Genomic DNA, 46,658 nt, shown 5'->3' with positions numbered 1-46,658 from the left:
GTGGGAGGGTCATCACCAGCGGCGAACGAGCAAGGTCATCCTCGCCCGAACGGGTTGAACACAATCAATGTCGGTGGTCGCCGATATCGTGCGCAGCATGAAGCTTGTTTCCACCCGCATCATCACCGCCGACGTCCCGAGCCTGGTCGGCTTCTATGAATTGGTGACCGGGGCCGAGGCGGTCTGGGCCAATGAACTGTTCGCGGAGATCCCCACGCCGGTGGGCACTTTGGCGATCGGCAGCGACAAGACCGTGCCCTTGTTCGGGGCGGGTTCCGCCGAGCCGGCGGCCAACCGGAGCACCATCATCGAGTTCATCGTGGATGACGTCGACGCGGAGTACGAACGGCTGCGAAGCCGGTTGGACGAGGTCGTCACCGAGCCCACCACGATGCCGTGGGGTAACCGGTCGCTGTTGTTCCGCGATCCCGACGGCAACCTCGTCAACCTCTTCACGCCCGGTGAGAGACGATGCCAAGGCCAAATTCGGGGCGTAGTAGCTGATATGCGGCATAGCATCTGCTGGTGAGCTTCGTCGTCTCGCCGGACGCGTACGGCCGCTACATGGGCCGATACGCCGAGCCGCTCGCGGACGTCTTCGCCGCCTTCGCCGGGATCACGGCCGGAGCGAAGGTGCTCGACGTCGGCAGCGGACCCGGCGCGCTGACAGCGCGGCTGCTGGCGACGGGCGCCGAGGTTGCGGCCATCGATCCGTCGCCGCCGTTCGTCGATGCGATCCAGGCGCGGTTCCCCGGGCTCGACGCCCGCCTCGGGACCGCTGAGGAACTGCCTTACGACACTGCGACTTTCGACGCCGCGCTCGCCCAACTGGTGGTGCATTTCATGACCGATCCCGTCGCCGGCATCGGGCAGATGGCGCGGATGACCCGGCCCGGGGGCGTCGTCGCGGCGTGCGCGTGGGACGGCCCGACGGGTGCGCTGGCACCGTTCTGGGACGCCGTCCACGTGATCGACCCCGACGCACAGGACGAGGCGTTGCTATCTGGCGCGCACAGAGGCCACCTCACCGAGATCTTCGACGCCGCCGGGCTACGCAACGTGACAGAGGATGCCATCGCCATCGACGTGCTGCACCCGAGCTTCGAGGAGTGGTGGGAGCCGTACACGTTCGGTGTCGGACCGGCCGGGGACTACGTCCAGCGCCTCGATGACGAGAGGCGCGGCATGCTGAAAACCGTTGCGCGCGAACGTCTTGGCGACGGACCGTTCACCGTGACGGCCACGGCGTGGGCGGCGCGCGGCACCGTCTGATCCCGTCACGAAATGCCGAGTGTCGCGGCGACCAGATGCCAGAGCCGTTCGGCGGCAAGATCGGGATCGGCACGCGGTGTGGCCCGGAGCTGTTGGGCGATGCTGTGCCGCAGTCCGCCGATGACGAACGCCCCGGCGCTGTCCGCGTCGATGTCGTCGGGCAAGTCACCGTCGTGCTGCCCGCGGCGGATGTTGTCGGCCGCTGCCTCGCTCATCGTCTGCAGATGAACCGCTTCGAGTTCGGCGAGTTCGGGGTCCAGCGTCGCGCGGCCGAGCAGGATCGGCGCCAGCTCATCGTCGAAGTGGTAGACGACGAAACGGCGGGTGCGCTCGCGCTCCCGGACTCCCCAGTCGGCGTCGACGGGTAGGTGCACGTCGGCGATGGCATGGCGCAGCCCGTGATAGAAGTCGTCGTAAACCGCTGCGAGAAGCCCACTTTTGGAACCGAAGTGGTGATAGAGGGCGCCGGTGCTGAGCTGCGCCCGGCGGGTCAGTGCGCTCAGTTCGAGCACGCCGTTGCCGCGCACCAGTTCGTCGCGCGCGGCGGTCAGAAGTTGTTGACGTCCGATCGGGGCACGTGCCATAGTCCAAAACATAACAGAACTTGGTTATGTTTCGGCGGGAGTGGAGCAATGAGCACTGAAGTGTCATCGCTGGCGGACTTGAGCGGCGACCTGGCCGGCACCTATCGCCGGACCGAAAGCAGCGGCGCGACCGTCGACCCCGCGATCGTCGATGCCGATCTCGCCACGATGACGCGCGACGGCTACGTGATCCTGCCCGATCTGCTCAGTGCGACCCAGCTGGACGAGATCCGCGCCGCCGTGACGCCGATGCTGGATCGACACGGCCGCAACGGTTTTGAGGGACGGTCCACCCAGCGCATCTACAGCGTGCTCAACAAGACCGCGGCGTGCGACGTCATCGCCGACCACCCGCGCGTGCTCGCGCTGCTGGACCGGATGTTCCTGCCGAACTATCTGCTGTCGATGCTCCAGGTGATCAACATCCTGCCGGGGGAGCAGGCACAGATGCTGCACACCGACGACGGTTTCTACCCGCTGCCGCGGCCCCGCGCCGCGCTGGGTGCGGCGACCATCTGGGCCATCGACGATTTCACCGCCGACAACGGCGCCACCGATGTGGTGCCCGGCAGCCAATTGTGGGGCGACCGGTTGCCCGGCGACGACGTCGAGCGCAAGCCCGTCGTGATGAGCGCCGGGTCGTGCGTGTTCTTTCCCGGCACGCTGTGGCACGGCGGCGGCGCCAACCGCACCGACCGGCCGCGGCTGGCCGTCACTGCCCAATACTGCGAGCCATGGCTGCGGCCGCAGGAGGCCTTCACGCTGTCGATGACCCGCGACACCGTCCGCCGGGTGTCAGAAGACATTCGCCGCATGCTCGGCTACAGCATCCATCCGCCGTTCATCGGTCAGGTCGATGGCATGCACCCGAAGCGGCTGCTGGATATCGCCGGCGATCAGGCGGATCAGTACGGCACGTCGGTAGCGCCGGCGGACGTGTCCTTCTCGTCGTGATTCGACTCGTGGAACCCGAAGTCGTACGGGTTCGGGCCCTGCTGCGGCAGGTCGAATTCGTCGCCGCCGTAGGGCACATCGGGGTCCGGGTCGGCGCCGGCTGTCGGGGCAAGGCTGATCGCGCCGCCGATCGCGGCAGCGGCAATCCACGGTGCTACGAGCGCAATTTTCATTCGCATGACGTCTCCTGCCGGCCTGCCGGTTACTGGGAATTTGCGCACAAATGCTAGTCCGGCCTTGACTGCACTGACGGCGATTGAAATTATTCGCGGTTTTCGGGCTGCAGGTCAGGCGAGGATTTCGATCTCGGCGCCCAGGTGATATCCCGGCGTCAATGACAACGAATCGCCGCTCCAGAACGAGCCCGGGTCGAAATAGTTCTCGCGTTTCTCGGTGACCAGCAGCCCCATTTCCTCGTAGGTGATCGCCACCGTCTCGGCGCAGTACGCGGTCTCGAGCCCGGCTGTCCGCCGGCGGTTCTTGTCCCGCTCGGCGGATTCGCGAACCTTGCGATGTACCAACGGAATTCCGCGCGTGTAGTCGCTGATCACCGGCGCCCGCCCGCGGAACCACCGGCCCGTCAGCCGCGCCGTGGTGGGGAACGCGGTGCCGTCCATGCGGGCCACCACTTTCAGCGCCAGGTCCTCCTGCTCGCGGGTGGCGAACGGCGTCAGTTGCCGCAGCCAGCACCGCTGCCCGTACACGTACACCCACCGTTCGACGGCGGCGCGCAGATCATTGAGCTGCACGCCGCGGTGATGGCTGCCGCTCCACAGGCATTCGAGTTTGTCGCCGAGTTCGGCGTGCCAGATCAGCGGCGGCAGGTCGTCGATGGCGACCGTCATGCCGACGTGGTTCACAGGGGCGTTGGTGAGCGTCTGGATGGCGCGGTCGGGCTTGGAAGCCCCACGGAACAACCAGATGTCGCCGGTCCGGGTTTCGGCCAGTGCCCGCTCCAAAGTCACCGCGTTACCAGTCATCTGGGCAGCTTAGACATTCCCCGGCGCTTCGCCCGGTCATAATCACTGCATGCGTGGCGTGTGGAAGTGGGTTGGCCTGGCCGGTGTCGCGGGAGTGGTCGCCGGTGGCGTGTTGGTCGCGCGTGATCAGCGCAAGCGCGAGTCATACACGGCCGACGATATTCGCGCCCGGCTGCATCAGCGGCTGGCCGAATCCGGCGGGAGCCAGCCCACGGCATAGAGCCGGTGGTCGCCGGCGAAGCCCTTCAGCTCCGCCACCCGGCCGCCGTCGAACGTGATGTCGGCGCAGGAAGCCGAGGCGGACAAGGCATCTCGCACGGCCTTGCTCACGAGCACCTCGCCGCCGTCGGCCTGGCTCGCCACCCGCGCGGCCATGGCGACGTTGCGGCCGAACAGATCGTCGCCGCGGCGCACCGACTTTCCGGTGTGAATCCCGATGCGGACCCGGACGCCGCCCGGCGCCTTCGCCAATTGCTGCTGCATGTCGATGCTGCAGCGCACGGCCTGCTCGGGCTCGGCGAAGGCGATCATGAACCCGTCGCCCTGGCTCTTCACGACGAGCCCCGACTGCTTCTTGACGCACCGGCCGACCAACTTGTCGTGATGGTCGATCAGCCGCACCCAGGCCCGGTCACCCATGCGCTCGTTGAGGGCCGTGGATCCTTCGATGTCGGAGAACATGATCGCCACGCGGCCGGTCGGTGCGAGCTTGGCCAGGTCCGGCCGCTCCACCTCGGCCCAGCCGGCGAGCTCCTCGATGGACGACCACATCGCACCGCCGAAGCCCTCTTTGTTGATGAGGTTGGCGGTCTGCCACATCGTCTTCACCGCGGCGCGGCCGCCGGCCAGCAGCAGATTGGTGCGGGGTTCGGACGGCGCGCGCAGTTCCTCGATCTCCCGCCGCGCGGCCCGCAGCCGGGACCGCGTCACCCGCAACACGATGGTCTCGACGACAACCACCACGGCGAGCACACAGATGGCGACCAGCGAGATCGTCGAAACCGTCACCGCTCAAGTATCGAGGCGGCGAGCCGCGATCGGGTCATTGACGGACGAACTGCACCACCGCGTCGGTGAACGCGTCGTTGTCGTCGCCGGCAGCGGTGTGCCCGGCGTCGGACAGCTCGACGAACTGCGCACCCGGCACCTTCTGCAGGAAGTCCTGTACGCCTTCGGTGCTCACCACGTCGGACAGCTTGCCGCGGATCAGCAGGATCGGGATCTCGAGGCTGATCGCCGCATGCTCGAGCATCTCGGCGCGCTCGAACGGGTCGTCGCCGGGCGCGGTGAGGAAGGCCGGGTCCCAGTGCCAGAACCACTTGCCGTCGCGCAGGCGCAGGTTCTTCTTGAGGCCTTCCACGCTGCGTGGCCGCGTGCGGTGCGGCAGGTAGGCGGCGACGGCGTCGGCGGCCTCTTCGAGTGAGGCGAACCCGTCGATGCCGCTGAACATGAAGTCGCGGATTCGGGCGCTGCCGCTCTTCTCGAAGCGCGGCACGACGTCCACCAGGACCAGTTTGGTGACCAGTTCCGGTCCGGCTTCATGCGCGACCGGCAGGCTGGTCAGACCGCCCATGCTGGCGCCGATCAGCGCCACCGGCCGGCCGATCTGATAGATCACCTGCAGGGTGTCGCCGGTCAGGGTCTCGAGTGAGTAGTTCGCAGTGGGCGAGCGGTCGCTGTCGCCGTGCCCGCGGCTGTCGAGCGCGATGACGTGGAAGCCGGCGTTCGCGAGAATCTGGCCGGTGTTCTTCCAGGAATGCCGGTTCTGCCCGCCACCGTGCAGCATCAGGATCGTGGGCTTGTCCGCGGCGGCTTCCGCGTCGCGGTTCCACTCGTCGGCGACCAGGGTCAGTTCGTCGATACCGCGGAATCGCACCGTCTGTGGATTGCTGCCGCCATCGGCCGGGGAAGTGCGTTCGTCGGTGCTCACTGGAATCCTCTCGTCACTTCTCCTGCACGTTACCGAGCTGTGCTAACTGAACCGAACATGACCCTGGTCACCCGGCGGTCTCTAGACTCGGCCGAGGTGTCGCCGTCCGGCCGGGCGTGCGGCGAGAGGAAGGCATATGGCTGACGAGCACGGGCGGCACAGGAATCCCGACGAGGTCGACGACGACGATGCGAGCGCCCCGGACGAGACGCCGGATGCCGACGACGACAAACCGGCCATCTCCGACGAGGAAGCCCTCGCGTTCCTGAAACACCCTGCGCCCCAACGGGGTAAGCAGGTGATTGCGGCTCTGGTCGTGGGCGTGCTGGTGGTGGGCGCATTGGGCGCGCTGGTGGCCTGGCTCGGTCAGCGTGAGCTGCAGTTGCGTCGCGACGACGCCCTGCACGAGATGTACCTGACCGCCGGCAAGCAGGTCGCGGTGAACCTCACGACCATCGACTACCGGCACGTCGACGACGACATCAAGCGGGCGTTGGACACCTCGACCGGCGCCTATTTCGACGACTTCAAACAGCGTTCGACGGCGGTCGTGGACTCGGTGAAACAGCAGCAGTCGGCATCGGTCGGCACCGTCACCGAGGCCGGCGTGGAGTCGGCGAACGACACCAGTGGCGTGGTCCTCGTGGCGGTGAAGGTGCACACCGAGGTCGGCAACGGGCCGCCGCAACGCGACCGCTACTGGCGCGTGCGGCTGACGATGCAGAAGGTGGGCGACAGCGCCAAGGTCTCGAAGGTGGAGCCGATCCAATGAGCAAGCACGGGATGGATGAACCCGACGAGCCGGATGCGGCTGAACTCGAGGCGACCGAGCCGGAGCAGGATGCGGCCGAGTCGGTCGAGGCCGAGCCGGCGCCCAATGATGTTGTGCCACACGTGAAGCCGCGCAAGACCGGCGGCATCGAGTGGGCACGGGTGACGGCGTATCGGGTCCTGCCGGCGCTGGCACTGTTGCTCGCGGCCGCCGCGGGCGGGCTGTGGTACCTGACGGCGCGGCACGGCAATGAGGCCGACCAGGCCGCCGTGATCAAGGTGGCCACCGATGGCACCGTCGCCCTGCTGTCGTACGAGCCGGACACGGTCCGTCAACAACTGACCGACGCGCGCAAGCTGCTCACGACACCGTTCCTCGATGAGTACACGACGCTGACCAAGTCGGTGATCCCCGGCGCCGAGCAGCGGCGCATCTCGGCGGCGACGTCGGTGCCGGCCGCGGCCGCGGTGTCGGTCGAGGAGAACCACGCCGTGGTGCTGGTGTTCGTCAATCAGGTAGTCCGGGTCGGTGACCAGCCGCCGACCAGCACCCCGACCAGCGCGCGGGTCACCCTGGAACGACTGGGGGGCCAGTGGCTGATCGCCAAGTTCGAACCGGTGTGACCGTCGTGATTTGTGCACGATTTTCCGCGGCCGGCGCGGATTTTCGTGCACAAATCCCGGGGTGGTGGACGTGAAGCGGATGGCGGCCGCCGACGCCCAGAGTTTCTGGATGTCGGCGAAAATCCCGAACGACATGTTTCTGGTGTGCGGGTTCGACGGCGTGCCCGCCGACCTGGACGCCGCGCTGGCGGCGGTGCGGCGCAATGTGTCGGCGTGCCCAGAGTTGTTGGTACGCATCGACGATTCGCATTCCTGGCGCTATCCGTCCTGGGTGCGGTGTGATGCCATGCCGATCGTCGTGCACGAACCCGGGGACCCCACCTGGTCCGGGTGCCTGAACGCCGTGTGTGCCCTGGCCGCGAGTGACCAGCTCGACGCGACCGTGCAGGCGTGGCGACTGCACGTCTTCGCCGGCGTCACCGGGATACCGACGACGACGGGCCCCGGCACCGTCGTCGTGGTGCAGATGTCGCACGCCCTCGCCGACGGGCAGCGCGCGACGGCCCTCATGGGGCGCATCTTCGGCCGGGATCAGCCGGTGCCGGCGGTGGTCGAGTCGCGGCTGGGGACGTGGGCGCTGCCGTACCTGGCGTGGCGCGCCAGTGCCGCGCACCGGCAACTCGTGCGGGACACCGAGTCGGGTGCTGTTGCGCCACCGGCGGATTCGTGGCCGGTGCAGCCGACCAACAACGCGCCGGTGGGCCCCGACGCCATGCGGACGGTGGTGCGTCACCGTACTGATCTGCCCGGGCCGACGGTGACGGTCGGGGTGCTGGCGGCCATCTCCGAGGCGCTGGCGGCCGAGCTGGGCGGGGTGACCGCGCTCGGGGCCGAGGTGCCGATGGCCAAGACGGGGGTCCGCCGGGCGTACAACCACTACGGCAACGTCGGCGTGGCCCTGCACCCGGATTTGCCTTTCCACGAGCGGGCGGCCCGGATCGAGTCGGAACTCGCCATGCGGCGGCAGCGGTTCGAGCATCCCGCGGCCGCGGCGAGCGGTGCCGCCACCGCGGCGGTGCCGGCCCGGCTGCTGCGTTGGGGCACTGAGCAATTCGATCCGCACGCGCGGTCGACGACGGCCACCGGCAACACCGTGGTCTCGAGCGTCAACCGCGGCGCGGCCGATCTGACGTTCGGCGAGTGCCCGGTGGTGTTGACCACCGCGTGCCCGGCGTTGTCGCCGATGATGGGCTTGACGCACGGCGTGCACGGCATCGGGGACACCGTCACGATCAGCGTGCACGCGTCCCCGTCGGCCTTACCGGATGTCGATTCGTATGTGGAACGGTTGTCTGCGGTGCTGGACGCCGGGGGCTAAATTCATCGCGTGACTGCTTACGCGTTCTCGATCCTGCTGCTGCGGGTGGTGCTCGGTCTGACGATGGCTGCGCACGGGTACAACAAGTTCTTCGGTGGCGGCCGCATCCCCGGTACTGCCGCCTGGTTCGACAGCATCGGTATGAAGCCCGGCATGCTGCACGCCCGGCTGGCTGCCGGCACCGAAATCCTGGCCGGCCTGGGCCTGGCTGCCGGCTTCCTGACGCCGATCCCCGCCGCGGGGTTCGTGGCGCTGATGGTGGTGGCCGCATGGACCGTGCACCGCGAAAACGGCTTCTTCATCGTGAAATCCGGCTGGGAGTACAACCTGGTGCTGGGCGTCGCGGCCGTGGCGATCGCGGGCACGGGTGCGGGCCGCTACAGCCTGGACTGCCTGCTGTTCCACAACAGCGGCTTCTACCACCTGCTGCACGGCTGGTGTGGGTTGCTGATCGCCGTCGGGCTCGGCCTCGCCGGTGGTATCGGGCAGCTGCTGATCTTCTTCCGGCCGCCCGCGAAGGCCTGAACCCGTCGGTGTCCGGGGCGCTGGTTCTCGAACGTCTGCGCCCTGGCCACGGGATCAACTATGGGGATCTGATTCCGTCAGACTAGAACACGTTCTAGTCTGACGGGTATGGGCTTTCTCACGCAGGACACTCCTGTCATCGACTTCGAGGAGTGGAACAAGGGCACCCGCGCGCAGAAGATCGTCCCCATGGCCCGGCACTGGGCCGAGACGGGCTTCGGCACCCCGGTGGCACTGCACCTGTTCTACGTCGTCAAGATCTGCCTGTACATCCTGGGCGGCTGGCTGATCGCGTTGTCCACCAAGGGGATCGACGGATTCACGAACGTCGCGGCGTGGTGGACCGAGCCGATCGTGTTCGAGAAGGTCGTGCTCTACACGATGCTGTTCGAGGTGATCGGCCTCGGCTGCGGGTTCGGCCCACTGAACAACCGCTTCTTCCCGCCGATGGGCTCGATCCTGTACTGGCTGCGGCCGAAGACCATTCGTCTGCCACCGTGGCCCGGCCGCATCCCGCTGACGCGTGGCGATGCCCGGACCTCCGTTGATGTGCTGCTCTACGGCGCGCTGCTGGCCCTGCTCGTCGTCGCGCTGTGCTCTGACGGCACCGGCCCGGTCTTGCCCGGCGCGACTGTCGGCGTACTCCCGATGTGGCAGATCTGGGCGATCCTGGGCGTCCTCGCCCTGGCCGGTCTGCGCGACAAGGTGATCTTCCTGGCCGCCCGCGGCGAGGTCTACGGCTCGTTCACCGTCGCCTTCCTGTTCGCCGGCTACGGCGTCGACCTGATCATCGCCGCCAAGCTCGTGTGCATGGTGATCTGGCTGGGCGCCGCGACGTCGAAGCTCAACCACCACTTCCCGTTCGTCATCTCCACGATGATGAGCAACAATCCCGTGCTGCGGCCGAAGTTCATCAAGCGCGCGTTCTTCGAACACTTCCCGGACGACCTGCGACCCGGCCGCCCGTCGCGCTTCATGGCGCACTTCAGCACCTTCATCGAGGGCGCGGTGCCGCTGGTGCTCTTCTTCAGTCACGGCGGCTGGCCGACATACATCGCCGCGTTCGTCATGCTGTGCTTCCACTTCGGGATCCTGTCGGCGATCCCGATGGGCGTGCCGCTGGAGTGGAACGTCTTCATGATGTTCTGTGTCGTGACCCTGTTCGTCGGTCACGCCGACATCGGCATCACCGATCTGACGTCGCCGTGGCCGGTGGTGCTGTTCGCGGTCGTCGCGGGCACCGTCGTCATCGGAAACCTGTTCCCGCGCAAGGTGTCTTTCCTGCCCGGCATGCGGTACTACGCCGGCAACTGGGACACGTCGCTGTGGTGCATCAAGCCGTCGGCTTCGGAGAAGATCGAGAAGAACATCGTCGCGATCGCGAGCATGCCCGCGACCCAGATGGAGCGGTACTACGGCAGCCCGGAGAACGCGCAGATGTACCTGTACATGGGCTACGCGTTCCGCGCCTTCAACACGCACGGCCGCGCGCTGTTCACGCTCGCGCACCGCGCGATGGCCGGGCACAACGAGGCCGACTACACGCTGACCGACGGTGAGCGGATCGTCTCGACCGCCATCGGCTGGAACTTCGGCGACGGCCACATGTCGAACGAACAACTCGTCGCGGCGCTGCAGAAGCGCTGCCACTTCGAGCCCGGTGAGGTGCGGATCGTCATGCTCGACGCGCAGCCCATCCACCGGCAGACACAGCAGTACCGCCTGGTCGACGCCGCCACCGGCGAGTTCGAGCGCGGTTACGTGAAGGTGCGCGACATGGTGACCCGCCAGCCGTGGGCCGACGATGTCCCCGTGTACGGCGTCACTAACGCATGACGTCGCGGACCTTGACGTCCTCCATGCCCGCGAACAGCAGGCCGTTGGCGACGTCGAGGTGCTTGCGCCAATGCGCTTCGGCCGCAGCGGCGTTGCCGGAGCGCATGAGCGTCATCAGCCGCCGGTAGGACCGCATCAGGATGTCGTAGTCCGACTTCGACATCGGCCGGTTCTCCCGCATCGCGAAAGCGATGTGGCGGACGGTGATCTCGTGCAGCATGCCGGCGACGATGGCCAGCGTCGCGTTGCCGGACAGCTCGACCATGCGCTGGTGGAAGTCACCGGTGGTCTCGGCCATGCGGCCGGTCTCGTAGCCGGACGGGACGTACTCGGCCAGCATGGTGTCGAGCTCGTCGAACGCCTCGGTGTTGCCCTGCTCGGTCAGCAGCCGTACGACGGTGGGTTCGATGCCGGCGCGGGCGGTGGTCACGTCGGAGATGGTCGCGCCCGACAGCTCCAGCAGCAGGCCCGCCGGGCGCGCGACGATCTCGGGTCCGGGCACGCGGACGCGGGCGCCGGTGCGCGACCCGCGTCGCACCTCGACCAGGCGCTCGGACTCCAGCACGCGCACGGCCTCGCGCAGGGTCGGGCGGCTGACCCCGAAGTGGGCCATCAGCTCGGCCTCGTTGGGGAGGAAGTCGCCTTCCTTGAGCTGGCCGTCGACGACCATGCGGCGCAGGGTGCCGGCCACCAGTTCCGCGGTTTTGGGGGAGCGGATGGGGCCGCTGGCCGAGGATGGCACAGTACGTGGGTCGATCATCGGCGACAACGGCGGAGTCTGCGCCATCTGGGCCCTCCTTGAACCGATTGTCTTGGCCTCCTGTTAGGCAACTCAGTAAACCATGTGAAGGGGCGGCAGCCTGCCATTCAGCCGGCATTCACCGAAACGGCGCTTGCCTACCAACTAGTAGGTTGACCTAGTAAACCTTCTGTTCTATGTTCGCAGATGTGGACGCCTTTACAGGTGTCAATCCCGGGTCGATATTCAACGTTGAAGGAGATGTCCGTGGCTGAAGCAGTCATCGTCGAGGCGGTCCGCTCGCCCATCGGGAAGCGCAACGGCGCCCTGTCGGGTGTCCATCCGGCGGAGCTCTCGGCTCAGGTGCTGAACGCCTTGGTGCAGCGCGCCGGCGTCGACCCGGCGCTGGTCGACGACGTGATCTGGGGCTGCGTCATGCAGGCCGGAGAGCAGGCGCTCGACATCGCCCGCACCGCGGTCCTGACCGCCGGCTGGCCCGAGACCGTTCCTGGCGTCACCGTCGACCGCCAGTGCGGCTCCAGCCAGCAGTCGGTGCACTTCGCGGCCGCCGGTGTGGTCGCCGGCCACTACGACGTCGTCGTCGCCGGCGGTGTCGAATCGATGTCGCGCACGCCGATGGGCTCGTCGCTCGCCAACGGCGGACACCCGTACCCGGAGGCGTTCCGCGCCCGCTACGACGGCCAGTCACCCAACCAGGGCACGGGCGCCGAGATGATGGCCGCGAAGTGGGGCCTGTCGCGCACCCAGCTCGACGAGTTCTCGCTGCGGTCGCACGAAAAGGCCGCTGCCGCACAGGATGCCGGCGCCTTCAAGGACCAGATCGTGGCCATCAAGGACCAGGATGGCAACTTCGTCACCGAAGACGGCGGTATCCGCCGCGGCGGCACCGTCGAGTCCATGGCCGCCATCAAGCCGGCGTTCAAGGAAGACGGTGTCATCCACGCCGGCAACTCCTCTCAGATCTCCGACGGCTCGGCCGCGCTGCTGATCATGTCCGCCGAGAAGGCAAAAGAGCTGGGGCTCAAGCCTCTTGCCCGTCTGCACACCGGTGTCCTGGCCGGCGCCGACCCGGTGATGATGCTGAGCGCCCCGATCCCCGCCACACAGAAGGCGTTGGCGAAGTCCGGCCTGAGCGTCAACGACATCGGTGTGTTCGAGGTCAACGAGGCCTTCGCCCCCGTTCCGATGGCCTGGCTCAAGGACATCGGCGCCGACGAGAACCGCCTGAACCCGAACGGTGGCGCCATCGCCCTCGGCCACCCGCTCGGCGGCTCCGGCGCCCGCATCATGACGACCCTGCTGCACCACATGCGGGACAATGGAATTCAGTATGGTTTCCAGACCATGTGTGAAGGTGGCGGCCAGGCCAACGCGACCATCCTGGAACTGCTGTGACCGCGGTGTCCGCCGAACCCGGAGCCCTCTCCGAACGGCGGGGCAACGTTCTGCTGATCACCATCAACCGGCCCGACGCCCGCAACGCGGTGAACCAGGCCGTGAGCATCGGTGTCGGCGACGCCCTGCAGGCCGCGCAGGACGATCCCGAGATCCGGGCCGTCGTCATCACCGGCTCCGGCGACAAATCCTTCTGTGCCGGTGCGGATCTCAAGGCGCTCTCGCGCGGCGAGAACCTCTTCCACCCCGACCACACGGACTGGGGCTTCGCCGGCTACGTCAGCCACTTCATCGACAAACCCACCATCGCGGCCGTCAACGGCACCGCTCTGGGCGGCGGCACGGAACTGGCGCTGGCCAGCGACCTCGTCATCGCCGAGGAGAGCGCGAAATTCGGCCTGCCGGAAGTGAAGCGGGGACTGATCGCCGGTGCTGGCGGCGTCTTCCGGATCGTCGATCAGCTGCCGCGCAAGGTGGCGCTGGAGCTGCTGTTCACCGGTGAGCCCATGACATCGGCCGATGCCCTGCGCTGGGGCCTGATCAACCAGGTGGTCCCGGACGGCACCGTCGTCGAAGCGGCTTTGGCTCTGGCGGAACGGATCACGTCCAATGCACCATTGGCGGTGCAGGCGAGCAAGCGCGTGGCGTACGGCGCCGACGACGGCGTCGTGACCGCGGAGAAGGACGGCTGGCGGCGCACCAACCGGGAGTTCGTGACCCTGCTGCAGTCCGAGGACGCGAAGGAAGGCCCGCTGGCGTTCGCGCAGAAACGTCAGCCTGTATGGAAAGCCAAGTGACGGAGAAGAAATCGTGAAGCGGACAGTATTCGAAGAGGAGCACGAGGCGCTCCGGGAATCCACCAGGCAGTACATCGAGCGTGAGCTCGTCCCCAATGCCGAGAAGTGGGAACAGGAACGCATGGTCGACCGGTCGGCGTACGTCGCCGCCGGAAAGTACGGCCTGATCGGGTTCAACATGCCCGAGGAGTTCGGCGGCGGCGGGTCGGACGACTTCCGGTTCAACGCCGTCATCGACGAGGAGATCGCCCGCTACGGCGGCCCCGCGCCGGCGCTGAGCCTCCAGAACGACGTCGTCGCACCGTATTTCAAGCACCTCGCCAATGACGAACAGAAGGCGCGGTGGATGCCGGGCATCGCCAGCGGTGAGCTGATCCTCGCCGTCGCGATGACCGAGCCCGGTGCCGGCAGTGACCTGGCGGGCATTCGCACGTCCGCCGTCCGCGACGGCGACGACTGGATCATCAACGGCTCCAAGACCTTCATCTCGGCGGGCATCAACAGCGATCTCGTCGTGACGGTCTGTCGTACCGATCCCGAGGCCGGCCACAAGGGCTTCACGTTGTTCGTCGTCGAACGCGGGATGGAGGGCTTCACCCGCGGCCGCAAACTGGACAAGATGGGCCTGCACTCGCAGGACACCTCGGAACTGCATTTCGAGAACGTGCGGGTCCCCTCGGCCAACATCCTCGGTCAGGAAGGCCGCGGCTTCTACCACCTGATGCAGAACCTGCCGTCGGAGCGGCTCGGCATCGCGATCTCCGCGATCGCCGGTGCGCGCGAATCCTGGCGCCAGACACTGCAATACGCCAAGGACCGCAAGGCCTTCGGCCAGCCGATCGGCAGCTTCCAGCACAACCGTTTCCTGCTGGCGGAGATGGACACCGAACTCGACGTCTGCGAGCGCTACATCGACCGGTGCCTGGAGGGCGTGCTCGACGGCGACCTGTCCGCGGTCGAGGCGGCCAAGGCAAAGTGGTTCTGCACCGAGACCGCCAAGAAGGTCATCGACGGCTGCGTGCAGCTGCACGGTGGCTACGGCTACATGATGGAGTACCGCGTCGCCCGCGACTACTGCGATGCGCGCATCCAGACGATCTTCGGTGGCACCACCGAGATCATGAAGGACATCATCGGCCGCGACCTGGGTCTGTAGTCGGCTCGGCCGACGCGGCCTGTAAGTCCCACAAAGCCAATCGGCGCCCCTGCACAACGTGGTGCAGGGGCGCCGATTTCGTTTGAATCTGTTGGCTACCGCGCGGCCGACGTGGTGGTCGGGGTCGCCGAGGTCGACTCGGCGGCGCTCGGCGCTGCGGAGGTCGACGTCGTGGTGGTGGCCGAGGTCGAGGTGGAGGTCTCGCTACCCGCGGCGGTCACCGGGGCCGGGGCCTCAGCCAGGTCCAGCACGGTGTCGATCACGTAGATGCGGGCGTTGCTCGCCTCGATCGCGCCACACACCAGCTTGGCGGTGTCGTTGACCTTGATGTCGCCACCGTCGCCGGTCACCTTGATCTGGGTGCCCTGCTGCGTCGGACGCTGGCCCTTGACGGTGTCATTGCCCAGCACGCCCAGGAACACGTGGTAGTAGTCCAGGCTCGTCAGCGCGGCCGGGTCGGCCTTCAGGGCCTCCAGCTTGGCCGGGTCCAGCGCCGCGAAGGCTTCGTTGGTCGGCGCGAACACGACGTACGGGCCGTTGTCCAGCACGCTCGTGATGTTCACGGCGGGGTTCAGGCCGCCGGAGATCGCCGAGTTGAAGGTGCTGATCGCCGGAATGGCGGCCAGCGCCTGGCTCACCGGCTTGTTGACCAACGTCTTCAGGTCGGGCATGCCGGCCTTGACCTTGTCGCAGCCGGGGCCCTGGGGGTCCACCGTCTTGTTGGTCGGCGGCGGCAGCGGCGGCGGGTCCGCGTAGGCGGACACTGCCAGCGGCAGCGATGCGGTCAGGGCGGCGACGGCCGCGGTTACGCCCAGAAATCTGCTGGTGCGAGTCTTCATGGTTCGGCTCCTCAGCTGTTCATGACGCGCACCCCGCCCGACCGGGGAGACCCCATCCGGGGCGTGGCGCCCGTCGAATGGTAATGGCTGGCGCTGGGAAACAGCAAAATCAGCTACCGGCGGTCCGGTTTCGTCAGGCGGGGCTGACCTGCACTTTTCGGACGCTGAAGCACAGCAGCGCGGCGACCGCGCACAAGCCTGCCGCGAGTTGAAAGGCCAGGTCATAGTTACCTTGCAGATCGCGGAGCCAGCCGGCGGCGGCCGCGGCGATCGCGGCGCCGACCTGATGCGCGGCAAACACCCAGCCGAACACCACCGGGGACCGATCACCGAAGTAGTCGCGGCACAGCGCGATCGTGGGCGGCACCGTGGCAACCCAGTCCAGGCCGTAGAAGACGATGAACACCCAGGTGCCCGGGTCGGCGTGCGCGGAAAGCAGCGAAGGCAGCAGCATCAGCGAAATCCCGCGTCCGACGTAATACACAGTGAGCAGGAGCCGCGGATCGACCCGGTCGGTGAGCCAGCCCGAACAGACCGTGCCCGCCACGTCGAGAACGCCGATCGTGGCCAGCAGCCCCGCGGCGACCGTCGTCGGCATGCCGTGGTCGCCTGCGGCAGGGATGAAGTGGGTGCCGATCAATCCGTTGGTGGTCATACCGCAGATCGCGAAGCTGCCCGCGAGGAGCCAGAACACGGGCACCCGCGCGCCGACGACGAGCCCGTCGAGCGCGGACCGGAAGCCGTTGGTCGGCGCCGCCGTCGGCGCAGGAGGATGGTGGCGCATGACGATGAGGACGGGTGCGACGACCGCGAACGCGGCCGCGGCGACGATGAGGCAGGCCCAGCGCCAGCCGTGACGGGTCGCGACCTCGGCGACCAGGGGCAGGAAGATGAGTTGCCCGGTGGCGCTGGCTGCGGTCAGCACGCCGGTCACCAGGCCGCGGCGTTCGTCGAACCAGCGGGTGGCGAGGGTCGCCACGAAGCCCATCGAGATGCAGCCGGTACCGATACCGACCAATACGCCCCAGCACGCCACCAGCTGCCAACCGGACGTCACCCGCACCGACAGCGCCGAACCTGCGGTGATCAGCCCCAGAGCCACCGACAGCACCGGCCGGACGCCGAATCGGTCCATCAGCGCAGCCGCGAACGGAGCGGTGACCCCGAACAGCGTCATGTTGACCGACATCGCGAGGCCGACCGTGGCGTGCGACCAACCGAACTCATGGTGCAGCGGGGTCATCAGCACGCCGGGGACCGCCCGGAAGCCGGCGGCGGCCAGGATCGCCAGGAAACTGACGGCGGCCACCGCCCATGCGGCGCGAGTCGGCGCAGTCGTCGAGGTGAGCGTCACCGCCCCACTCTGGCCGGTGCGCCACGGCCAGGCCAGTGGCAGAACCGACACGAATCGCACAGATTGCGCCACGCTCCGGGCCGCGGTGGCGCGCGACCTAAACTCTGCCGCATGTCAGGACCGTTGATTCTTCCCATCCAGGGCCACGCCCCGCAGCTGCACGACGAGTCGTGGGTCGCGCCGACCGCATCGGTGCTCGGCCAGGTGACGCTCGCCGCGCGGGCCAGCATCTGGTACGGCACCACGCTGCGCGCCGAGTTCGAGCCCATCGAGATCGGTGAGGGCTCCAACATCCAGGACGGCTGCACGGTGCACGTCGACCCGGGCTTCCCGGTGAAGGTCGGCGCCGGCGTCAGCGTCGGGCACAACGCGGTCCTGCACGGCTGCACGGTGGAGGACGGCGCCCTGGTGGGCATGGGGGCCATCGTCCTCAACGGCGCGGTGATCGGCGCCGGCTCCCTGGTCGCGGCCGGAACCGTTGTGCCGCAAGGTTTCGTGGTGCCGCCGGGGACCATGATCGCCGGTGTGCCGGGCAAGATCCGCCGCGAGCTGACCGAAGACGAGATCAACCACAACCGCATCAACGGCCAGGTTTACGAGCACCTGCTCACGCTGCACCGCGGCTAGTTCGACCAGGGATTTGTGCACGATTTTCCGCGCCCGGCGCGGAAAATCGTGCACAAATCACAGGGGGTGGGCCAGTTCGTCGGCGCGCATCCTGGCCACGCCCCAGGCGATGGCCGTCAGCACCAACGGCACCACGCCGGATACCACGAAAATCCATTGCATCGGAGCGATTTTCGACAGCGGGCCGACGATCGCGTAGGACACCGGCAGGAACACGAGCGAGACGAAGAAGTCCAGGCTCGAGACCCGGCCCAGCATCTCGGTCGGTACCCGCATCTGCAGCAGCGTTCCCCAGATCACCATGCTGGCGCCCTCACCGATGCCGACGAGGAACGTCGCGGCGAGCATGACCGGGAACGACCACGTGCTGCCGACGACGACGAGTGGCAGCGCGCCGAGGCCCCAGATCACCATCATCGCGGTCAGGTAGTGCCGCGGCATCCGCGCGGCGGAAACCGCAAGTGCGCCAACGGCGCTGCCGATACCGAACCCGGCCATGATGAACCCGTAGGCGCGCGGGCCGTCTTCGAAGCGTCGTTCGGCGATGAACGGCACCAGCACCTCGATGGGTCCCAGCACCACCAGCACGTAGACGCTGGCGACCAGCAGGGTCCACAGCAGCCACGGGGTGCGGGTCATGAACCGGAAACCGTCACGCAGATCGTGCAGGACGTGCTTGTGCTCGACCGGTTCCGCGTCGGCCCGGACGGTGCTCGGCCGGGTGGCCACCAGCAGCACCAGGCCCACGGCGAACAACACCGCGACCGTGGTCGCACCGATACTCGGGAACGTCAGCCCGACCAGGACGCCGGCGGCGGCCGGGCCGATCGCCTGCTGCAGCACCGGGCGCACCACGCCCTCAATGCCGTTGGCCGCCAACAGTTGTTCGGCAGGCAGGATGCGGGGGAGCAGCGCGCTGTAGGCCGGGAAGAAGAAGGCCGCGGCGATGCCGAGGCAGGTCGCCGCCACCGCCATGTGCCAAATGCGCAGCGCCCCAGTTGAACTGAGGACAGCGACGGCCGTCACCGCGGCGAGGTTGACGGTCTCGACGGTGATGATGATGTTTCGTCGGTTCAGCCGGTCGGCCGCGATGCCACCGACCAACACGAAGCACACCAGGCCGGTACCCAGGCAGGTCGCCACCAGAGACAGCGCGGCCGGATCGTTGTCCAACGCGATGACCTGCAGCGCGGCCACGACCGTCCACATGCCCTCGGCGAAGATGGACAGCGAGACGGCCGCGATGAGCAGGCGGTATTCGCGGAAACGTAAGGGCGCGAACACCCGCCAGCGGTCAGTGGTCCGCGGTTCTGGCGTTTCGACGTCGAACTGGGAACTCACCAGTCCATCGTCCCGCGCCCGTCAAGCGATTTTGGCCGTACGTCGGTATGAGCCATTGCCGCGAATGTGCAACCAGATCACCGGATCCGCGAAATCGACGCCCTGGTTGCACACTCGCGAACCCGCCGAAACGCATGACTCCGCGACTGTGCAACCAGAGCGCGTCAACCGCGGATCTGGTGATCTGTGCGCACGCTCGTGGTGTGGACCCGTTCGCTACACGTCGGTGTAAACCGGCAGCCGGCGCTCCTGGAAGGAGGCCACGCCCTCGCGGAAGTCCGCGGCGTTCAAAAGCTGGATCTGCCCGGCGGTTTCGCGGGCGAACGTGTTGTTCAGCTCGGTCAGGCTGGCGTCGTTGATGGCCTGCTTGGTCTTGCGCAGGGCCACGGCCGGGCCGGACTTGAGCGCCATGAGAACCCGGTCGACCTCGGCGTCGAGCTCGTCGGCCGCGTGCACCGAGCTCACCAGCCCGGCGGCGAGCGCCTCGGACGCGGGCAGCTTCTCGGCCAGCAGCGCCATCCGCATGGCCCGGGCGCGGCCGATCGACGCGGCGACCAGAGCCGAGGCACCGCCGTCGGGCATCAGGCCGATCTTGGTGAACGCCAACAGAAACGACGACTTCTCGGACGCCAGGACGATGTCGCACCCGAGAGCGAGGGACACCCCGACACCGGCGGCGACGCCGTGCACCACCGCGACCGCGGGCTTGGGCAGGTTCACCAGCGCCGCGACGGCCCGGTTGGCCGCGTTCAGCACCGCGGCGGCATCGAATTTCTTGGCCTCCTGGTCCTCGGGGCTCAGGCCCGCGCCGGAGCAGAAGCCACGGCCCGCACCGCCCAGCCGGACCACCTTGACCGCCGGATCGGTCGCGGCCTGGAGCACCGCATCGCCGAGGAGTTCGAGCATTTCCAGCGACAGCGAGTTCAGCGTGTCCGGCCGGTTGAGCGTCACGGACAACACGCCGTCTTCCAGTGAGACCGTCAGATCGTCGGATCCGGTGTAAGTCATTCAGTACCCCAGTTTCATGGGCGGGCCTGATGCCCGCACTAGACAGACTTCGTTATACAAGTAAGCTATGTCGCGGTCAATAGAACTGGGGCTCAAACCGATCGACCAAGAGGTGCATTTAGATGGCTGGACCATTGCAGGGACTGCGCGTTGTCGAGTTGGCCGGCATCGGCCCCGGACCGCACGCGGCGATGATCCTCGGTGACCTGGGCGCCGACGTGGTGCGCGTGGAACGCCCGAGCAAGTCCGGCAAGCCCAGCGGCGACTCCATGCTGCGCAACCGCCGCTCCGTCACCGCCGACCTGAAGAGCGACGAAGGACGCGAACTGGTCCTGAGCCTGATCAAGAAGGCCGACGTCCTCATCGAAGGCTTCCGCCCGGGTGTCACCGAGCGGCTGGGCCTGGGCCCCGAAGACTGCGCCAAGCTCAACGAGCGCCTGATCTACGGCCGCATGACGGGGTGGGGCCAGACCGGCCCGCGCGCCCTGCAGGCCGGCCACGACATCAACTACATCTCGCTCAACGGCCTGCTGCACGCCGTCGGCCGCAAGGGCGAGCGCCCGGTGCCGCCGCTCAACCTGGCCGGCGATTTCGGTGGCGGCTCGATGTTCCTGTTGGTCGGCATCCTCTCGGCGCTGTTCGAGCGGCAGACCTCCGGCAAGGGCCAGGTGATCGACGCCGCGATGGTCGACGGCTCCAGCGTGCTCATGCAGATGATGTGGGGCTTCCGCCGCCAGGGCATGTGGAGCGACGAACGCGGCACCAACATGCTCGACACCGGCGCCCCGTACTACGACACATATGAGACCGCCGACGGCAAGTACATGGCCGTCGGGTCCATCGAGCCGCAGTTCTACGCCGAGCTGCTGGCCAAGCTGGAACTCGACCCGGCCACCCTGCCCGGCCAGAACGACGTCGCCCGCTGGCCCGAGCTGCGCGAGATCTTCACCAACGCCTTCAAGGCGCAGACCCGCGACCACTGGGCCAAGGTGTTCACCGGCTCGGACGCCTGCGTCAGCCCCGTCCTGAGCTTCGCCGAGGTCGAGACCGAGCCGCACATCACCGAGCGCGACACGTTCTTCCGGTTCTCGCCCGAGGACGGCGACAACCTCGAGCCGATGCCCGCGCCGCGGTTCTCACGCAGCGTGCCCAGCATCCCGACGCCACCTCGCGTGCCCGGTGCCGACACCGAGTCGGTCCTGCGCGACTGGGCCTGAGGCGCCCCACAGATTTCCGTAACAAGAAGGGAATTGCATCAATGCAGATCAAAGATTCCGTAGCCGTCGTGACCGGTGGTGCGTCGGGCCTGGGCCTGGCGACCACCAAGCGCCTGCTCGATGCCGGCGGCAGCGTCGTCGTCATCGACCTCAAGGGTGAGGACGTCGTCGCCGAGCTGGGGCCGCGCGCCAAGTTCGTCGCCACCGATGTCACCGACGAGGCCGGCGTCGCGGCGGCGCTGGACGCGGCCGAGGAGATGGGCCCGGTCCGCATCAATGTCAACTGTGCGGGCATCGGCAACGCCATCAAGACGCTGAGCAAGAACGGTGCGTTCCCGCTCGACGGTTTTCGCAAGGTGGTCGAGGTCAACCTGATCGGCACCTTCAACGTGATCCGCCTCGCCGCCGAGCGCATCGCCAAGACCGAGCCCGTCGGCGAGGAGCGCGGCGTCATCATCAACACCGCCTCGGTCGCCGCGTTCGACGGCCAGATCGGTCAGGCCGCGTACTCGGCGTCCAAGGGTGGCGTCGTCGGCATGACCCTGCCGATCGCGCGCGACCTGTCGCGTGAGCTGATCCGCGTCTGCACCATCGCCCCGGGTCTGTTCAAGACCCCGCTGCTGGGCTCGCTGCCGGAAGAGGCGCAGAAGTCCCTCGGCCAGCAGGTGCCGCACCCCGCGCGCCTCGGTGACCCCGATGAGTACGGCGCCCTGGCACAGCACATCATCGAGAACCCGATGCTCAATGGTGAGGTCATCCGTCTGGATGGCGCGATCCGGATGGCGCCGCGCTGATGGGAATCCGGACGAAGTTCACCGAGGCCTTCGGTGTCGAGCACCCGATCGCCCAGGGCGGCATGCAGTGGGTCGGTCGCGCGGAACTGGTTGCCGCCGTTGCCAATGCGGGCGGCCTGGGTTTCATCACCGCGCTGACACAGCCGACGCCGGCGGATCTGGCCAACGAGATCGCCAAGACCCGCGACCTGACGGACAAGCCGTTCGGCGTGAACCTGACGATCCTGCCGTCGATCAACCCGCCGCCGTACGACGAGTACCGCAAGGTGATCGTCGACGCCGGCATCAAGATCGTGGAGACGGCCGGTTCCAACCCGGGACCGCACCTGCCGATGTTCCATGACGCCGGCATCAAGGTGCTGCACAAGTGCACCTCGGTGCGCCACGCCGTCAAGGCCCAGAGCCTCGGCGTCGACGGCATCAGCATCGACGGTTTCGAGTGCGCCGGTCACCCCGGTGAGGACGACGTGCCAGGCCTGGTGCTCATCCCGGCCGCGGCCAAGGAGATCGAGATCCCGATGATCGCCTCGGGCGGCTTCGGTGACGCCCGCGGCCTGGTGGCCGCACTGGCGCTCGGCGCGGACGGCATCAACATGGGCACGCGCTTCATGTGCACCGTCGAGTCGTGCATCCACCAGAACGTCAAGGAAGCCATCGTGGCGACCGACGAGCGCGGCACCGAGCTGATCTTCCGCAGCCTGCGCAACACCGCGCGCGTGGCGTCCAACGCCGTCTCGCGTGAGGTGGTGGAAATCCTCAAGGGCGGCGGCCAGTTCGAGGACGTCAAGGATCTGGTGGCCGGTGTGCGGGGCCGCAAGGTGTTCGAGAACGGCGACCTCGACGCCGGCATCTGGACCGCGGGCACCGTCATGGGCCTGATCCACGACATCCCGACGTGCGACGAGCTGATTCACCGCATCGTCGGGGAAGCCGAGGAGATCATCACCGGCCGGCTGGCCCGGATGGTCGGCGCGGGCGAAGCCGAACTCGCCGGCGTCTAGCCGCAATTCATGCGCCGAGGGCCGTGACTCCCACCGGGTCACGGCCCTCACTGCGTTCGGTGGCGGCCGGCGGGGTAGCTTTTGGCCAAAGGCGACCCGCGTTAAGGACTTTGATATGCAGCGCAGCTTGTTCGAGGTAGATCACGACGACTTCCGTGCCTCGGTGCGCGAATTCGTCTCTCGACACATCGAGCCAAATGAAGACAAGTTCATCGAGCAGCGCTACATCGACCGTGAGGTGTGGCTGGAGGCCGGCCGCAACGGGTATCTGGGGCTGGAGGTGCCCGAAGAGTACGGCGGTAGCGCCGCGGGCGATTACCGCTTCAACACCGTTCTGTGCGAAGAGCTTTCGCGGTCCAGTGCCGCCGCGGCGTCGGCGTTCACCATCCATTACGACTGCGCCGCACCATATCTGGTCACGCTGACCACCGAGGAACAGAAGCGGCGGTGGCTGCCGAAGTTCTGCACCGGCGAGATGATCACCGCTATCGGGATGACCGAGCCCTCCGGTGGATCGGACCTGGCCGCGTTGAAGACCACCGCGGTCAAGGACGGGTCCAGTTACATCATCAACGGCTCGAAGACGTTCATCACCAACGGGACCCAGGCCGACATGGTGATCGTCGCCTCGAGAACCGCACCCGAAAAGGGCTCCAAGGGCATCACGCTGTTCGCCGTCGAAACGGGCATGCCGGGGTTCACGCGCGGGCGCAAGCTGGACAAGGTGGGCCAGCCCGAAGCGGACACCGCGGAGCTGTTCTTCGAAGACGTCCGGGTCGACGAGTCGGCGATCATCGGTGAGGTCGACCGGGGCTTCATCCACATGATGACGTTGCTGCCCCAGGAGCGGATCAGCGTCGCGGTGGCCAACCTCGCCCACGTCCGGCGGATTCTGGAAGACACCGTCGAATACGCCAAGGAGCGCAAGGCGTTCGGCCAGGCCATCGGCTCCCTGCAGTGGAACAAGTTCCTGCTCGCTGACATGGTCACCAAACTCGATGTGGCGCAGGCCTATGTCGACAACTGTGTGATGGCGCACCTGAGCGGCCAGTTGACCGCCGTCGACGCGGCGAAAGCCAAGTACTGGAGTTCGGTGGTGCAGAACGAAATCCTGGACAACTGCGTCCAGATCCACGGCGGCTACGGCTTCATGAACGAGTACCGGGTCGCGCGGGCTTGGAAGGACGCCCGCGTCACCAAGATCTGGGCGGGCTCGAACGAGATCATGCGCGAGGTCATCGGTCGCGACCTGGGGCTGTAGATGGCTGTCGGGTGAGCCGGGACCCGAGCCCGGACACACAAAAAGCCACCGACCGTATTGGTCGGTGGCTTTGACGCTGGTGATCACCCCAGCGAGTCCCTGCGTGCACGCGATTTCAGTGCACGGGCGTCGCGCCTCGGCGCGGCGTCAGACTCGCGGGTGAACCCGCGGAATCAGACAGCCTCGGCGAGGTCGGGGAACTGCTCGGACGTGTCACCCTCGATCAGGACGTCCCCGTGGTACAGGGCATCGAAATCTACTTTGATGACATCTGCGTTGGTGTCGTCGATCCACATGTCTATGAGGCTATGGGTCGCTATTAAGAAATCATTGAGTCACGATTCGGAAAACGTTGGCAATTCTTACCGCTGGGTAGGTTGGCCTACTCCGACCCCCAAGTGACCCGTGGGTAGCTCACATTCCGCAAGGTCGCAGGTGATCTTGATGTGCTGACAGCGGTCCTGGTCGCGGCTTAGTTCACTGGCCAGTAGCAAACATGATGACGGTCACCGCGGTAACGCCTGGTGGGTGGTGTGAACCAGACGTCAATAAATCTCGTGACCAGGGGTGAGTGAGCATTGACAGGTCTGAGTTATCGACGATAACTTAGCGGTGTTAGCAGAAGGGGACTGCATGCTTAACCGCATCGCGCTGCTGGCCATCGCCGCGCCGAAGAGAATTCTGGCCGTCGCGGGGCTGGTCCTGATCGCCGCGGCGATCTTCGGTGTCCCGGTCGTCAAGACCCTGCCCGCGGGCGGCTTCCAAGATCCGAAGTCCGAGTCGGCACAAGCCAGCCGGCTGCTGGCCACCAAGTTCCACCAGGGCGACATGCCGATGCTGGTTACCGTCACCGCGCCTGACGGGGTGCAGGGCCCGGCGGCTTCCGTCGCCGCCCGCGAGATCGTCGACCATCTGAAGGCTTCGCCGCACGTCGCCTACGTGTCTTCGGCCTGGACGGTGCCGCCGGCCGCGGCCGGGGAATTGATCAGCAAGGACGGCAAGTCCGGGCTGATCGTCGCCGGCATGAACGGCGGTGAGAACAACGCGCAGAAGTACGCCCAGGAACTCGCCGACCAGGTTGTCCACGACCGGCCGGGTGTCACCGTCAAGGCCGGTGGCGGGGCGATCATCTACTCCCAGATCAACACCCAGACAGAACATGATCTGCTGCTGATGGAGTCCATCGCGATACCGCTCAGCTTCCTGGTGCTGGTGTGGGTGTTCGGGGGACTGGTCGCTGCGGCGTTGCCGATCCTGGTGGGCGGATTGGCGATGACCGGCACCCTGGCGGTGCTGCGGACCATCACGTTCTTCACCGACGTGTCCGTCTTCGCGCTGAACGTCGCCACCGCGCTCGGGCTCGCCCTCGCCATCGACTACACATTGCTGATCATCAGTCGCTACCGCGACGAGGTGGCCGAGGGCCAGCCCCGGGACCGGGCGCTGATCCGCACCATGGTCACCGCGGGCCGCACCGTGTTGTTTTCGGCGACCACGGTCGGCCTGTCGATGGCCGCGATGCTGATGTTCCCGATGTACTTCCTCACCTCCATCGCGTACGCCGGCATCGCGACGGTCGCATTCGCCGCCGCGGCCGCGGTGATCGTCACGCCGGCCGCCATCTGGCTCCTCGGCGACCGGCTCGATTCCCTCAGCCTGCCGCACCTGTTCCGGCGCGACACCACGCCCAAACCCGTGCAGGAAATGTTCTGGTACCGCGCCGCCAAAGCCGTGATGCGCCGCTCGGTCTCGGCGAGCCTCGCCGTCGTCGCGCTGCTGCTGGTGCTGGGCGCGCCCTTCCTCGGTGCGAAATGGGGATTCCCCGACGAGCGGGTACTGCCGACCACGGCGTCGGCACACCAGCTGGGGGACCAGCTGCGCAACGACTTCGCCAACAACTCCGCCACCGACATCACCGCCGTCATTCCCGACGCCGCCGGGCTGAGCCCGGCCGCTTTCGATACGTACGCCGCCGATGTCTCGCGCGTCGCCGCGGTCACCGAAGTCTCCTCGCCCACTGGCACTTTCGTCGGCGGCCGGAAAGTGGGCCCGGCCGGTCCCGGCGCGGCGATCGTCGACGGCAGCGCCTTCCTGACAATCGGCAGCAGCGCGCCGCTGTTCTCGGACGCGTCTCAGGCGCAGCTCGATGCGGTGCACGCCGTTCGGGGGCCGGACGGGCGGCTGGTGCAGTTGGCGGGCGTCGCCCAGATCAGTCACGACAGCGTGCAGGCCGTCACCGACCGGCTGCCGTGGGTGCTGGCCGTCATCGCCGTCATCACACTCGGGCTCCTGTTCCTGCTCACCGGCAGCGTGGTCCTGCCGGTGAAAGCCGTTGTCCTCAATGTCCTTTCGCTCACGGCGGCATTCGGTGCGCTGGTCTGGATCTTCCAGGACGGTCACCTCGGCGCGCTCGGCACCACGGCGACCGGAACGCTGGCGTCGAACATGCCGGTGCTGCTGTTCTGCATCGCGTTCGGGCTGTCGATGGACTACGAGGTGTTCCTGGTCGCTCGCATCCGGGAGTTCTGGCTCGTCGAACAGGACAACGACGAGAGCGTCGCGCTCGGCCTGGCCCACACCGGCCGCGTCATCACCGCGGCGGCCCTCGTGATGTCGATTTCGTTCGGCGCGCTGATCGCCGCCGAGGTGTCGTTCATGCGGATGTTCGGGCTCGGCCTGACCATCGCCGTCCTGGTCGACGCCACCCTGGTGCGGACGGTGCTGGTGCCGGCGTTCATGCACCTGATGGGGCGGTGGAACTGGTGGGCGCCGGCGCCGCTGGCGCGGCTGCACAAACGCATCGGTATCAGTGAATCGGCGCCCCAGCTGTCGGCGTGCGGCGCGCGATGACGGCGGCCAAACGGCGTCGTGCCCCGCGCGGTTCCGGCGACCAGCTGCGCGACGAAATCCTGGACGCGGCAACCGAAATCCTCCTGGAATCGAACCAGGAGAAGGCGGTGTCCATCCGGTCCGTCGCACAGCGGGTGGGCGTCACCCCACCATCGATCTACCTGCATTTCGCTGACAAGGACACCTTGTTGGACGCGGTGTGCGGCCGGTACTTCGAGCAACTGGACGACGTGATGCAGCACGTGGCCGCCGAACAGCCGACGACGATCGACCGGTTGCGGGCGCAAGGGCTGGCGTATGTCCGCTTCGCCCGCCAGAACCCCGAGCTCTACCGGATCGCCATGATGTCCGAGGGACATCCCGGCAGCGACGTGGACCAGGCCCTGAACACCGCGGCATTCGTGCACATGCGGGATTCGGTGCAGGCCCTGATGGACGGGGGCGGCTCTCCGCTCGGCGACGTCACGGTGGCGGCGCTCGGGTTGTGGACAGTGGCGCACGGTCTTGCGGCGTTGTTCATCTCGCGGCCGTATCTGCCGTTCGGCGATCCCGAGGAGTTCGCCGACCGCGTGCTCAGCGCCGCGTGCCTCGGTGGCATGGTGAGAGGACTGGGCGGACCGGATACGACGCCGCAACAGCTGGTCGAACGACTGAAAGGTTCCTGACGATGACCGATACCTCGGTGGACAATCCGTTCTTCGCCCGCATGTGGATCGCGATGTCGTCACGCGAGCGCAAGTTCATGACCAGGCTGCGGCAGGAGAATCTGGCGGAGCTCGGCGGCCGCGTACTGGAAATCGGCGCCGGAACCGGCACCAACTTCGCGTTCTACCCGGACACCGTGACCGAGGTGGTGGCCGTCGAGCCGGAGGTCCGGCTGGCTCCCCTGGCCCGGAAGGCGGCGCTCACCGCGCCGGTGCCGGTGACCGTCCGCACCGAGACCGTCGAGAACTTCGACGGCGACGATCTTTTCGACGCCGTGGTGTGCTCCTTGGTGCTGTGCTCGGTTGACGAGCCGGAAAGCGTGCTGCGGCAGATGTATTCACGGCTCAAGCCCGGCGGCGAACTGCGCTACTTCGAGCACGTCGCCAGCGGCGGGGTGCGTGGCCGGGTGCAGCGATTCCTGGATTCGACGTTCTGGCCGAAGATTTCGGGCAACTGTCACGCACATCGGGAGACCGAGCGGAGCATCATCGGCGCAGGTTTCGAGGTTTCGGATGCCCGTCGCGTGCTGATGCTGCCGGGCTGGGTGCCGCTGGCAGAGGTGGCGCTGGGGCGGGCCGTCAGGCCTGCTTGATCGTCGACAGCAGTTCCGGCAGGCGCTGCAACAGGGTCGGCAGCGCGTTGGCCGCCGTCTCGCGCAGGGACACCGTGGCCAGATCGGAGAACGGTGTCGGCTTCGGATTCACCTCGATCACCGGGATGCCCTGCTGCACAGCGGCTTCCGGTAGGGACGCCGCCGGGTATACCACCGACGACGTGCCGACGGTGATCACCAGGTCGGCCCCGCTGACCGCTGCGACCGAGTTGTTCCAGGCGTCGGAGGGCAGGTTCTCGCCGAACCACACGACATTGGGCCGCACCAGGCCGCCGCAGTAGCACTCCGGCGGTTCTATGGCGATTTCGGGCTCAGGCATCGGCGGCAGCGTGCCTTCGAAGTTGGCTTTGCAACTGTCGCAATGGAACTGGAACAGGCTGCCGTGCAGGTGGTGGACCCGTGTGCTGCCGGCGCGCTCGTGCAGGTCGTCGATGTTCTGGGTGACGATGTCGACCTCGGTGTAGTCCTGCCACGCAGCCACGGCCCGGTGGCCGTCGTTGGGGGACACGTTGCCCATCATGTGGTGGCGCCACAGATACCAGGCGAACACCCGCTCGGGGTGGCGGCGCCAGGCGTCCGAACTCGAGATCTCGTAGGGGTCGGTGTTGGCCCACAGTCCGGTCTCGGCGTCCCGGAAGGTCGGCACGCCACTGTCGGCGGACATCCCCGCACCGCTGAACACCGTCACCCGCATTGGACCACGTTATCGGGTCTTGGGTGATCTGGGCCACCTCGTCATCGGTCATACTCGGCTGGTGACCGATTTCGCTGAGTGGGTGCACCTCGACCCGCACGCGGGGCCGTTGTTCGACCAGCTGCGGCTGCAGATCATCGACGCGATTCGCGACGGCCGGCTGCCTGCCGGGACCCGGCTGCCCACCGTCCGTGACCTGGCCGGCACGCTGGGAATGGCGGCCAATACCGTCGCCCGGGCCTACCGCGAGCTCGAGACCGCCGGGGTCCTCGAAACCCGGGGGAGGTCTGGAACTTTCGTGGCGGCTGCCGACCCGGCTGCCGCGGCCATGGTGGACGCGGCCAATGCCTTCGCCGACACCGCCCGGGCATTGGGCGTGCTGAAAGCCGACGCGCTGCGGTATCTGGACGCGGCGTTCGAGTAGGGCGGGGTGCTTCGCGAGTGTGCGAGCAGAGCGCCCGTTTCGCGGATCCGGCGAGCTGTGTGCACATTCGCGCGCCAGTTCCTGGCCGCTGCGGGGCTTCGCATGAGTGCGCGCTGGGAGCTGTCGCAAAACGTGACATTGTCAGCCCTTGGTGACGGCTTTGACCTGGCACTGCCGCCGGAGGGTGGTGCGCAGGACGGGGATTGAACCCGCGGCATCCGTCTTATAAGGACGGCGCTCTGACCAACTGAGCTACCTGCGCATGCGCGCCCCTGGAGAGATTCGAACTCCCAGCCATCTGCGTCGAAAGCAGGTGCTCTTCCGTTGAGCTACAGGGGCATTTGGCGGAGGCGGCGGGAGTCGAACCCACAACCGCTGGACAGCGGCCACGGCTTAGCAAGCCGCTGCATTACCGTTCTGCCACGCCTCCGTGGTTGTCCGGGATGGGCTTGAACCACCTGCCTCCGCCGTATCAGGGCGACGCTCTAACCAGATGAGCTACCGGACATTGGGTCAGTGCCGCGGATTGCAGTCAGTGGGCGACTGCAATCCGCGGCGTTGTCGAAGTTGGGGTGTGCGACGGGACTCGAACCCGCTTCGCCCAAGCTCACAACCTGGGGCCTCGACCGCTTCGGCATCGCACACAGCGGAAGACAGAGGAGTCGAACCCCAGGGCTTTCACCCCGCGCCCGTTTTCGAAACGGGATGCGCCACCACGGCGCGCTGTCTTCCTGAAGCTGACCCGCCAGGATTCGAACCTGAACCGGCTGAACCAAAATCAGCAGTGCTACCGGTTACACCACGGGTCATCGGTGCGTGCGGAGGGATTCGAACCCCCTGTGCCTGAAGGCCTCTGGTTTACAGCCAGGTGCGACACTCCCGCGTCGCCGCGCACGCTTGGCTACCCCGGCAGGAGTCGAGCCTGCAACCTACTCCGTAACAGGGAGCTGCTCTGCCAGTTGAGCTACGGGGCAACATGTTTCGTCGTGGCGAGGCGAGAGGTGACGGACCTCCCGCCCCGCCCGACGGGTTTCAAACCAATTCGGGGACCCGGTAGCGATCCCGATCGCGGGGTTCATAGGGCTCCCAGAGCAGCCGCATACCGGCTTCCTCCGGTGTGCGGTCACTCTTGCGGCCGTTGCACGGCGCGCACGCCGTAATGAGGTTCAGCCAGGTGTCTTGCCCGCCTCGCGACACCGGCTCGATGTGATCCAGCGTGTCGCCATGGCCACCGCAATAGCCGCAGGTGTAGCCGTCGCGAGCCAGGACCCCGTCACGGGTGACCCGGTTGTGCGGCCGGTACGGCACGTGGACGTACTGATGCAGCGCGACGGATGCGGGCAGCTCGATGACAGTCGACGGGCTGTGTATGTGCACGGCCGGACTGTGGCGTTCGATCACGTAGACCGAACCCCGCAGCAGCAACCGGACCGCCTCCTGCCAGCTCACGTGGGTCAGCACGCGGTAGTCGGCGTTGTACACCGCCACGGCCCGGTGACTGGCCTGGTGTTGTCGAAAATGCGTCATACCGCGTGCCTCCCTTCTGATCAGTTACACCTCACCGGCAGTGATGAATGTGCTGTGCGCCGTGAGGGTTTCGATCCCCCGTCTCCAGATTAAGAGTCTGGTGCTATCCCAGCTCAGCTAACGGCGCCTGTGCCCCGCGAGGGAGTCGAACCCCCAACACCTGGAACCTAAATCCAGTGCCTCTTCCAGTTGGGCCAGCGGGGCATGCGTGCGCTCGGCAGGATTTGAACCTGCACGCCGGGGCTACCGGCACCCGGGTTTGAGCCGGGCGCGTCTGCCGTAGTTTTCGCCACGAGCGCAGATGCCAACACTATGAAGTTCTCAAAGGTCCTACCGCGCAGTCTGATTCGTACCGCACTGCATGTCCGGATCGATCCGGCGTGTGATCAATGATGCGCATCGACGCGGGAGTTGTCGAGCGAATATGTACACGAAATATGTTGCTGTGCAACGCAATTGGGTGCAAGGAACTACAGGAACGTCAGGCGACGTTCCTGCCAGGGAAAACTGCAATGCTGTGGAATTTGTGAGAGTTGTCTTCTGGCCCGAGCTTCCGGCCGCCGCGCACGCCGGCATGCGCGGCGGAAGTACGGCGGGACGACGGGAAGCGCATGGGCTGCCAGAAAACGCTGCTCTGCTCACTCGATTCGTGCCGGGCTATGGAGCCGGCGGTGTCTGCGTACGACAAAGCCGCCGTCGGCGTCGAAGACACCTCGGCGAGCTGGTCGTCATGCAGAAAAGCCACGGAATCAACGGTAACAGCGCCGGGCGACAAAACCGAGTGGTTATTTCCGGCGGTGAAACCTCAACCGCGCCAGTGCAACACGTCGAGCGCGACGCCGACTTCGACGCTGTTGTCGGCGAGGGGGCGCGGCAGCAGTTCGTCGGCACGGGCCAGCCGGCGCAGCAAGGTGTTGCGATGCGTGAAGAGCTTGGCCGCGGCACGGGACACGTTGCACTGCTCATGGACGAACGCGCGCACCGCGGACCGCAATTCCGGGCTCGCGGCTTCCAGTTCGCCGAGAACCCGTTTGACGAATACCGCCGCACGGTCGGCGTCCGCGGTGAGCAGCGCCACGAGTTCGATATCGGTGTATTCGGCGATCTGCTGCGGTGAGTGCAGGCGCGCCATCATCTGCTGGGTGGTGATGGCGTCGAAGTGGCTGCGCCGGAACCCGTCGACCCCGGTGCCGGTGGAACCGATCGCGACGCGCACTTCGGCTCCGGCGGCTGAGGCCACCGCGTCGACGTCGACCGCGCCGGGTGCCCACACCCACCGGGTGGCGCTACTGGCCAGCACCGTGAGCGGGCGGCTACCGGCGGCACGCCCGAAAGTTTCAGCGGCACGGTCCAATTGAGACAGGTCACCATCCGGGTTGTCGGTCCAGATGACGGCCGCGGTATGGGTGCCGCCGAGGCCGTATCCGAGGCGGCTTTCGGCGCGCGGACGGGGGATCGGGGCGCCCTCCAGGAGCAGTGCCACGGTGGCGCGCCGCTCGGCGTGGCTGCCGCGCGTGAGTTCGTCGCGCTCGAGTTCGATCTGGGCGGCGATGGCTGCCAGGGTGGCCTCGATGAAATCGCTGATCGACTGTGAGCAGACGTCGAGCATCGCGTGCAGGTCGACGGGGTCGGAGGTCAGTTCGAAGGCGATGTCCATCAGGCGTCGCCATGCCACGCCTTCACCGACCCGGTAGGCGTCCAAGGTGTACGAGTCGACGCCGCGACGGACCATTTCCCGGGCGACGCTCATCGGCTCTGCGCCGGCGTTGGGCGGTACCGGTGCGCCGGGATCGCGCACGTTGGCCGCACCCCAGAACAACAGGTTCGAGCGGTTGCTCCGGCTGACGGCCGCGGCCAGTTCCGGATCGGAGGCGATGGCCGGATTGGCGCCCAGCACGGCGCGGTCGAGTTCTTCGAGCCATGCTGCAGGGGCGTTGACGACGACCTGCGCGCACTGCCGGATCAGGTCGCGTACCTGCGGTGATGGCTGCGCGCCGTCCATGGGGTGAGCGTATCGCGTGTGGTGCATTTTGCACCGCATGCAGCCAAAGTTGAGACGTTTTGACCTTCAGCCGGGGGCTCGTCGCGCGCCACCATTATTGCCAACCCCATCACCGCCAACAGGGAGTTCGCAATGGAACACACCGCCAACACAACCCAGGTCGACGTCCTGATCGTCGGCGCCGGAATCTCCGGCATCGGTGCCGCCTACTACCTGCAACAGGAGCACCCCGGACGGTCGTACGCGATCCTGGAATCCCGCGGCGCGACCGGCGGCACCTGGGATTTGTTCCGGTACCCCGGCATTCGCTCCGACTCCGACCTGCACACCTTCGGATACGAGTTCAAGCCGTGGCGCGACGAGGACGCCATCGCCTCCGCCGACAAGATCCTCGCCTACCTACGAGAGACGGTGCGCGAGAACAACATCGACCGCAACATCCGGTTCCACCACAAGGTGCTCGGGGCTGCGTGGGACAGCGACACCGCGCGGTGGCTGGTCGACGTCGAGCGGACCGATACCAACGAGCTGGTGCAGATCTCCGCGAACTGGCTGTTCTGTGCCGGTGGCTACTACCGCTACGACCAGGGCTTCACGCCGCAGTTCCCGGGCCGCGACCGGTTCGCCGGGCAGGTTGTGCACCCGCAGCACTGGCCGGAGGACCTCGACTACACGGGCAAGAAGGTCGTCATCATCGGCAGCGGCGCGACCGCGGTGACGCTGGTGCCGTCGATGGCGGCCAAGGCCGCGCACGTCACCATGCTGCAGCGTTCGCCGACCTACATCCTTCCCGTGCCGTCCAAGGACGCGTTCGCCAATGTGGCCGGCCGCGTGCTCGGCGCCGACCGGGGCTATGCGCTGGCCCGGCGCAAGAACGTCATCCGGCAGCGCGCGGTGTACACCCTGTGCCAGAAGTACCCCGCCGCCGCCCGGCGGGTGATCCGCTGGACCAACGCCCGCGAGCTGCCCGAGGGCTACCCCGTCGACACCCATTTCAGCCCCGACTACAAGCCGTGGGATCAGCGCCTGTGCACGGTGCCCGACGCCGACCTGTTCAAGGCGATCGGCAGCGGCAAGGCCACCGTGGTCACCGACCGGATCGCGACGTTCACCGAGACGGGCATCGAGCTGGAGTCCGGGCAGCACCTGGACGCCGACATCATCGTCACCGCAACGGGTTTGAACGTCCAGTTGTTCGGCGGGATCACGCTGACCGTTGACGGTCAGGCGGTGAACCTCTCGGAAACCGTCGCCTACAAGGGCATCATGCTGTCGGGCGTGCCGAACTTCGCCTTCGCCTTCGGCTACACCAACTCGTCGTGGACACTCAAGGTCGGTCTGCTGTGCGAGCACTTCTGCCGGCTGCTGCGCCACATGGATGAAAGCGGATTCGACAGCGTCCGGCCGGAGTTCGACGATGCGGGCATGGCGACCAAGCCCCTGCTGGACTTCGCGGCGGGATACGTGCAGCGGGTGGCAGACACCCTGCCTCGGCAGGGCGTGGACGGCCCCTGGGTGATGTCGATGAACTACAACTTCGACCGCGAGGTGCTGCGGCACGGCGCAGTGACGGACCCGAACCTGCGGTTCTCCACCGTCGCGCCCACGAAAGCCCGGGAGTTCGTGCCGGTTTCCTGATCGGCGCTCAGGGCGGCCGTTTACGCTGGCGGGAATGGAGAGCTTCTCGCCAGCGGTGCCGCCCGAGATCCCCGGTGTCCCTTCAGCTGTCGGCATCGAATTGCCGCCCGGGCCGGTGCCCGGGCGGCCCTATTCGCTGCCGCTGGATCTGCTCACCGAGCAGTACGGCCCGCTGTTCTACGCCGACCTCGGGCCCGGCAGGCGGCTCTATGCGTGCTCACTGGCCCTGGTCGACGAGCTCTGCGACGAGACCCGGTTCACCAAAGCGCTGACGGGCCGGTTGGCCCGGTTCCGTCCCGTGGTCGGCAACGGACTCTTCACCGCCTACCCCGGTGAGGAGGGCTGGCAGGAAGCCCACGATGTCCTGATTCCCGGCTTCAGCTTCAGCGGCCTGCGCAGCTATCACCCGGCGATGCTGGACATCAACCGGCAGCTCCTCGCGCAGTGGGACGCGGCCGTCGGCACCCGCGCCGTGGACGTCGCGGGGGACCTGGCGAAACTGGCCATGGACACCGTCGGCCTGGCCGGCTTCGGGGCCCGGTTCGACTCCTACCAGCACGACGGGCTTGCCGACATCCCAGCGAGTTTCGCGGCCACACTGAACCAGATCCTGCTCGGGTCCAATGCCGACCAGACGGTGTTCGAGACCGAGCGCGGCAAGCTGTTCAGCTTCATCGGCGACCTGATCGGCCGGCACCGTGCGGGGGAGGTGGACCTCGACGATCTCCTGGCCCTGATGCTGCAGCCCGGTCCCGACGGGGTGCCGCTGCTGGACGACGACAGCATCCGCAACCAGATCGCCACGTTCCTCGTTGCGGGCCAGGACACGACGTCGATACTGATGCCGACGGCCCTGTACAGCATCGTCAAGAACCCGGCGGTGCTGCACCGCGCGCAGGCCGAGGCGGATGCGGTGTTCGGCCCCGACGATGACCACGTGCCGGCGTTCGACGAGCTCGGCAAGCTCACCTACATTCGCCAGATCATCGACGAGGCGCTGCGCCTGTCCCCGCCGGTGCGGGAATTCGATCGAATGGCCTTGGCAGACACCGTCATCGGTGGCGAGTACCCGGTGCGGCAGGGTGAAGCCGTGACGGTGCTGACGTCGTCGCTGCATCGGCAACCGGAGTGGGGCGACAACGTCGAGATCTTCGATCCGGACCGGTTCGGGCCCGAACGGGCCGGGCAGCGACCGGTCAACCTGTTCAAGCCGTTCGGCACCGGCGCGCGGTCGTGCATCGGCCGCCAGTTCGCGCTGCACGAAGCGACCATGGCGATCGCCACTCTGGTGCACCGCTACCGGTTCGTCGACGTCGGGCACTACACGCTGCGTACCCACAGTGATGTGTTGCGCAAGCCGGAGGGGTTCTACGTCGAACTCATCCGCCGCACCCCGGAGGAGCGCCGCCAAGCTCCGGCGGCCGTCGCTGCCGCGCCGGTGACACAATCCCGCGCGACCGTGCCGCCGGGCACGAAACTGCTTGTGCTGCATGGTTCGAACCTCGGAAACTGCCGGTCGTTGGCGCAGCAACTCGGTGACGAGGCCGTCGACCTCGGCTACGAAACGACCGTCGCCGCACTGGATTCCGCAACCGCGGCACTGCCGGACCAGGGGGCGGTGGTGATCGTCGCCGCGTCGTACAACGGGATGCCGACCGACGATGCCCGGACGTTCGTGGACTGGCTGGACGGGTCGGCGGATCAAGTACCGGCAGTGCCGTACGCGGTACTCGGTGTCGGAGACCGGAACTGGGCCGAGACATACCTGGCGATACCGCGGCGCATCGACGCCCGGCTCGTGGAACTCGGTGCCACACAACTGCTTCCGATGGCCGAAGCCGACACCTCGGGCGACTTCGCTGGTGTGGTCGAGGATTTCTCGGTGGCACTGTGGAATGCGCTCGGCGGTGTCTTCGGCGCCGTCGCCGCCGATGAGCCCGTGGCCGATGAGCCGCTCTACGATCTGCGCGCCATCGACGGGCCGGTTACCGCCGCGATCGATGCCCGCCATCAAGTGCAACCGGCGACGGTGTTGGACAACATTCCGTTGGTGGACACGGGCTCCGAGTTCGGGCAGGACAAGCGGCTCATCCGGATCGCGCTGCCCGACGGCGTCGACTATCAGACCGGCGACCACCTGACCGTATTGCCGGACAACAGCCCCGCCCTGGTCGACGAGGTCGGTGAACTGCTGGACCTGCGCCTCGACCGTCGCATCTCGATCAATCCACGGCGCAGTACCCGGCGGGCCATCCCGATCGACCGGGAAGTCACTGTGCGCGAACTGCTTACGCACTTCCTGGAACTGCGCAAGCCGGCGACCCGCAGTCAGCTGCTACGGCTCGCGGCCGCCAACCCGTGTCCGCCGGAACGGGCCGCGCTGACCGCCCTGGCCGACGACCCCGAGGCCCGCGCACTGAGCATCACCGACTGCCTGGCGGAGTTCCCGGCCACCAAGCTGAGCCGCCAAGAGTTGTTGGAGCTCTTCGAACCGATGTCCCCGCGGCACTATTCGATCGCCACCTCGTCGCGCCGCCGCGTCCGGGAAGTCGAACTGGTCGTGGGGGTGCTGGAAGGGCCGGCCCGGTCCGGCTCCGGTGTCTTCCGCGGCGTCTCATCCAGCTACCTCGCGGATGCTGTGCCGGGACAGCAGATTCGGATGCGGGTCGACCCGGCTCGGCAGGCCTTCCGGGCGGGCGCCGATCCGACCCGCAACGTCATCCTGGTCAGCGCCGGGACGGGTGTGGCCCCGTTCCGGGGCTTCATCGGAGACCGGCTGGGCGCATTGGAAGCGGGCGAGCCGTTCACCGCCGCGCTGTGTTTCTTCGGCGTGCGGCACCCCGACGTGGACTACCTGTTCCGCCATGAGGCCGAGGACGCCGAACGTCTCGGCGTCGTGCGGATGCGGCCCGCGTTCTCCCGGGCCGGTGATGAGGTCAAGTACGTGCAGGACCGGATTGCCGCGGACGCCGACGAAGTCTGGGACATGCTCGGAAACCCGGACAACGACACCCACGTCTACGTGTGCGGCGACGGTGCCCGGATGGCGCCCGCCGTGCGCGCCGCGTTCCAGGACATCTACCGCAGCAAGACCGGCGCCGACGACGAGGCAGCCCGCGCCTGGCTCGCCGGACTGGTCAGCACCGACCGCTACGTCGAGGACGTCTGGGCCGGCTGACTGGTCGTGCCGCGCAGGGCGGTCAGCCCGCGCATGCCGTGGTAGATCACCAGCGCCGCAACGGAACCGAGCGCGATGCCGGTGAACGTCAACGGTCCGGCCTGCCAGGTGAAGTCGGCGATGCCGATGATCAGCGGGATGGCGGCGGTCATCTGGTTGATCGGCTGCGAGAAATCCACGTGGTTGGTCAGCCAGATCCGCACCCCGAGGATGCCGACCAGACCGTAGAGCACGATCGTCGCCCCGCCCAGCACGCCCGGCGGAATGGCCGAGATGGCCGCACCGACCTTGGGACACAACGACAGTGCGACGGCCACGGCAGCAGCGACCCAATACGCGGCCGTCGAATAGATGCGGGTCGCCGCCATCACGCCGATGTTCTCGGCGTACGTGGTGGTGGCCGAACCGCCGCCCGCACCGGCCAGCACGGTGGCCACGCCGTCGGCCGCCAACGCCCGGCCCATCAGTGGATCCAGATCCTTCCCGGTCATCTGGCCCACTGATTTCACGTGCCCGATGTTCTCGGCGATCAGCGCGATCACCGCCGGCAAGAACATCGGCAGGACCGCCAGGCTGAACGACGGCCCGTGGAATTCGGGCAGCCCGATCCACGGGGCGGCGGCGATGGCCGCGGTGTTCACCTCGCCGAGAGCCAGTGCCAGCAGGTAGCCGACCACCACGGCCAGGAAGATCGCCAGCCGGCCGATGATGCCACGGAAGAACGCCAGGGTCGCGACCAACAGCACCAGCGTCACCAGCCCGACCAGCGGCCCCTTCTCAAAGTTGTTCTTCGCCGCCGGTGCCAGGTTGAAACCGATCAGGGCGACGATCGCACCGGTCACGACCGGCGGCAGCGTCACATCGAGCCAGTGCGTGCCGACCAGATGCACCACCCCGCCGACCAGGATCAGCAGCAGTCCCACGGCGATCAGGCCGCCCAGGGCGCTGCCGGTTCCATGCGCGGCGACCGCGGCGGTGACCGGCGCGATCACCGAGAAGCTCGACCCGAGATAGCTCGGCAGCCGATTTCCGGTGATGAGCAGGAATGCGATCGTGCCGACGCCGGAGAACAACAGCGTCGTGGCCGGCGGGAAACCGGTCAGCACCGGCACCAGGAATGTGGCGCCGAACATCGCCACCACGTGCTGGGCACCGATACCGATGGTGCGGGGCCAGCTGAGCCGTTCATCGGGGCCGACGACGGCGGCGTCCGGTCCGACCGGCGTCCAGGAGAGCGGAATCATCCGGTCATAGTGCCGGACCCGGTTCACTTTCGCTGTCTGTCAGCACGTTTGGCCGGGTTGAGCTATTCGCCCGCAGCCAGGACCTTCTCGACGGTGCGCAGGTTTCGGGTGGTGGTCGACGACTTGTAGCGCTTCTTGCCCATGGTCTTACTGATCGCGCTGCTCAGGGTGTCGCCGCGAGCCACCTGCCAGTACAGGACGCCGTGACCGCGGCTGATCAATTCGTCGCCCACCGGTTCGAGCGCCGCGAGTTCATCGAGCACGTCCGGATCGCTGACGAACGTGATGTACGAATGGTGGCCGTCGACCTCACGCTCGAACGGGTAGTCCGCCGAGATGGTCCGGAGCTCCTTGATGGGGTACACCAGCACCCAGGCGTCGTACCCGAACGATTCCCGCAGCGCCGCTTCGGCTTTCGTACGTACCGTCGCAGCCTTGGCCGAGCTGGACAGCACCACGTTGCCACTGGCGAGCAGCGTCTTGACGTCGTCGAAGCCGGCCTCGCGGAAGGCGGCGGCGACTTCGGCCATCTTCAGGTTCACGCCGCCCACGTTGACGCCGCGCAGAAACACCGCGTACCGCGTCATACCAACTCCGTCATGACACCCAATGGTAGGCAGTTGCCCCGTACGCTGGGAGCCATGACCCGTCAGGTCTTCGAAGACAAGCTGCTCGCGCTGATCAGTGACAATTCGCTGGGCGTGCTGGCCACCATCAAGCGCGACGGTCGACCGCAGTTGTCGAACGTGTCCTATTACTTCGACCCGCGGGCCGTCACCATCGGGGTGTCGGTCACCGAACCCCGGGCCAAGACGCGCAATCTGCGGCGCGACGCCCGGGCGTCGATCTACGTCCGATCCGACGACGGGTGGGCGTACGCGGTGGCCGAGGGGGACGCGGTGCTGAGTCCGCCTGCCGCGGCACCCGATGACGACACCGTAGAAGGCCTGATTGCCTTGTACCGCAACATCTCCGGCGAACACCCGGACTGGGACGACTATCGCCGGGCGATGGTGGCCGACCGCCGGGTCCTGTTGACCATGCCCATCACTCACTTGTACGGGCTGCCTCCGGGCGTGCGCTGAACGCGCTAGTCTGCGTGCATGGCCGAGAACTCCGCCGAAGGTTCAGCATCGTCCGACGAGACCAAGCGCAAGTTCCGCGAGGCGCTCGAGCGTAAGAAGGCCGGCTCCGCCGGCGGCACCGCCCACCAGGACGGCGGGGCCAAGCAATCCAAGTCGCACGGCGCCGTCGGCGGTGGCCGCCGCGAGTTCCGCCGCAAGAGCGGTTAGTCCCGCGCCAACGCGCGGGCCCCGATGAGGGCCACGAGCATCACCGAAACACACTGCAGGCCGGTGTCTTTCAGGCCCCAACCGACTGACGCCAGGGTGGCGGCGCCGGCGATGACCAAAAGTGTGCCGACGGTCGCGCTACGCCAACCCGGTGCCGCGACCCGGCCGCCGTCCCACAACGGCAGCGGGTTGTTCTCCAGCGGGCGCAGGAGCAGGAACAGGCCGGCGACCAGCGCCGTCATGATCGTCATCTGGTAGACGCTCAAGACCAGGAAATGCGGCTGGCCGGGGTAGCGGGGCAGGCCCGCGAGGTCGAAGGCCAGGTGCATGCCGAGCAGGGCGGGCATGTGCCACAGGTACAGCGTCATGGCGCCGGTGTTGCCGATCACCGCGAGGCGCCACACCTGCGGCCGGGCGGCCCAGCGGCTGATGGCGGGGGCAGCCGCAATCGCGAACGCACACATCATGATTGCGTGACCGGCCAGCAGCAGCGACGGCGGCGTCATGTTCTTGATGTGCTGCGTCTCGATGCCGACGAGGCTCAGCTCATACGGGCCGATCCAGACCAGCGCCACGTTGACCGCGAGCATTCCGATGCCGACGCGCAGGGCGGCCGTGGTGGTCAGCAGCCCGCGGCGATACGCCACCCCGAGCATGCCGGGGATCAGCCACACCGCGAAGTTCAGATAGCCCAGCGCAGCCCAGGAGTGGTCGTTGATGCGGATGGTGTCGACGAGCGCGACGAGGGCGTAGGTGCCCGCCACGGAAGCGATGAGCCCGCCGGACGTCGTGATGCGCGCCAGCAGCGGCACCGCGGCCAGCACCAGCACATAGGCGCCCAGGAACCACAACAGCTGCGTGCTGATGCCGGCGACGGGTTCGTAGACGTGGATTGGCAGCAGTGGCTTGAGGATCAGCAACGCCGCGGCCCAGAAGGCCAGGTAGTAGAATACTGGCCGGTACAGCCGGGTGCAGCGCTTGAGCAGCCACCCGCCCCAGCTCGTCCCGCTCCCGTACGAGCCGACCGAGGCGGCCACACCGGCGAAGAAGAACAGCGGCATGATCTGGAACACCCAGGTCAGTGCCTGGAGCACCACGGATGTGGTCAGCAGGTTGCCCCAGCGGAACACCTCGTGGTCAATGATGCTGGTCGCCATGATCGTGTGCCCGGCGACGACGCCGACCAGCGACACGATGCGGATGACGTCGATGGCGCGGTCACGGTCGGCCGGCGTGCGCTGCGCGATCTCGGCAGCGGAAGGGAAGACGCGGGTGGTCATGCCTTCGAACGTAAGGGCCCGACCCCTAGGTATTGCTACTCAAATCAGGCTGACCTGCGGCGTTCCTGCCAGAGGACGGCAGCCAGGCAGACAGCCGCCAGGACCGCGATGATGACGGCGAAGCTGACCCCGGCCGCCTGCAGACCCCACCGCTGCGCGGCGAAACCGAGGCTGACGACCGGCAGCGAGATGGCCACATAGGCCACCACGAAGTACGTCGAGCTGACCTCGGCGCGACGCTCGGTCGCGGTGCCTTCCACGACGGCTGCCAAGCCGCGGCTGAAGCTGATGCCCTGCCCGATGCCGGCCACGACAGCGGCGACCAGCAGACCCGCCAGCGATGAAAATTGCAGGGCCACAGCCAGAATCGCCATCCCTGCCACGAGGATCGCGCAGCCCAGCGCGACGGCCCGCGGCGGATGCAGGCGGCGGCCGGCCAATTGCGCGGCGGCGGAGGCGACGAAGATCGATGCCGCGACGGCACCACCGACGGCGTGGTTGTCGATCCCGATGACGCTGCTGACGAACGACGGCGCCACCGCCGTGAACAGGCCCATCACCGCGAATCCGGCGAAGGCGGCGGTGGCCGCGAGGACGAAGGTGGCCCGGACCTCGGCGGGGACCGACAGCCGCTGGAAACCGATCCGGCCGGTGCGGCTCGACGTTTCGGGGACCAGCCACACCGCGGCGATGGCCAGCACGGCCAGCACGATGTGGACGAGGAACGGCAGCTGCAGCGGGTGCGGCGCGTACTGCACCAGCAGGCCGGCCACGACGGGCCCGGCGCCCAGTCCGCCGATGTTGGCGATGGTGGCGCCGGCCGCGGCCTGCTCGCGCCGCTCCTCCGGCACGGACTCGACGACGGCGGCCGTCGCGGTACCGGTGAAGATGCCCGCCGACAGCCCCGACAGCAGCCGGCCCACCAGCAGCAACGGCACGCTGTCGGCGTAGAGGAAGACGACGGCGCTCGCGATGGCCGCGACCGCACCCGCGATCAGCACCGGCCGCCGGCCGACGGCGTCGGACCAGCGGCCGAACAACAGCAGCGCGGCAAGCACGCCGATGGCGTAGGCCGAGAAGATGACGGTCGTCGTCAGGACCGCGAAGTGCAGTTCGTGGGCGTACAACGCGTAGATCGGCGTCGGCAGCGTGGTGCCCAACATGATGGCGGCGAAGGCGTAGGCGAGCAGCGGGAAGCCGAGGCGCGAGGTCACGGTTCGAGTCTGGAGCACGGGTAGGGCAACACGCGCGGGACCCGCTGGCATTCCGCGGTGCTCATCGGACCGTGCGTGGCGGCGCGGGCGATGTCACGACGATCACCTCGGCGGTCTCGTCGCCGACCTGGCGGAGCTTGTGCTGCGTAGCGGCGTCGAAATAGGCACAGTCACCCGCGGACAGTTCGACGAGGCGGCCGTCGTAGTTGAGTTCGATGGTTCCGGAGTGGACGAACACGAACTCCTGGCCGGGATGCGTCGGGTGGGCATGGGCGGCGAACTGGCGGCCCGGGCGCACGACGAACGGCGACATGGCCTTGCCGAGCATGCCCGCGGCGATCGCGTGATTGCGGGCGGTGCCGCGGTCGGCGGCGCGCTCGACGGCGAAGGTGCTGACTTCCGGGTCGTCGGAAAACAGTTGCGCCACATCGACATCGAGGGTCCGCGAGATTTTCAGTGCGGCGGCGATGGACGGCACGCTCTGGCCGCGCTCGACCTTGGACAGGTAGCTCTTGGTCAGCCCGGTACCGGCTGCCAGTTCCTCCAGCGTCATCCCGCGTTGCTGGCGCACCGCTCGCAACAAGCCACTCACGGCACCGAGGATACCGCATTGACTGCATGACACTTTGTGTCCTACAGTCGGCAATGTGTCATCCAGGTGCGGCCACGCACCGAGGCTGAGGGAGGTTCCGATGACCGACACCATGCACGACTCCAAGAGCGAACTGATGCAGCGCGCCGAAGACGGGCTGAACCGTCATATCGCGGAGTCCGACCTGACCGTCCGCGAGAAGCTGGCCCTGACCTGCCGGGCACTGTTCGACGCGGGGCACGATTCGGGCCTGGCCGGGCAGATCACCGCCCGCGCCGAGGAGCCCGGCACGTACTACACGCAGCGGCTCGGGCTCGGCTTCGACGAGATCACCGCCGGCAACCTGCTGCTCGTCGACGAAGACCTCAACGTCCTCGACGGCGGCGGAATGGCCAACCCCGCCAACCGCTTTCACTCCTGGATCTACCGCGCCCGGCCGGATGTGAACTGCATCGTGCACACGCACCCGTTCCACGTCGCGGCACTGTCGATGCTCGAAGTCCCGCTGGCCGTGTCGCAGATGGACATCGCGCCGCTGTACGACGACTGCGCCTTCCTGAAGGACTGGCCGGGCGTGCCCGTCGGAAACGAAGAAGGCGAGATCATCTCCGGCGCGCTGGGCGACAAGAAGGCGATCCTGCTGGCCCACCACGGCCAGGTCGTCGCCGGCGCCAGCGTCGAGGAAGCCTGCTCACTGGCCATGCTCATCGAACGCGGCGCCAGGCTCCAACTGGCCGCCATGGCCGCCGGCACCATCGCTCCGCTGCCCGACCGACTGGCCCGCGAGGCCCACGACTGGACGCTGACGCCCAAACGCAGTGTCGCCAACTTCGCCTACTACGCGCGGCGCGCCCTGGTGCGCCACCCCGACGCCCTCGACCACTGACCAACCCCGGAAAGGACCTGACCCATGACCGAGACACCCAGGATTCACGGCATCATCGCTTACCCGATCACCCCGTTCACCGCTGACGGAAACAATGTCGACACCGAGACGCTGGCCGCCGTCGTCGAGCAACTCGTCAGCACCGGCGCACACGCCATCGCTCCGCTGGGCAGCACCGGCGAATCGGCGTACCTCACCGAGGACGAGTTCGACGCCGTCGTCGACACCACGGTCGCCGCCGTCGCCGGTCGCGTCCCCGTCATCGTCGGCGCGTCAGATCTGACCACTGCCAACACCATTCGGCGCGCACGGTACGCGCAGCAGGCCGGTGCCGATGCCGTCATGGTGCTGCCGATCTCCTACTGGAAGCTGAACGAGCGCGAGATTTTCCAGCACTACGCCAGTATTTCGGCCGCCGTCGACCTGCCGATCATGGTCTACAACAACCCCGCCACCAGTGGCATCGACATGGCTCCGGAACTGCTGGTGCGGATGTTCGACGACATCGAGAACGTGCGCATGGTCAAGGAATCCACCGGTGACCTCACCCGGATGCTGCGTATCAAGGAGCTCTCCGAAGGAGCGCTGCCGTTCTACAACGGAAGCAACCCACTGGTGCTCGACGCGCTGCTCGCCGGCGCGTCCGGATGGTGCACGGCCGCACCGAATCTGCGCCCGCAGCCTTGCGTCGAGCTGTACGACGCGGTGCGACGTGGCGACCGGGACCGGGCGCAGGAAATCTACGACGATCTCGCGCCGCTGCTGCGCTTCATCGTCGCCGGTGGTCTGCCGACGACCGTCAAAGCCGGGCTGGATCTGCTGGGGCGCAATGCCGGTGACCCGCGCCCGCCGCTGTTGCCGCTCGACGAGGACGGCCGCGCCGAACTCAAGGGCCTGCTGGCCAGCGCCTGAGTACGCCTACTGAACCGGGCAGGCGTACTTGCGGGCCACGTCCATCACGCGCTGCTGCGCGCCGGGCCCGATGACGCCTCGGTCGGGCTGTAATTGATCGGCGTTAGCGTGTTTGGATTGGACTGGCGATTGAACAGCTCTGGTTGTCAACACCGACAGACCAGATACAGCTTCCTTACTTCATTGCTGGCGACAGTCGGGTCAATGCCAGGATGCTGATCACGACAGCGGAGGCGACTACCAACAGGACCATGTACGTCTCGTACCAGCGATAGAAATTTCGGATCTTTGGGGCTTCGCGGAACGACTGATCGAGATAGTCCCTGAGCAAGGTCACTTCTTCCCTGCGGTAATCCAGCCAGGAAGCGACGCCTGCTAACAGGAAGGCGCATGTGAACGCCGCCACGATCGCTTGAAGCAACAACAAGCCGATCAAGCCCTTGTGGGCGTTATCGGCGCTGATGCCCCAGCCTCGATACCCGACGAACAGGGCAAGACCGGCGGTCACGATCGCTGCCGTCAGCGTTTGATACAAACTCAAGAACTTGTGCGCTGAATCGTTCAAAGCAGCGAGTTGGCTGTTGATGTACTTGTATCGCTCCAACACAACGGCATCTAGCTTTTCGTTGTTGTCTCCCACGAGGGAATCGTACTCGAACCTCGCGATTGCACTCAGACCGCAGCGTCGCGGGTATGGGCGACACAGGGGGCGAACGCAGTGCGGCTATTGGGCTGTAGCCCTCCGCCATGCGCAAGTTTCATCGGTTCAGAACCGTCGCCTTTCGAAACCGGGCTCCTGTGATGCTGAAACAGCGATGCGCATGAGTCTGATGTAGAAGTATGGAGAGCGCCGGCGCATCGCCGGTTTGCGTCACGCGCCGAAGTGATCGTGCGGTGCTGAGGCAGATTTGCGACCATACGAACGAAAAGGGCACATGACGACACTGTGGGCCAACCTCGAAGCAAAAGGCACCGCGGACTCTATCGCGAAAACAAAGAAGCTCGTCGAATATGCGTCCGGGATGCTCAATCTGGTCAGAGATACCTTTCCGACGTACACACTGCACAATTGCGTACATGCTGAAAACGTCATCAAACTTATGGAAGAATTGCTCGATAATGACATCAGTCGCCTCACGGCAGTCGAATCGGCGTTTCTTATACTGTCGGCCTACTATCACGATATTGGGCTCTTCGCAGTTGAGGGTGTAGAGGTCATCGGCGCGTCGTTGCCGGGATAGGGGTCGAGGTCTCTCGAAGATG

General features: G+C 67.1%; 47 protein-coding genes, 12 tRNA genes and 2 pseudogenes. 27 read left to right on the top strand and 34 right to left on the bottom strand.

Going from position 1 to position 46,658, the window contains the following annotated elements; all coding sequences use genetic code 11:
- Nucleotides 1-97: 97 nt before the first annotated feature.
- Both ACJH6H_RS24925 and ACJH6H_RS24920 read left to right on the top strand, forming a co-directional pair.
- Nucleotides 98-497 (top strand): annotated as a pseudogene (locus ACJH6H_RS24925) (VOC family protein).
- A 28-nt stretch (nucleotides 498-525) separates the two neighbouring features.
- On the top strand, nucleotides 526-1,272 hold the full coding sequence (locus ACJH6H_RS24920) for a class I SAM-dependent methyltransferase (RefSeq protein WP_064858224.1): 747 nt from the start codon (nucleotides 526-528) through the stop codon (nucleotides 1,270-1,272).
- Nucleotides 1,273-1,277: 5 nt separating this feature from the next.
- Here the strand turns inward: ACJH6H_RS24920 and ACJH6H_RS24915 are convergent, their stop codons facing one another.
- Complete coding sequence (locus ACJH6H_RS24915; RefSeq protein WP_346415183.1) at nucleotides 1,278-1,856, bottom strand: TetR/AcrR family transcriptional regulator; 579 nt, start codon at nucleotides 1,854-1,856, stop codon at nucleotides 1,278-1,280.
- A 48-nt stretch (nucleotides 1,857-1,904) separates the two neighbouring features.
- Here ACJH6H_RS24915 and ACJH6H_RS24910 point away from each other — a divergent pair, with 48 nt between their 5' ends.
- Nucleotides 1,905-2,810, top strand: a complete 906-nt coding sequence (locus ACJH6H_RS24910; RefSeq protein WP_406776036.1) for a phytanoyl-CoA dioxygenase family protein — start codon at nucleotides 1,905-1,907, stop codon at nucleotides 2,808-2,810.
- Here ACJH6H_RS24910 and ACJH6H_RS24905 read toward each other — a convergent pair.
- From ACJH6H_RS24905 to ACJH6H_RS24890, 4 genes are all read right to left on the bottom strand, one after another.
- Nucleotides 2,762-2,989 carry a hypothetical protein gene (locus ACJH6H_RS24905; protein WP_346415181.1) on the bottom strand — a complete coding sequence of 76 codons (228 nt, stop codon included), beginning with the start codon at nucleotides 2,987-2,989 and terminating at the stop codon, nucleotides 2,762-2,764. The two genes, ACJH6H_RS24910 and ACJH6H_RS24905, sit on opposite strands and share 49 nt — an antisense overlap.
- Before the next feature lie 108 nt (nucleotides 2,990-3,097).
- Nucleotides 3,098-3,790 (bottom strand): guanylate cyclase, encoded by a 693-nt coding sequence (locus tag ACJH6H_RS24900; RefSeq protein ID WP_318986265.1) that lies wholly within the window; start codon nucleotides 3,788-3,790, stop codon nucleotides 3,098-3,100.
- 177 nt (nucleotides 3,791-3,967) lie between these two features.
- Nucleotides 3,968-4,798 carry an adenylate/guanylate cyclase domain-containing protein gene (locus ACJH6H_RS24895; protein WP_318986264.1) on the bottom strand — a complete coding sequence of 277 codons (831 nt, stop codon included), beginning with the start codon at nucleotides 4,796-4,798 and terminating at the stop codon, nucleotides 3,968-3,970.
- Nucleotides 4,799-4,832: 34 nt separating this feature from the next.
- Complete coding sequence (locus ACJH6H_RS24890; RefSeq protein WP_346415180.1) at nucleotides 4,833-5,720, bottom strand: alpha/beta hydrolase; 888 nt, start codon at nucleotides 5,718-5,720, stop codon at nucleotides 4,833-4,835.
- 136 nt (nucleotides 5,721-5,856) lie between these two features.
- Here ACJH6H_RS24890 and ACJH6H_RS24885 point away from each other — a divergent pair, with 136 nt between their 5' ends.
- From ACJH6H_RS24885 to ACJH6H_RS24865, 5 genes are all read left to right on the top strand, one after another.
- Nucleotides 5,857-6,492, top strand: a complete 636-nt coding sequence (locus ACJH6H_RS24885; RefSeq protein WP_406776035.1) for an Mce protein — start codon at nucleotides 5,857-5,859, stop codon at nucleotides 6,490-6,492.
- Nucleotides 6,489-7,115 carry a hypothetical protein gene (locus ACJH6H_RS24880; protein WP_406776034.1) on the top strand — a complete coding sequence of 209 codons (627 nt, stop codon included), beginning with the start codon at nucleotides 6,489-6,491 and terminating at the stop codon, nucleotides 7,113-7,115. The genes ACJH6H_RS24885 and ACJH6H_RS24880 overlap by 4 nt, the downstream gene beginning before the upstream one ends.
- A 79-nt stretch (nucleotides 7,116-7,194) precedes the next feature.
- On the top strand, nucleotides 7,195-8,433 hold the full coding sequence (locus ACJH6H_RS24875) for a WS/DGAT domain-containing protein (protein WP_406776039.1): 1,239 nt from the start codon (nucleotides 7,195-7,197) through the stop codon (nucleotides 8,431-8,433).
- Nucleotides 8,434-8,442: 9 nt separating this feature from the next.
- On the top strand, nucleotides 8,443-8,958 hold the full coding sequence (locus ACJH6H_RS24870) for a DoxX family protein (RefSeq protein WP_346415177.1): 516 nt from the start codon (nucleotides 8,443-8,445) through the stop codon (nucleotides 8,956-8,958).
- Between the two features lie 108 nt (nucleotides 8,959-9,066).
- Nucleotides 9,067-10,794, top strand: coding sequence for a DUF3556 domain-containing protein (locus ACJH6H_RS24865; protein WP_406776033.1), 1,728 nt, complete (start codon nucleotides 9,067-9,069; stop codon nucleotides 10,792-10,794).
- Here ACJH6H_RS24865 and ACJH6H_RS24860 read toward each other — a convergent pair.
- Entirely contained in the window at nucleotides 10,784-11,581 is a 798-nt protein-coding gene (locus tag ACJH6H_RS24860) for a GntR family transcriptional regulator (protein ID WP_346415175.1), read from the bottom strand. The two genes, ACJH6H_RS24865 and ACJH6H_RS24860, sit on opposite strands and share 11 nt — an antisense overlap.
- Nucleotides 11,582-11,800: 219 nt before the next feature.
- Between ACJH6H_RS24860 and ACJH6H_RS24855 the strand changes: the two genes are divergently transcribed.
- From ACJH6H_RS24855 to ACJH6H_RS24845, 3 genes are read left to right on the top strand one after another with little or no spacing between them, the layout of a single operon-like run.
- Nucleotides 11,801-12,949: a thiolase family protein gene (locus ACJH6H_RS24855; RefSeq protein WP_406776032.1), complete on the top strand. Its 1,149-nt coding sequence runs from the start codon at nucleotides 11,801-11,803 to the stop codon at nucleotides 12,947-12,949.
- Nucleotides 12,946-13,746: a crotonase/enoyl-CoA hydratase family protein gene (locus ACJH6H_RS24850; protein WP_406776031.1), complete on the top strand. Its 801-nt coding sequence runs from the start codon at nucleotides 12,946-12,948 to the stop codon at nucleotides 13,744-13,746. Before ACJH6H_RS24855 ends, ACJH6H_RS24850 begins: the two co-directional genes overlap by 4 nt.
- A 13-nt stretch (nucleotides 13,747-13,759) precedes the next feature.
- Complete coding sequence (locus tag ACJH6H_RS24845; protein ID WP_346415172.1) at nucleotides 13,760-14,902, top strand: acyl-CoA dehydrogenase family protein; 1,143 nt, start codon at nucleotides 13,760-13,762, stop codon at nucleotides 14,900-14,902.
- Nucleotides 14,903-14,997: 95 nt separating this feature from the next.
- Here the strand turns inward: ACJH6H_RS24845 and ACJH6H_RS24840 are convergent, their stop codons facing one another.
- Together ACJH6H_RS24840 and ACJH6H_RS24835 are read right to left on the bottom strand one after the other, a co-directional pair.
- Nucleotides 14,998-15,741, bottom strand: coding sequence for a fasciclin domain-containing protein (locus ACJH6H_RS24840; RefSeq protein ID WP_406776030.1), 744 nt, complete (start codon nucleotides 15,739-15,741; stop codon nucleotides 14,998-15,000).
- A gap of 133 nt (nucleotides 15,742-15,874) precedes the next feature.
- Complete coding sequence (locus ACJH6H_RS24835; RefSeq protein WP_406776038.1) at nucleotides 15,875-17,095, bottom strand: MFS transporter; 1,221 nt, start codon at nucleotides 17,093-17,095, stop codon at nucleotides 15,875-15,877.
- Nucleotides 17,096-17,206: 111 nt separating this feature from the next.
- Here ACJH6H_RS24835 and ACJH6H_RS24830 point away from each other — a divergent pair, with 111 nt between their 5' ends.
- Nucleotides 17,207-17,722 carry a gamma carbonic anhydrase family protein gene (locus tag ACJH6H_RS24830; RefSeq protein ID WP_155902415.1) on the top strand — a complete coding sequence of 172 codons (516 nt, stop codon included), beginning with the start codon at nucleotides 17,207-17,209 and terminating at the stop codon, nucleotides 17,720-17,722.
- A 57-nt stretch (nucleotides 17,723-17,779) separates the two neighbouring features.
- On the opposite strand, the gene tet(V) is transcribed toward ACJH6H_RS24830, so the two are convergent.
- Together tet(V) and ACJH6H_RS24820 are read right to left on the bottom strand one after the other, a co-directional pair.
- Complete coding sequence (gene tet(V) / locus ACJH6H_RS24825; protein ID WP_406776029.1) at nucleotides 17,780-19,063, bottom strand: tetracycline efflux MFS transporter Tet(V); 1,284 nt, start codon at nucleotides 19,061-19,063, stop codon at nucleotides 17,780-17,782.
- A 216-nt stretch (nucleotides 19,064-19,279) separates the two neighbouring features.
- Complete coding sequence (locus ACJH6H_RS24820) at nucleotides 19,280-20,071, bottom strand: enoyl-CoA hydratase (protein ID WP_406776028.1); 792 nt, start codon at nucleotides 20,069-20,071, stop codon at nucleotides 19,280-19,282.
- Nucleotides 20,072-20,193: 122 nt separating this feature from the next.
- Between ACJH6H_RS24820 and ACJH6H_RS24815 the strand changes: the two genes are divergently transcribed.
- The 4 genes from ACJH6H_RS24815 to ACJH6H_RS24800 all read left to right on the top strand — a co-directional run bounded on the left by ACJH6H_RS24815 (nucleotide 20,194) and on the right by ACJH6H_RS24800 (nucleotide 24,344).
- Nucleotides 20,194-21,288: a CaiB/BaiF CoA transferase family protein gene (locus tag ACJH6H_RS24815; protein ID WP_406776027.1), complete on the top strand. Its 1,095-nt coding sequence runs from the start codon at nucleotides 20,194-20,196 to the stop codon at nucleotides 21,286-21,288.
- A gap of 41 nt (nucleotides 21,289-21,329) precedes the next feature.
- The gene (locus ACJH6H_RS24810; RefSeq protein ID WP_346415167.1) at nucleotides 21,330-22,082 is read left to right on the top strand and encodes a 3-hydroxyacyl-CoA dehydrogenase; all 753 of its coding nucleotides are present in this window, start codon (nucleotides 21,330-21,332) and stop codon (nucleotides 22,080-22,082) included.
- Nucleotides 22,082-23,083 (top strand): NAD(P)H-dependent flavin oxidoreductase, encoded by a 1,002-nt coding sequence (locus ACJH6H_RS24805; protein ID WP_406776026.1) that lies wholly within the window; start codon nucleotides 22,082-22,084, stop codon nucleotides 23,081-23,083. The genes ACJH6H_RS24810 and ACJH6H_RS24805 overlap by 1 nt, the downstream gene beginning before the upstream one ends.
- A 115-nt stretch (nucleotides 23,084-23,198) precedes the next feature.
- Complete coding sequence (locus tag ACJH6H_RS24800; RefSeq protein WP_346415165.1) at nucleotides 23,199-24,344, top strand: acyl-CoA dehydrogenase family protein; 1,146 nt, start codon at nucleotides 23,199-23,201, stop codon at nucleotides 24,342-24,344.
- A gap of 173 nt (nucleotides 24,345-24,517) precedes the next feature.
- Here ACJH6H_RS24800 and ACJH6H_RS24795 read toward each other — a convergent pair whose 3' ends face one another.
- Entirely contained in the window at nucleotides 24,518-24,640 is a 123-nt protein-coding gene (locus ACJH6H_RS24795; RefSeq protein WP_020099274.1) for a hypothetical protein, read from the bottom strand.
- Nucleotides 24,641-24,977: 337 nt separating this feature from the next.
- On the opposite strand from ACJH6H_RS24795, the gene ACJH6H_RS24790 reads away from it, so the two are divergent.
- The 3 genes from ACJH6H_RS24790 to ACJH6H_RS24780 are packed head-to-tail and all read left to right on the top strand — an operon-like array spanning nucleotide 24,978 to nucleotide 28,491.
- Complete coding sequence (locus ACJH6H_RS24790) at nucleotides 24,978-27,194, top strand: MMPL family transporter (protein WP_406776025.1); 2,217 nt, start codon at nucleotides 24,978-24,980, stop codon at nucleotides 27,192-27,194.
- Nucleotides 27,191-27,859, top strand: coding sequence for a TetR/AcrR family transcriptional regulator (locus tag ACJH6H_RS24785; protein ID WP_406776037.1), 669 nt, complete (start codon nucleotides 27,191-27,193; stop codon nucleotides 27,857-27,859). Before ACJH6H_RS24790 ends, ACJH6H_RS24785 begins: the two co-directional genes overlap by 4 nt.
- Before the next feature lie 2 nt (nucleotides 27,860-27,861).
- Nucleotides 27,862-28,491, top strand: a complete 630-nt coding sequence (locus tag ACJH6H_RS24780) for a class I SAM-dependent methyltransferase (RefSeq protein WP_406776024.1) — start codon at nucleotides 27,862-27,864, stop codon at nucleotides 28,489-28,491.
- Here the strand turns inward: ACJH6H_RS24780 and ACJH6H_RS24775 are convergent.
- Nucleotides 28,478-29,206, bottom strand: a complete 729-nt coding sequence (locus ACJH6H_RS24775; RefSeq protein WP_406776023.1) for an NAD-dependent deacylase — start codon at nucleotides 29,204-29,206, stop codon at nucleotides 28,478-28,480. The two genes, ACJH6H_RS24780 and ACJH6H_RS24775, sit on opposite strands and share 14 nt — an antisense overlap.
- A gap of 61 nt (nucleotides 29,207-29,267) precedes the next feature.
- On the opposite strand from ACJH6H_RS24775, the gene ACJH6H_RS24770 reads away from it, so the two are divergent.
- Nucleotides 29,268-29,630 carry a GntR family transcriptional regulator gene (locus ACJH6H_RS24770; protein WP_406776022.1) on the top strand — a complete coding sequence of 121 codons (363 nt, stop codon included), beginning with the start codon at nucleotides 29,268-29,270 and terminating at the stop codon, nucleotides 29,628-29,630.
- 185 nt (nucleotides 29,631-29,815) lie between these two features.
- On the opposite strand, the gene ACJH6H_RS24765 is transcribed toward ACJH6H_RS24770, so the two are convergent.
- The 15 genes from ACJH6H_RS24765 to ACJH6H_RS24695 all read right to left on the bottom strand — a co-directional run bounded on the left by ACJH6H_RS24765 (nucleotide 29,816) and on the right by ACJH6H_RS24695 (nucleotide 33,159).
- Nucleotides 29,816-29,892: transfer RNA gene (locus ACJH6H_RS24765), tRNA-Ile, on the bottom strand.
- Between the two features lie 5 nt (nucleotides 29,893-29,897).
- Nucleotides 29,898-29,969: transfer RNA gene (locus ACJH6H_RS24760), tRNA-Arg, on the bottom strand.
- 3 nt (nucleotides 29,970-29,972) lie between these two features.
- A tRNA-Ser gene (locus ACJH6H_RS24755) sits at nucleotides 29,973-30,060 on the bottom strand.
- Between the two features lies 1 nt (nucleotide 30,061).
- Nucleotides 30,062-30,138, bottom strand: a tRNA-Ile gene (locus tag ACJH6H_RS24750).
- 60 nt (nucleotides 30,139-30,198) lie between these two features.
- Nucleotides 30,199-30,275 (bottom strand) — tRNA-His (locus tag ACJH6H_RS24745).
- Between the two features lie 2 nt (nucleotides 30,276-30,277).
- Nucleotides 30,278-30,362, bottom strand: a tRNA-Ser gene (locus tag ACJH6H_RS24740).
- Nucleotides 30,363-30,367: 5 nt separating this feature from the next.
- Nucleotides 30,368-30,439 (bottom strand) — tRNA-Gln (locus ACJH6H_RS24735).
- Between the two features lie 4 nt (nucleotides 30,440-30,443).
- Nucleotides 30,444-30,527: transfer RNA gene (locus ACJH6H_RS24730), tRNA-Tyr, on the bottom strand.
- 1 nt (nucleotide 30,528) lies between these two features.
- A tRNA-Asn gene (locus ACJH6H_RS24725) sits at nucleotides 30,529-30,604 on the bottom strand.
- Nucleotides 30,605-30,662: 58 nt separating this feature from the next.
- Complete coding sequence (locus tag ACJH6H_RS24720) at nucleotides 30,663-31,157, bottom strand: HNH endonuclease (protein ID WP_406776021.1); 495 nt, start codon at nucleotides 31,155-31,157, stop codon at nucleotides 30,663-30,665.
- 55 nt (nucleotides 31,158-31,212) lie between these two features.
- Nucleotides 31,213-31,284 (bottom strand) — tRNA-Lys (locus tag ACJH6H_RS24715).
- Between the two features lie 3 nt (nucleotides 31,285-31,287).
- Nucleotides 31,288-31,361 (bottom strand) — tRNA-Leu (locus ACJH6H_RS24710).
- 5 nt (nucleotides 31,362-31,366) lie between these two features.
- Nucleotides 31,367-31,456, bottom strand: a tRNA-Leu gene (locus ACJH6H_RS24705).
- 182 nt (nucleotides 31,457-31,638) lie between these two features.
- Nucleotides 31,639-31,902, bottom strand: coding sequence for a hypothetical protein (locus tag ACJH6H_RS24700; RefSeq protein WP_406776020.1), 264 nt, complete (start codon nucleotides 31,900-31,902; stop codon nucleotides 31,639-31,641).
- 60 nt (nucleotides 31,903-31,962) lie between these two features.
- On the bottom strand, nucleotides 31,963-33,159 hold the full coding sequence (locus ACJH6H_RS24695) for a PucR family transcriptional regulator (protein ID WP_406776019.1): 1,197 nt from the start codon (nucleotides 33,157-33,159) through the stop codon (nucleotides 31,963-31,965).
- 132 nt (nucleotides 33,160-33,291) lie between these two features.
- Between ACJH6H_RS24695 and ACJH6H_RS24690 the strand changes: the two genes are divergently transcribed.
- Together ACJH6H_RS24690 and ACJH6H_RS24685 are read left to right on the top strand one after the other, a co-directional pair.
- Nucleotides 33,292-34,797 carry a flavin-containing monooxygenase gene (locus ACJH6H_RS24690; protein ID WP_406776018.1) on the top strand — a complete coding sequence of 502 codons (1,506 nt, stop codon included), beginning with the start codon at nucleotides 33,292-33,294 and terminating at the stop codon, nucleotides 34,795-34,797.
- A 34-nt stretch (nucleotides 34,798-34,831) separates the two neighbouring features.
- A complete protein-coding gene (locus ACJH6H_RS24685) occupies nucleotides 34,832-37,975 on the top strand; it encodes a cytochrome P450 (protein WP_406776017.1) in 3,144 nt (1,047 codons plus the stop codon).
- On the opposite strand, the gene ACJH6H_RS24680 is transcribed toward ACJH6H_RS24685, so the two are convergent.
- Nucleotides 37,948-39,219, bottom strand: coding sequence for a solute carrier family 23 protein (locus tag ACJH6H_RS24680; RefSeq protein ID WP_318986247.1), 1,272 nt, complete (start codon nucleotides 39,217-39,219; stop codon nucleotides 37,948-37,950). The genes ACJH6H_RS24685 and ACJH6H_RS24680 overlap by 28 nt on opposite strands.
- A 62-nt stretch (nucleotides 39,220-39,281) precedes the next feature.
- Complete coding sequence (locus ACJH6H_RS24675; protein ID WP_406776016.1) at nucleotides 39,282-39,806, bottom strand: DUF1697 domain-containing protein; 525 nt, start codon at nucleotides 39,804-39,806, stop codon at nucleotides 39,282-39,284.
- A 54-nt stretch (nucleotides 39,807-39,860) separates the two neighbouring features.
- Here ACJH6H_RS24675 and ACJH6H_RS24670 point away from each other — a divergent pair, with 54 nt between their 5' ends.
- Nucleotides 39,861-40,304 carry a PPOX class F420-dependent oxidoreductase gene (locus tag ACJH6H_RS24670; RefSeq protein WP_061003919.1) on the top strand — a complete coding sequence of 148 codons (444 nt, stop codon included), beginning with the start codon at nucleotides 39,861-39,863 and terminating at the stop codon, nucleotides 40,302-40,304.
- An 18-nt stretch (nucleotides 40,305-40,322) separates the two neighbouring features.
- On the top strand, nucleotides 40,323-40,511 hold the full coding sequence (locus tag ACJH6H_RS24665) for a DUF5302 domain-containing protein (RefSeq protein WP_226520921.1): 189 nt from the start codon (nucleotides 40,323-40,325) through the stop codon (nucleotides 40,509-40,511).
- Here the strand turns inward: ACJH6H_RS24665 and ACJH6H_RS24660 are convergent.
- The 3 genes from ACJH6H_RS24660 to ACJH6H_RS24650 are packed head-to-tail and all read right to left on the bottom strand — an operon-like array spanning nucleotide 40,508 to nucleotide 43,597.
- On the bottom strand, nucleotides 40,508-41,791 hold the full coding sequence (locus ACJH6H_RS24660) for an acyltransferase (RefSeq protein WP_406776015.1): 1,284 nt from the start codon (nucleotides 41,789-41,791) through the stop codon (nucleotides 40,508-40,510). The genes ACJH6H_RS24665 and ACJH6H_RS24660 overlap by 4 nt on opposite strands.
- Nucleotides 41,792-41,835: 44 nt before the next feature.
- On the bottom strand, nucleotides 41,836-43,056 hold the full coding sequence (locus tag ACJH6H_RS24655; protein WP_406776014.1) for an MFS transporter: 1,221 nt from the start codon (nucleotides 43,054-43,056) through the stop codon (nucleotides 41,836-41,838).
- Between the two features lie 10 nt (nucleotides 43,057-43,066).
- Entirely contained in the window at nucleotides 43,067-43,597 is a 531-nt protein-coding gene (locus ACJH6H_RS24650) for a helix-turn-helix domain-containing protein (RefSeq protein WP_406776013.1), read from the bottom strand.
- A gap of 100 nt (nucleotides 43,598-43,697) precedes the next feature.
- Between ACJH6H_RS24650 and ACJH6H_RS24645 the strand changes: the two genes are divergently transcribed.
- Together ACJH6H_RS24645 and ACJH6H_RS24640 are read left to right on the top strand one after the other, a co-directional pair.
- Nucleotides 43,698-44,483: an aldolase gene (locus tag ACJH6H_RS24645; protein ID WP_406776012.1), complete on the top strand. Its 786-nt coding sequence runs from the start codon at nucleotides 43,698-43,700 to the stop codon at nucleotides 44,481-44,483.
- 24 nt (nucleotides 44,484-44,507) lie between these two features.
- Nucleotides 44,508-45,395, top strand: coding sequence for a dihydrodipicolinate synthase family protein (locus ACJH6H_RS24640; RefSeq protein ID WP_406776011.1), 888 nt, complete (start codon nucleotides 44,508-44,510; stop codon nucleotides 45,393-45,395).
- Between the two features lie 6 nt (nucleotides 45,396-45,401).
- Here the strand turns inward: ACJH6H_RS24640 and ACJH6H_RS24635 are convergent.
- Nucleotides 45,402-45,476: pseudogene (locus ACJH6H_RS24635) on the bottom strand (DUF732 domain-containing protein); the annotation flags it as partial.
- A 94-nt stretch (nucleotides 45,477-45,570) separates the two neighbouring features.
- Nucleotides 45,571-46,035, bottom strand: coding sequence for a hypothetical protein (locus ACJH6H_RS24630; RefSeq protein WP_406776010.1), 465 nt, complete (start codon nucleotides 46,033-46,035; stop codon nucleotides 45,571-45,573).
- A 295-nt stretch (nucleotides 46,036-46,330) separates the two neighbouring features.
- On the opposite strand from ACJH6H_RS24630, the gene ACJH6H_RS24625 reads away from it, so the two are divergent.
- Nucleotides 46,331-46,636, top strand: coding sequence for a hypothetical protein (locus tag ACJH6H_RS24625; RefSeq protein WP_406776009.1), 306 nt, complete (start codon nucleotides 46,331-46,333; stop codon nucleotides 46,634-46,636).
- Nucleotides 46,637-46,658 lie beyond the last annotated feature (22 nt).

It is taken from the genome of Mycobacterium sp. SMC-21 (assembly GCF_045310825.1).
GTDB lineage: Bacteria > Actinomycetota > Actinomycetes > Mycobacteriales > Mycobacteriaceae > Mycobacterium.
The sequence above is the reverse complement of the archived record's forward strand: the minus strand, read 5'-3'. Positions and strand labels throughout refer to the sequence as shown.

Coding starts and splice junctions, on each gene's coding strand:
- ACJH6H_RS24900 (WP_318986265.1), bottom strand. CDS start 3,790: ATGACTGGTAACGCGGTGACTTTGGAGCGGGCACTGGCCGAAACCCGG.
- ACJH6H_RS24690 (WP_406776018.1), top strand. CDS start 33,292: ATGGAACACACCGCCAACACAACCCAGGTCGACGTCCTGATCGTCGGC.
- ACJH6H_RS24665 (WP_226520921.1), top strand. CDS start 40,323: ATGGCCGAGAACTCCGCCGAAGGTTCAGCATCGTCCGACGAGACCAAG.
- ACJH6H_RS24645 (WP_406776012.1), top strand. CDS start 43,698: ATGACCGACACCATGCACGACTCCAAGAGCGAACTGATGCAGCGCGCC.
- ACJH6H_RS24795 (WP_020099274.1), bottom strand. CDS start 24,640: ATGTGGATCGACGACACCAACGCAGATGTCATCAAAGTAGATTTCGAT.
- ACJH6H_RS24800 (WP_346415165.1), top strand. CDS start 23,199: ATGCAGCGCAGCTTGTTCGAGGTAGATCACGACGACTTCCGTGCCTCG.
- ACJH6H_RS24905 (WP_346415181.1), bottom strand. CDS start 2,989: ATGCGAATGAAAATTGCGCTCGTAGCACCGTGGATTGCCGCTGCCGCG.
- ACJH6H_RS24840 (WP_406776030.1), bottom strand. CDS start 15,741: ATGAAGACTCGCACCAGCAGATTTCTGGGCGTAACCGCGGCCGTCGCC.
- ACJH6H_RS24815 (WP_406776027.1), top strand. CDS start 20,194: ATGGCTGGACCATTGCAGGGACTGCGCGTTGTCGAGTTGGCCGGCATC.
- ACJH6H_RS24885 (WP_406776035.1), top strand. CDS start 5,857: ATGGCTGACGAGCACGGGCGGCACAGGAATCCCGACGAGGTCGACGAC.
- ACJH6H_RS24865 (WP_406776033.1), top strand. CDS start 9,067: ATGGGCTTTCTCACGCAGGACACTCCTGTCATCGACTTCGAGGAGTGG.
- ACJH6H_RS24655 (WP_406776014.1), bottom strand. CDS start 43,056: ATGCCAGCGGGTCCCGCGCGTGTTGCCCTACCCGTGCTCCAGACTCGA.
- ACJH6H_RS24910 (WP_406776036.1), top strand. CDS start 1,905: ATGAGCACTGAAGTGTCATCGCTGGCGGACTTGAGCGGCGACCTGGCC.
- ACJH6H_RS24640 (WP_406776011.1), top strand. CDS start 44,508: ATGACCGAGACACCCAGGATTCACGGCATCATCGCTTACCCGATCACC.
- ACJH6H_RS24915 (WP_346415183.1), bottom strand. CDS start 1,856: ATGGCACGTGCCCCGATCGGACGTCAACAACTTCTGACCGCCGCGCGC.
- ACJH6H_RS24805 (WP_406776026.1), top strand. CDS start 22,082: ATGGGAATCCGGACGAAGTTCACCGAGGCCTTCGGTGTCGAGCACCCG.
- ACJH6H_RS24660 (WP_406776015.1), bottom strand. CDS start 41,791: ATGACCACCCGCGTCTTCCCTTCCGCTGCCGAGATCGCGCAGCGCACG.
- ACJH6H_RS24820 (WP_406776028.1), bottom strand. CDS start 20,071: ATGACTTACACCGGATCCGACGATCTGACGGTCTCACTGGAAGACGGC.
- ACJH6H_RS24785 (WP_406776037.1), top strand. CDS start 27,191: ATGACGGCGGCCAAACGGCGTCGTGCCCCGCGCGGTTCCGGCGACCAG.
- ACJH6H_RS24675 (WP_406776016.1), bottom strand. CDS start 39,806: ATGACGCGGTACGCGGTGTTTCTGCGCGGCGTCAACGTGGGCGGCGTG.
- ACJH6H_RS24685 (WP_406776017.1), top strand. CDS start 34,832: ATGGAGAGCTTCTCGCCAGCGGTGCCGCCCGAGATCCCCGGTGTCCCT.
- ACJH6H_RS24670 (WP_061003919.1), top strand. CDS start 39,861: ATGACCCGTCAGGTCTTCGAAGACAAGCTGCTCGCGCTGATCAGTGAC.
- ACJH6H_RS24775 (WP_406776023.1), bottom strand. CDS start 29,206: ATGCGGGTGACGGTGTTCAGCGGTGCGGGGATGTCCGCCGACAGTGGC.
- ACJH6H_RS24875 (WP_406776039.1), top strand. CDS start 7,195: ATGGCGGCCGCCGACGCCCAGAGTTTCTGGATGTCGGCGAAAATCCCG.
- ACJH6H_RS24680 (WP_318986247.1), bottom strand. CDS start 39,219: ATGATTCCGCTCTCCTGGACGCCGGTCGGACCGGACGCCGCCGTCGTC.
- ACJH6H_RS24810 (WP_346415167.1), top strand. CDS start 21,330: ATGCAGATCAAAGATTCCGTAGCCGTCGTGACCGGTGGTGCGTCGGGC.
- ACJH6H_RS24720 (WP_406776021.1), bottom strand. CDS start 31,157: ATGACGCATTTTCGACAACACCAGGCCAGTCACCGGGCCGTGGCGGTG.
- ACJH6H_RS24880 (WP_406776034.1), top strand. CDS start 6,489: ATGAGCAAGCACGGGATGGATGAACCCGACGAGCCGGATGCGGCTGAA.
- ACJH6H_RS24695 (WP_406776019.1), bottom strand. CDS start 33,159: ATGGACGGCGCGCAGCCATCACCGCAGGTACGCGACCTGATCCGGCAG.
- ACJH6H_RS24860 (WP_346415175.1), bottom strand. CDS start 11,581: ATGGCGCAGACTCCGCCGTTGTCGCCGATGATCGACCCACGTACTGTG.
- ACJH6H_RS24780 (WP_406776024.1), top strand. CDS start 27,862: ATGACCGATACCTCGGTGGACAATCCGTTCTTCGCCCGCATGTGGATC.
- ACJH6H_RS24790 (WP_406776025.1), top strand. CDS start 24,978: ATGCTTAACCGCATCGCGCTGCTGGCCATCGCCGCGCCGAAGAGAATT.
- ACJH6H_RS24830 (WP_155902415.1), top strand. CDS start 17,207: ATGTCAGGACCGTTGATTCTTCCCATCCAGGGCCACGCCCCGCAGCTG.
- ACJH6H_RS24625 (WP_406776009.1), top strand. CDS start 46,331: ATGACGACACTGTGGGCCAACCTCGAAGCAAAAGGCACCGCGGACTCT.